A 56072-nucleotide genomic window follows, 5' to 3' on the forward strand; every position below is an offset into this window, starting at 1 on the left:
TGCTCACGCCGTCCCTCGCCGCGAGCTTTCTTGACACCATGGGTGAGCTGATCGACGACGTCGTCGAGGCCGATCGCGCCGTCGCACGAGCCGCCGCCGACCGGGCCGCCCTCATCGACCAGGCGCGCAGCTGGAGCGAGGCAACCGCTTCCCTGATGCCGAGCGATGCCTCCCAGGTTCACCGCTGGAGCGCCGCCCATGTCGCTCGGCGCTCCCTGGTGAGCGAGCTCGCGGCGGCCCTGCGCCTGCCCGAGCGCACCACCGAGACTCTCATCGAAGAGAGCCGTTCGCTGCTTCGCGAGCTGCCGGCCACGATGACGGCCCTCACCGACGGGCACATCAGCTATAGCCATGCGCAGGTGATGATCGACCACGCCAACTCCCTCCCCATCGAGGCGCGCCGGCCCTTTGAAGAGGCCGCACTGCCGTTCGCCGTCACGCTCACCGCAAGCCGCTTCAACCACAGGGCTCGTGTGTTGCGTGAGCGGAAGCACCCGGAGTCCATCGAGGTACGGCAGAGCAGCTGCCGCGACAAGCGCGAGCTGTCGCTCGATCCCGCCCGGGATGGCATGGCCCGGCTCACCGCCTACCTGCCCGCGGCGAGCGCCCAGGCCATCTACAACCGCGTGACAGATGTCGCGGCCACCCTCCAGTGCCCCGACGAGCCGCGCACCCTCACCCAGCTGCGGGCGGATGTCTTCTGCGACCTCCTCATCGACGGCCAAACCGATGCCAGCCACCCGAACCAGCTAACCCAGCCGAATCTGGGCAGGGGCATCCGCGCTCGCGTGCTCGTCACGGTGCCGGTGCTCACCCTCCTCGGGCGCGGCACCGAGCCGGCGGTGCTCGAAGGTTATGGTCCGATCGACATCGATACCGCCCGCGAGCTCGCCGCCGGCGCTCCCGGTTTCGTCCGAATCCTCACCCACCCCGAGACCGGTGCGGTGCTCTCCCTCGGCCGCGATCGCTACGCGATTCCCCCCGACCTCCGCGCCTGGCTTCGCCTGCGGGACGAAACCTGCCGCGCCCCCGGATGCGGTGCCGCCGCCCGACGCTGCGATCTCGACCATACGAAGGACTGGCAGCATGCCGGACCCTCGAATCACGACAATCTCGCGCACCTCTGCCCGAAGCACCACGACCAGAAACACCACACAGGGTGGACCGTCGAGCACATCGGCGAGGGCGACCTCCAGTGGACCTCGCCCACCGGGCACCGCTATGTGACAGAGCCGGCAACCCGCATGACGGCGGGCAGCGCTGATCGAGCAGCGCTGGTCGAGCAGCGCTGATCGAGCGGGCGCCCCGGGAACCGCGCCGGGACACGCCCCACTCAGTGGCCGCACCACTCAGTGCCCGAGCAGCTCAGTGCCCGAGCAGCGCCGCCACGATCACGAGCACGGGGATCGACCCGACGGTCGTGATGAACACGGAGTCCCTGGCGATGATCTCGCCCGTGCCGTAGCGCTGGGCGTAGTTGAACACGTTCTGCGCCGACGGCAGCGCGGCGAGGGCGACGACCACGAAGAGTTTCTGGCCAACGAGTTCGAAGAGGAAGTGGCCGACGGCCCACGCGACCGCGGGCATCACGGCGAGCTTGAGCGCGCTCGCGAGCAGCACATCCCGCCGACCGCTCCCCGCCTGCAACAGCTTCTGGCCGTGCAGCGACATCCCGAAGGCGAGAAGCACCACGGGCACCGCCGCGCCGCCGAGTAGCACGAACGGTTGCAGCACCGGCGCCGGCAGGTGCACCCTGGTCACCGCGAGCAGCAGCCCGAGTGCCGATCCGATAATCAGCGGGTTGGTGAGCGGCTTCAGCGCAACGCTGCGCACCGACGCCCTGCCCGTGGTCTGGATGTCGAGGATCGTGAGCGCGATCGGCGTGAACACGAGAAGCTGCAGCAGCACGACCGGGGCGGAGTATGCGGCGCTGCCGAGCACGTACACCGCGACGGGGATGCCGATGTTGTTGGCGTTGACGTAGCCGGAGGCGAGCGACCCGATCACGACATCCGCTGCGCCGCGGCGCCAGACCAGCCGGGCGACCACGAAGTAGGCCGCGAAGCAGACCACGGCGGCGATGAGCGACACGAGTATGAGCGACGAGAACAGCTCGGACACCTGCGCCTTCTCGAGCACCGTGAACAACAGGCATGGCGAAAGCACGAAGAAGACGACCCGGTTGAGCACGAAACCGGCGTGCGGCCCGAGGATGCCGAGGCGGCCGACGAGGTACCCGACGAGGATGATGGACGCGATGATCGCGAAGCCGATCAGCACACCCGACACCACTTCACCCCCGCAACCCCTCCAGCGTAGCGGAGGCAACGAGTTGGAAATCTGCGCCCGGTACCATGTCCCCATGAGCAATCGCGGCGAAATCGAGTGCTGGCTGACCGACATGGATGGCGTGCTTGTGCACGAGAACCACCCGCTGCCGGGCGCGGCGGCCCTGCTCCAACAGTGGCGCGACCAGGGCAAACCCTTCCTCGTGCTCACCAACAACTCGATCTTCACTCCTCGGGACCTCAGCGCGCGCCTGAAGGCGTCCGGGCTGGATGTGCCGGAGGAGTTCCTCTGGACGTCCGCCCTGGCGACGGCCGATTTTCTCAAGTCGCAGATGCCGGGCGGCTCCGCCTTCGTCATCGGCGAGGCCGGAATCACCACGGCCCTGCACGAGGCCGGCTTCGTGATGACCGAGAGCGACCCCGACTACGTGGTGGTGGGCGAGACCCGCAACTACTCGTTCGACGCGATCACCAAGGCCATCCGTCTCATCGTGAACGGAGCCCGCTTCATCGTCACCAACCCGGACGCGACCGGCCCGAGCGCAGACGGCCCGATGCCCGCAACGGGAGCCATCGCCGCCCTCATCACGAAGGCCACCGGCAAGGAGCCGTACGTGGTGGGCAAGCCCAACCCGATGATGTTCCGCTCGGCGATGAACAAGATCGGCGCGCACTCCGAGAACACGGGGATGATCGGCGACCGCATGGACACCGACATCGTCGCGGGCATCGAGGCCGGGCTGCACACGATCCTCGTGCTCACCGGCATCAGCGACCAGGCCGAGATCGAGCGGTACCCGTTCCGACCTGACGAGATCCTGAACGGCGTTGCCGACCTGCTCGAGCCCGAGCCGATCGAGGTCGACATCGGCTGAGCGCCCAGCGCCCAGCCACGCAAGTCCCAGCGCCCAGCGTCCAGCCACGCAAGTCCCAGCGCCCAGCGCCCAGCCGCGCAGGTCCCAGCGCCCAGCGCCCAGCCGCGCAGGTCCCAGGCGCGGCGGCTACCCGCCGGCCAGGCTCCCGGTGAGCGGCTCGCCCGACGATCGGTTGACGAAACAGAAGTAGTCGTGCTGGCCGCCCGCCCACTCCTTCGCGTTCGCGGCGTATGACGCCTGTATCTGGATGTCGCTGAAGGCCCCGGCCACCGACAGATTGATCACTCCGGCGGCGGTGCACAGCAGGTTGATCTGCGCCTTGAGTGCCTCGACCCCGGGGTAGTCGGAACCCGCCGCGCCAGTGGGTTTCGGCGATGGACTGGCCGCGGCCGCGGGCGCCGCCGCCGGGAACGTGCCCCGCCGCACCATTTGGGCGGGATGCGGAGCAGCGCAGTCCACGACCGTGAACTTCTCGGCCCAGGGCGAGGTGAACGGGTCGAGGCATTCCCCGCCGCGGAGCTGATCCCACTTGTGTTCGCCAACGGCGGCGGGCCCGGCCGCGACCGTCGGTGTGGGCGTCGGCGTCGGTGTGGGCGTCGGGCTCGCCGAGACGGCGACCACGGGCGCGGTGCCGAGCAGGCCCGGGAGCCGGGTGCCGAGCAGGAACAGCACGACCAGGGCGAGCGCCGCGACGACACCGCCGGCGGACCACAGAAGGATCCGCTGGTTGCGGGAGATCGGCTCGCCGGCGGCACCGCGCGGGCGGGCCGGGGCAGCGATCGTCGAGTCGGCCGGGAGCATGGAATCGGCGGCGACCGTCGAATCGGTCTTGAGCGTCGAATCGGCTGGCGCGCTCGACACCGGCAGTCCTGTCGCGGCTCTGCCGGGCTCGCCGAGGGGGAGCGCCCCCTCAGCACCGAGTGCCGCGGCTCGGGCGCCGAAGATCGCCTCGGAGACGAACGGGCTCGCCACCGTGGGGGCAGGCTCGATGAGCGCGGGCGGCGCGTCGGCCACCGCATCCTCCGCGCTGGGCGACTTGGCCGACCACGGGGCGCCGAACGGCAGCGTGGGGATGAGGGACTCGTCCTCGTATTCCTTGAACTGGTCCTGGCCGAAGAGGGCGTCGATGCCCGAGCCGTCAGTGGCCGCTCCATCGGTGCCGGCACCGTCAGCGTCTGGCTCGCTCGCGCCGACAAGTTCGGGAGCCTGCTCGGTCGCCGGCAGTTCCGGTGTTGTCGTCTCCCACGGCAGTGCGACCGTGGGCGGCTGACCGAGCGAGTGCGGGGCACCGCCGAGTGCGGCATCGATAGCGATGGTTTCCGGGAGGACGGTTTCCGGCACGTCGGCCTCGGGGGCAACGGTTTCGGGGGCGGCAGTTTCAGGAGCGACGGTTTCAGGAGCGACGGGGGCCGACAGGAACCCGGGCGATGGCCAGGGTGCCGGCGGGACCGGTTCGACCGGGGTCACGGGGACGGGTGGCGCCTCGGGGACGGGTGGCGCCTCGGGGACGGGCGTCGTCGGGGGCGTCGGAAAGATGGAGGGGGCGGGACGCGGCTCGATGGGCGGCGGCATGACGGGTGGCTGCGCCGGCGGCTCGACGGGCGACTGCCGGACGGGCGGCGGCATGACGGGCGGCAGCAGAGGCTCGGGCGGAAGGACGGACGGAACGGGCGGAACGGGCGGAACGTCCGGCAGCACCGGTTCGGCAGCCGCGGGCGTGCTGTCGCCGGCCGTTGGCGTGAGACCCCAGTGGAATCCGCCGGCGGGGGCGGCCGAGTCGGGCTCCGTCACATCGGGCTCCGTCACATCGGGCTCCGGCGCGGTCAGCGGCCACGCGGTCCCGGCCTCGGGCTGCTTCTTCTCCGGCGCCTTGTTCAGCTTGTCGGAGAACCAGTCGAGCGGGTCGTCGTTGATGTCCTCGCCGGTGGGATCGTCGCTCATGTCACTTCGAGAGTCCGAGGTCGGCGAGCCCGATCGCCGCGAGATAGGGGTATCCGGCGGCCTCGATGATCTCGCGGGCTCCCGTGTCGCGGTCGACCACGACGGCGACGGCGGCGATCTCGGCCCCCACCTTCTTGAGCGCCTCGATAGCGGCGAGCGGGGATCCCCCGGTCGTCGACGTGTCCTCGAGCACGATCACTCGCTTGCCGGCCAGGTCCGGTCCCTCCACCTGGCGACCGCGACCGTGGTCCTTCGGTTCCTTGCGCACGACGAAGGCGTCGTAGGCGAGCCCGCGGGCGGCACCCTGGTGCAGGATCGCCGCGGCGACCGGGTCGGCGCCCATCGTCATCCCGCCGACCGCGCTCACGTCAGCGACGTCCGCGATGAGGTCGAGCATCACCTGCCCGATGAGAGGGGCAACCCGATGGTCGAGGCTCACTCGGCGCAGATCCACGTAGTAGGTGGCCTTCTTGCCGCTCGTGAGCGTGAAGTCCCCGTGGAACACGGCATCCGCCGAAATGTGGTCGATGAGCTTCTGGCGTGCGTCAGTCACGCACCTCACTTTAGGGCAGCGGGTGCCACACCGAAACCGAGGCCCTCCCTACCCCCTGCCGCCCGGGGCGCCCTCCCTACCCATTCCGCCGGCGATCACCGCGGGCGTTCACCGTCCGCGCATCGTCGAGGTGCCCAGACTTGTCGCTTCAGCACCAGAAAAGCGGCAAGACTGGGCACCTCACCGCTTGGAGTCCCGGGGAATTGCCCGGACACGTCGAATTGGCCCGGCTGAGGGGGTGCGAGGCACGAGGCACGAGGCACGGGACACGGGGTGCGAGGTGCAGGGCACAGGACACGAGGAACGAGGCACGAGGCACGGATGCGGGGTCGCGATGCCGAGCCAGCACGCGCGGCGTCGCGATGGTGGGTCGCGATGCGGGAGTGGTGATGCAGACCCACCCCGCAGACCAACTAGCGTTGAGGACATGCGCGTAGCAACCTGGAATGTGAACTCGATTCGGACCCGGGTCGGCCGGGTCGTGGACTGGCTCGATCGTGAAGATGTCGACGTGCTGGCGATGCAGGAGATCAAGTGCAAGGAGAGCCAGTTCCCCTTCGAGCAGTTCTCCGAGGCGGGCTACGAGGTGGAGTTGCACGGACTCAACCAGTGGAACGGCGTCGCCTTCGCGAGCCGCCTCCCCATGGAGGACGTGGAGCGCGGATTCCGCTCCGCACCGGGATTCAGCAAGACCGAGATCGATGGCCCTCCGCTCGAGGCGCGGGCGATGGCCGTCACCGTCGACGGCGTTCGCCTCTGGAGCCTCTACGTGCCGAACGGTCGCAGCCTCGACGACCCGCATCTCGCCTACAAGATCGACTGGCTGGGCAAGCTCGCCGACGACACTCGTGAGTGGCTCGCCGAGCACCCAGAGCAGCCGCTCGCCCTCATGGGCGACTGGAACATCGCTCCGCTCGACACCGACGTGTGGCCCACCTGGGACTTCGCGAACAACACCCACACCTCGGCGCCGGAGCGTGCAGCGTTCGCGCAGTTCGAGGCGATCGGGCTCCAGGATGTCGTGCGCGAGCGGGTGCCAGAGGGCTTCACCTTCTGGGACTACCAGCAGCTTCGATTCCCCCGCAACGAGGGCATGCGCATCGACTTCATCCTGGGCTCCACGCCCTTCGCCGAGCTCGTGACCGGGGCGAGCATCCACCGCGCCGAGCGGAAGGGCGACGCCCCGAGCGACCACGTTCCCGTGGTCGTGGACCTCGACCTGCCGACCGAGGACGACGACGATCGCCCGATGATCTTCTAAAATAACCGTGTGAGCGAGGCACGAGACGACCAGCGCGAGACGCCGGGTTCCAGTGACGAGACGTTCACCGGCAGCACCGTGGTCAGCATGGTGTTCAACCAGATCCTCGACGCCGTGCATAATGGCCGTCTGCAGCCCGGTGAGCGGATCAGCGACTCCGAGTTCGCCGAACGGCTCGGCGTCTCCCGCACCCCGGTTCGCGAGGCCCTGCAGAGGCTGCGCGAAATCGGGATCATCGAGGCATCGGCAAGCCGGTTCACCCGCATCGCGGTCGTGAGCCCGGAACAGACGGCGAATGCCATGGTGGTCTGGCTCGCCCTGTATGTCGCCGTCATCAACGAGGTGATCCCCACGGTGCCGCCCGAGGTCGTCGCTGCAATGAAGGCCGATCACGAAAGCTTTATCTCGCTGCTGTCGACGCGCGACATGCAGCGGATCGCCACGGCGAACGCGGAGTTCTTCAACCACCTGGTCGAGCTCTCGCAGAATCCCCCACTCAGGCGCGGCATCCAGTCGGTCGTGCATGTCGTGCGCCTCGGCAGCCTGCATCTTCCGGACCAGATCGACTTTAGTGCCCTCAGCGAATCGCAGGCGCTGCTGGTGGCGGCGGCCCGCGATCACGACAGGGCCGCGGCTCTCGGGGCCATGCGCATGCTCGGCACCATCCGCGTTCCGACCGACTGGGGCGACACGCCGCAGTGACACCCGAACGGGGGTCGTGTGTCCCCTATTTGGAGGACCAATATACTGCTAGCTTGTAGTCACTGCACGAAAGTGCAAGCACGAACGGTACGAGACGCCAACCCGACGGTTTAACCACCGGGCGAACCGTACCGACGCGCGCCATGTCGCCTCTTACCCGGGCGATTCAGCGGACCGGCCCAACCCGAAACAGGTCGGTCCGCTGACGTATTTAACAGGCTGGGTGTCAAACGAGTGGCAAGCGCCTACGCTCGAAGCATGCCTGATCTCGAACTGCCGGGAGCGAGCGTCTACTACGAGACCGAGGGCCACGTCTCGTCGCCCGCGCTCCTCCTCATCCACGCCGGCATCGCCACCCTCCGCATGTGGGACGGGATCGTTCCGGCGCTCGCCGCGAACCACTTCGTGATTCGCTACGACGCCCGGGGCTACGGGGCGACGACGTCGGAGGACGTGCCGTTCTCCGACCGGGAGGACGCGATCGACCTCCTCGACCACCTCGGAATAGCCCGCGCGACGGTGATCGGATGCTCCCGAGGCGGTCGCATCGCGATCGACCTGGCGGTGGAGCATCCGGAGCGCGTTGCCGGCCTCGTCACGATCGGCTCCGGCCCGAGCGGCTTCCCCGAGACCGAGCTCACCGAGGCGGAAGACGCCATGTTCGACGAGTTGGATGCGGCATTCGCGGCCGAGGACTGGGCCGTTCTGCAGGACCTCGAGGTGAGACTCTGGTCGATCGGCCCCACCCGGCACGAGGCGGACCTCGACCCGGCCTTCGTCGCCGAGGCCTACGCGCTCAACCGGGCGAACGCCGCCCACCGCGGCGAGGGCTCCACCCAAACGCCGCTCGACCCTCCCGCCTACGACCGGCTCGTCGACATCGACGTCCCCACCCTCGTGACCGTGGGCGATCACGACCTCTCGATCGTGCTCATCCAGTACGCCTACCTGCTGACCACGATCCCCCGGGCGGAGGGATGCCGCTTCACCGAGTCTGCGCACCTTCCGAGCGTCGAGCAGCGGGACGAGTTCGAACGCGTGCTGCTCGCCTGGCTTGCCGAGAAGGGGCTCTGACCCCACAGCGGTTGCGCCGGACTGCGGCGCGAAACTCGCGGTAGACGCAATTTCCCCGCGTCCACCACAACCAAAAGGCGCGCGAGCGTCGTTAGGCTGGGGACGAGGCGCCGATTCGTTGCGCCCGCCGATGCCGGAACGGAGGTTACCCATGTCACACGTCACGACGCAGAACGCGATCGTTGGAGAACCCGAGGTGGTGGAAGACCTCGTGTCGGCTCCGGCGTGGCTGTCGCTCAAGGCGGCCGTCGAAGAGTTCCGCACCTTCCAGGTGAAGGACGGCAGCCTGCCCAACGAGGCCGACCACGCGCGCGCCCGTGAGCTCGTCGCCACCATCACCCACGACATCCGCTCGCTCTCCGGCACCTTCCCGCACGACGCCGACTACCACGTCGCGCTTGCCGCGGACTTCGCCCGCTGGGTCGAAGGCGGATTCGGGGTGCCGGACTTCCTCGACTCGCTCGAGGCTTTTCAGCCGCAAAGACAGCGAATCGACGGCCTGCGTCACCTCGTCGTTTTCCCGATGTACACCCAGAACGGCAGCGCCGAGCGGCTCGTGGAGGCGGTGCTGATCGAAGTGATCTGGCCGCAATTCGTGGCCGAGCTCGAGGCAGCCGAGTACTCGAACACGCTGTTCGTGCCGATCCGTTTTCTCGACTTCACGCCGGGCTATGACACCAACTCGGCAGTGCTGTTCCCCGAGACGGTGGCGATGCGCACCGTGCCCACTTTCACCTGGGGTGCGATCTTCGCCGATCGAGAGGCCGCCCGGTTCCGCCGTGTCGTGCGGGCCGCCGCCGAGATCACCAAGCTCGAGTTGCCGACTGACGCGGCGCGACTGCTGGACGACCAGCACCTCACGGAAGAAACCTTCGTGATGTGGGACCTCATCCACGACCGCACGCACATGCGCGGCGACCTGCCGTTCGACCCGTTCATGATCAAGCAGCGCATGCCGTTCTTCCTCTACTCGCTCGAGGAGCTGCGCTGCGACCTCACGGCGTACTGCGAGGCGGTGCGGCTGGAGAAGGCCCTCGACGGGCTGGCGGAGGCCACCCCGGCGCAGAAGCAGGTTCTCGAACACGCGAAACTCGTGCAGTTCGCGGTGCTCTTCGACCGCATCTTCCGCTTCGCGATCAGCGGCAGCCGGGTGCGCAACTACGACGGGCTCGGCGGCCAGTTGCTGTTCGCCTGGCTGCACCAGCACCACGTGTTGCACTGGACCGATACCCGCCTCACGATCGACTGGGATGAGGTTCCCGCGGTGGTGATCGCCCTCGGACGCGAGATCGACGACCTCTACTGGCACTCGATCGACCGGCCGAAGACGGCGCACTGGCTCGCTGCCTACGACCTCATCGCCTCGACACTGACGCCGCATCCTGCGTCCGCGTGGGCGAAGCGAGACCTCCCGCTCGACGGCCCGCCGAAGGGGTTCACCGATGCGGTGCTCGACGACGAGTTCCCGCACTCGATGTTCTACGAGGCGCTCTCCAAGAAGATGACCGACGTGATCGAGTCGACAGCGGGCATCACCGGCTGACCACCGCGAACCCTCCCTTACGCAGCACGACCGTCGCGACTCCCGTGATGGTGCGCTGTTCGACGAGCGCGCCAGAGCCGTCGTAGCTGCGCAGGGTGGCCCGCTGGCCGGCCGTGCCCACCGAGGTCCTCTGCACCTCGGTCGACGCCGAGTTCACCAGCTCGGTGAACCCGTTCGGCCCGGTGAGGGTGAGGCGGGACACGAGCGGCCGCACGATGACCGCGTCGAGTTGCACGGTGCCGCGCGAGGCGGTCACCGAGACGGCGTCGCTGCCGGGCGGAACCGCGCGCTGCAGGGTCTGCGGCAGCAGTGCCCCGGGCACGGCGGTCACGCCCTGGGCTCCCACGGCGTGCCGCAGGGTGCCGAGCGGCGAGGTGCCGGAGGTCCACACCGAGGTCGCCGACCCCGGGTTCGGCTCGAAGGTGACCGGTTCGAGCAGCCGCGCCCCGGCCGATGCGCCGATCTGGATCGTCGCCTTCTGCCCGGTCGCGAGCTGCAGGAACGTGCCGCCGCCATACTGCGACTCCCCCGTCCAGGCCGAGCCCGGCGTCACGACGGTGCCGGTGGTGGATGCGGACGCCTCCGCCTGCACGACGGTGAGACCGTCCCGGCCGGACAGCACCGGAGTCGCCTGCGCGCGGGCCGCGACATCCGGGTTCGCGTCGAGGGCGAGCATCGAGAGCAGTCCGTGAATGGTGCTCTCCGCCCCGCTTCCATGGTTGACCGTGCCGTCGGCCTGCACGCCGTCGAAGGTCACCCCGGTCGCCGGGTCGTACACGGGCTTGCCCGAGGCGTTGGCCCCGAAGAACCAGGCGCCCATCATGCCGGCGAGTTCACGGATGCCCGGTCGCCGCGCAGCATCGGCCACCGCGAGCAGGGACTGCAGTCGCGAGTCGGCGCCGTACGCGATCTGGGTGTGGTCGACGGGGGTGGGGAACCAGCCATTGTCGGGGCCACCGGCGGTGAGCAGCGTCGTGGTGAACGACACGGAGTCGGCGATAGCCGGCTTCAGCAGGCCCCTGTCGCCGAGTGCGACGGACGCCCTGGCGAGCGCAGCCGGCATCTGGGACGACCACGCGTGCCACATGCTGCGGGACTGCGTCCACGGCAGAATCGCGCCGTACGGCCAGCTCTGTGTGTCACCGGACCCCATCGCGGCGATGCCCTTCGACAGTTTCGAGAGAGCGGAACGCGCGGCAGAGTCGCGCGGCACGGCGGTCGAGTATGCGGAAAGCCCGAGCACCGCCTCGGCAGAAGCGTCGGCGCCGCCGGCGACGAGCCAGGCCGGGACCTGCACTCCGTCGGCCACCTCGTACTGGCCGAACTTGTCGAGAACCTGGCGGTCGAGGGCGGCCACGCCGAGGCGCAGCCGCTGCTGCAGGAACGAGGCGAAGGCCGGGTCGCTCGACGCGAAGTCGGCGTAGCCCTCGCCGAACGCCCAGAGGCTGCGGGCGAGCCAGTAGCTGTCGCCGCTGTCCGATGGGTTGGGAAGCTCGACCGGCGTCGGGCTCGGGTTGAGGGTGCCGTCCGGCTGCATCCACAGAACCACGTTGCCGGCGTTGGGGCCGCTCGAGGACTGCAGGTAGGCGAGCGATCGCAGCAGCTCGTAGGCGGAATTCCTGCTCGAGGATGCCCCGGTCTGCTTCCAGTGGCGCAGGTACACCACGGCCGCCCGGGAGATGTCGTCGGCGTTGTAGGCGCCCTGGCCCCAGTGCCCGGTGGCCGGATCGAGCGGGCCGCCGCCGACGCGGGCGAACGTGCCGCCGTCACGCGGGTCGGCGTAGGTCCACGGCATCGTGAGCTTCGGCTGGTCGGCCAGTTTGTAGGTCGTGTGCCCGTCGATCGCCGCGGGGGCCGCGGTGTCGAGCAGGAAGTCGAGATGGGCGAGGTTGGCGAGCGGCGGCGGCGCGGCGGTCGCGGGAGTCGCGGGAGTCGAGGCGAGCGCCAGGCCCCCCGTCACGGCGATCGCGGTGAGCACGGCGACCAGGCGCCTGGGTGTCAGGTTCTTCATTGAATCTGTCCTTTGTTCTTCGGTCGGCCGGCGGCTACACGTGGTCGATGCGGGCGACCCCGATCTTCGAGTCGGCCATGCCGTAGAACACGAACAACTGACCGTCGATCTCCTCGATCGCGGTCGGGAAGACCACGTTCGGCACGATCCCGCTGCGCTCGTCGTCGGTCTCCGGCGACAGCAGCGGCTCAGTCGTGCGGGCGATCACCCGGGTCGGGTCGACGGCATCGAGGATCATGCCGCCCGCCGCGTAGTTCACCTTCTGCTGCTGCGAGAAGGCGCTATCGATCACGCCGGTGACGCCGTGGTAGAGCACGAGCCATCCCTCGGCCACGCGAACGGGTGGCGGGCCTCCGCCGATCTTGAGCTCCTCGAACGGGGCCTCCGGGGCGGCGAGCAGCCGGTGGCCGCGCCAGTTGACGATCGAGCGGATGTCGGCGAGCACCCCCGCGACGGGAACGAAGCTGATCCAGATGCTCTGGCGCTGGTCGGTGACGCCGGCCGGCTTCCACAGACCCTCGCCTGGATGGATCTCGCCGAGGTCCCACATCGGGCGGTGCAGCACCGCGAAGCTCTCCACGCCATCCGGGGCCGTGACGGGCTCGGGGAAGAAGACCGTGTCCTTGTTGTGGAACATGTTGAGGTCGATGTCGAGCGCGTCGTCGTAAGCGAAGAGCGCCGGGCCGAGCCGGGTCCACTCGCGCAGGTCGGTGGAGGTGGCGATGGCAGTGCGCGGGCCGAGCGGGCCGAACGCCACGTAGGTCATCACATGCAGGCCGAGCCGCGGGATGAACGTGACCCGAGGGTCTTCGACGCCCGAGTTGTGGGCTCCACGCTCCCAGGCCCGATCCGGCCCGAGCACGATGCCCTCGCGCTCGACTCCGACCGGCACGCCGTTCTCGATCACCACGGCGGCGAGGCCGACGCGGCTCACATTCCCGGTGGCGACGAGCCGCGGAAGCAGATAGAGCTTGCCGTCCGGGCCGTGGCCGGTCGCGGGGTTGAGCACCCCCTCGGCCTCGAGCGAATTGCCCTCTTCTGGCGTCATGATCACACCGGCGCGAGTGAGCGAATAGGGGAAGGGACGGGACATGGTCAACCTTTCACGCCCGAACCGATATTGGTCGAGACGAAGTACCGCTGGAACACGATGAACAAGACGACGACGGGCGCCGCGAGGACGACGGCACCCGCGAGAGTGGCGCCGAACGGATTTGACGCCGACGCTGCGACGTTGGAGATGTAGTTGGCGAGGGAGACGGCGAGCGGTTGCAGACTCGACTCCTTGGTCACGAGGAACGGCCAGAGGAACTCGTTCCACGGACCGATGAAGGTCAGCAGCACCACGGTGATGAGCGCGGGACGCACCAGGGGAATCGCGATTCCCCAGAGCAGCCGGAGTTCGCTCGCCCCATCGATCCGCGCCGCCTCGAACAGCTCCATCGGCAGCTGCAGGAAGTACTGCCGGAAGATCACGACCGCCGTGGAGTTGATGAAGAACGGCAGGATCATGCCCAGGTAGTTGTCGGCGAGTCCGTAGTCCCGCGCGATGAGCACGTACAGCGGAATCATGAGCAACTGGAACGGGATGACCTGCACCAGCAGCGCGAGCGCGAAGGTGACCCCGCGACCCCGCCACTGCAGCACCGCGAGGGCATACCCGGCGAGCAGCCCGAAGACCATCGTTCCGATCAGCACTCCGCCGGTGAAGATGCCCGAGTTGAGCAGCCCCCGGAACAGATTGATCCGGTCGTTGATCTGCACGTAGTTCTCGCCCGTGATGTTGGCGAGATTGGGGAAGGCCCCGGCCACCGACGGGTCGGGCTTCGCCTGCAGCGATCCGATCACCATGTAGTAGAACGGGAAGAGGAAGGCGAGAGCGCCGATGGCAAGCACGACGCCCCGAAGGATGTACTGCGGACGCGACATCCGCGTGTGTGAGAACAGTTGCTTTGCCATCAGTCATTCCCTCCCGCGAAGCGGTTCTGCAGCCAGGCGATGCCCAGCACCACGATGACCAGTACGACGCCGATGGCGGCCGCGGTATCCGGGTGACCCTGCTGGAGGCCGTCCTGATACATGATCAGCACCGGTGAGGCGGATGCCCCGTTGGGTCCACCGCCTCCGGTGAGCAGGTACGGCTCGGTGAACAGGTTCGCCCCGGTCACGGTGGAGACGAGCAACACGAGCACTGTGGCCGGTCGCACGCCCGGCACCGTCACCGAGAAGAAGCTGCGCACGGCACCGGCCCCGTCGGTGGATGCGGATTCGTAGAGCTCGTTCGGCACCGCCTGGAGCGCCGCGAGGTAGAGCAGGATGTAGAAGCCGAGCTGCTTCCAGGTGACGAACAGCGCGATGGAAGGCATCGCCCAGTGCTCGTTCACCAGCCACGACGGACTCGGCGCCAGCGGACCGAGCACCTGGTTGACGATGCCGTTGCCGTTGAAGAGGAAGAGCCAGACGGCGACCACCGCGACGCTCGCGGTGAGGTACGGCACGTAGAAACTCACCCGGAGAAATGCCCGGAGGTGCGTCACCTTGTTCAGCGCGCTCGCCAGCAGCAGCGACAGCACCACCGTCAGCGGCACATTGATCAACAGGAAGATGCCCACATTGCCGAACGAGCGGATGACCGCCTGGTCGGTGAACGCCGTGATGTAGTTCTCGAATCCCACGAACGGACGATCCACCTGCGCCCCTGGAGCCGCGAAGAAGAAGTCATGGAACGAGATCCACACGGAGTAGATGAGCGGATACGCGAAGACCAGGATGACGAACACCAGGTATGGCGCGCTGAACAGCAGGCCGAGGGGATTCTTGCCGAGGAAGCGCCGGCGTCGGGTGGACTTGCCGCCCCCCGGCGGTCGTGAGACCGCCGGAGGCGTCAGGGTGGTCGTCATGACTACTTCTGCTTCGCGATCGTGTCGATCTTCGAAGCGGCCCCTTTCAAGGCGCTCTTCACGTCGCCGCTACCGGTGACGACGGTCTTCGTCCACGCGTCACGGAAGGCCTGGAGCATCTCGACGGTGTTCGGGCCAGGGGGCACCTCTACCGTGCGCGAGGCCTGGTCGCCGAACGCCTTGTATGTGGGGTTCTTCTCGAAGTAGCTCGCATACGTGGACTGCAGGTCCTTGCGAAGCGGCATCTGTCCCGTCAGCTCGAGCAGCTTCTGGTCCTGCGCCTTGCTGGTCGAGAACTTCAGCACATCCCACGCCGTGCCCTGGCTCTTGCAGGCGGAGTAGAGTCCGATGTTCTTGGCGTCGCTGAACGTCCAGGTCTTGTTGGCTGGCGTGCCGTCCTTGGTGGGTACCGGCACCGATCCCCAGTTCACGTCCTTGTAGACGGACACGGCCCATGGGCCGACGATGGCCATGGCCGAGTTGCCCGACGCGAACGAGTCTCCCGTGTACTGCTCGGGGCTCGACAGCTTGTCCTTGTACATCGTCTGCCAGAAGTCGGCCACGTCGTAGCCGGCCTGGTTCGCGAACGTCGACTTGTTGCCCTGCACAATCTGCTTGCCATTCGTCGCAGCGGCGTAGAGCGGATAGAAGTCGAACTGGGTCTGGAAGAACTCGCTGGTCGGGGCCGGCTGGATGGCCACCTTGGAGACCCCAGCGGCCACGAGCTTCTTCGACGTGTCGATGAAGTCGGCGTAGGTGGAGAGCTTCGGGTTCTCGGGATCGAGGCCCGCCTTGGCGAACATGTCCTTGTTGTAGATGATCACGACGGGGTTCGACTTCCAGGGCATCTGGAAGTAGTCGCCGGCGGCGTTCTTGTACTGGTCGGCCACCTTTCCGCTGCGTGCCTCGATGTAGGCGTCGCCGTCGGAGATCTTGGACAGGTCGACGAGGCCGCCCTGCTTCTCGAACTGGCCAACGGCGGCGGGCGCCGTGTTGTAGATGAGGCAGGGCGCGTTACCGGCGGCGATTGCGGCGCCGATCACTTCTTCGCTGCTCTTGCCGGCCGGGATCTCCTGGCCCTTGATCTGCTCCTTGGGGTGTGTGGCGTTCCACGCCGCCACCATCTGCTTGCCCCAGGCAACCTCTTGCTCGTTGTTGGAGTACCAGATAGTGATGGGCCCGCGCTTGGCCGTGGAGCTGGTCGTCGCTCCCCCGCTGCACGCGGTGAGGGCGAGCGCCGCGGCCAGAAGTACGGACGCTCCGATGACTGTTCGTCTTTGCACAGTCGTTTCCTTTCAGTTGTCCGACTGCGACTTCGCCGTCGGTGTTGTTGCGGTGATGGAAGGGATGGTCTGGGCGGTGCTATCGAATGGTCCTGGGTGGTGCTGTCGACATCCGCACCAGCAGCTGGGCCGCCGGGAGTTCGATGTCGTGAACGTCGTCGTCGCCGATTACCGACTTGAGCAGCAGCTCGGCGGCGGCACGGCCCCACTCGAGCACGGGGGTGGTCACCGTAGTGAGCGACGGGTAGAGGTACGCGCCGATGTCGCTGCCGTCGAATCCGGTGATGGAGAGGTCGTCCGGCACCCGGAGACCACGCCGCTGGGCGACCCCGAGACCGGCGATCGCCATGAGGTCGTTCGCGAAGACGATGGCGGTCGGCGGCTCGTCGAGGTCGAGCAGCGCCGCGGTCGTCTCGGCGCCGCCCGCCGCGCTGAAGTCGGTCTCGACCACGAGCTCGCTCGCGAGGCCGAGGCCGCGAAGGGCGTCGACAAAGGATCGGCTGCGACGGTCGCCGTGCAACATCGACGACGGGCCGGCAACATGCGCGATGCGCCGGTGCCCGAGTTCGGCGAGGTGCTCGACGGCGGAGCGGATGCCGGGCCCGTCGTCCACGGCCACCGCGGGAAAACTGGATTCCACATCCGGGTGCCCGAGGGTGACCGCCTTGAGACGCAGCTCCTCGAGCAGGGCGATTCTGGGGTCGTCGCGACGAAGGTCGGTGAGGATCACGCCGTCGACCCGGTCGTGGGCGGCGAGCTGGCGGTAGCTCGCGACCTCCGCCTCCTCGTTCGACACCATGCTCACGACGAGCGCCTGGCCGGCGGGGGCGAGCGCGCCCTCGATGCCGGCGATGAAGGCCGGGAAGAACGGGTCGCTCGAGATGATCTCGGGGTCCCTGGCGATCACGAGGCCGAGAGCGAACGACCGGTCGGTGCTGAGGGATCGGGCGCGAACGCTCGGCCGCCAGCCGAGCGCGTTGGCTACGGAGAGGATGCGGTCGCGGGTTTCGGCGGCGACGCCGGGGCGATCGTTGAGGGCGAAGGACACGAGTCCCTTGCTCACTCCGGCCTCGCGGGCCACGTCCGCGATCGTCGGTCGTGTCGTCATGGGGCCTCCGCGCTGAGTTTCCGGCAAACCTTAACCGGTTTAGGGTGACTCTATACCGGTTTAGTTTGCAAGGCAAGCCGTTTTCGGTACGCGTCGACACCTCGCCGCCGCCGCACCCTCCCGGCGCCCCGCCGTCCGCGCCCTCCCGGCGCCCCGCCGTCACCCCGTCACCCCGTCACCCCGCAGACTCCCGTTGTGCAGGACACCCCACGCACCACACCCCATCACCCCATCACCCCGCAGACTCCCGTTGTGCAGGACACCCCGGCGACTGGGCGTCCTGCACAACCGGCAACGAGGCGTCCTGCAGACCGTGTCCTGCACAACCAGAGTCTGCAGAGCATGGCGACGCTAGACAGCGGTCCTGCACAACGCGAACCCGCCGTCCCGCACAAAGCGAACCCGCCGTCCTGCACAACCAGAGTCTGCAGAGGATGGCGACGCTAGACAGCGGTCCTGCACAACGGGAACCCGCTGTCCTGCACAACGGGAACCAGCCGAGGCAGACTGCGCACCCGGGCGGCTCAGTAGACCCGCCGAACGCGAGAGACTGGTGTCGTGAAACTCCATGACGAGAACTACCGCGGCTTCGCTTCAGACAACTACGCCGGCGCGCACCCCGAGGTCATCGCCGCGATCGCGGAGGCCAATGGCGGCCACCAGATCGCCTACGGCGAAGACGTCTACACCGCTCGGCTGCAGGACGTGATGAAGCTGCACTTCGGCGACCAGGCCGAGACCTTCCCGGTGTTCAATGGCACCGGAGCGAACGTCACGGCGCTCACCAGCATCCTGCCTCGCTGGGGCGCGGTCGTCGCCACGAGCACCGCCCACATCCACACCGACGAGGGCGGGGCGCCCGAACGGATCAGCGGCCTCAAGCTGCTCACGATCCCGACGCCGGACGGCAAGCTCACCCCCGACCTCATCGACCGCGAGGCCTGGGGCTGGGGCGACGAGCACCGCCCGCAGCCGCTCGCCGTGAGCATCACGCAGACGACCGAGCTCGGCACGCTGTACGGCGTGGACGAGGTGCGCGCCATCGCCGACCACGCCCACTCGCTCGGCATGAAGCTGCACATGGACGGCGCCCGCGTCTCCAACGCCGCGGCCGCCCTCGGCGCGCCGCTGCGCGAATTCACCACGGATGCCGGGGTCGACATCCTGAGCTTCGGCGGCACCAAGAACGGCGTGCTCTACGGCGAGGCAATCGTCGCGCTCAATCCGGAAGCGTCAGACGGCCTGATCTACCTGCGCAAGCTCAACATGCAGCTCGCGTCGAAGATGCGCTTCGTCTCCGCGCAGCTCATCGCACTGCTCGCCGACAACCTGTGGCTCGATTCGGCGCGCCACGCCAACGCGATGGCGGCCCACCTTCGGCGCTCGCTCGAGAGCGAGATCGCCGCCGGCGCCATCGGCGGGCTCTCCTTCAGCCAGGAGACCCAGGCCAACGCCGTGTTCGCGGTGCTGCCCAACGACGCGGCCGACCGCATCCGCGAACGATTCCGCTTCTACGATTGGGACCGCGCGGGCGGCGAGGTGCGCTGGATGACCGCCTTCGACACGACGGAGGCCGACGTTGACGCGTTCGTCGCGGCCATCACCGAGGAGCTCTCGGCGTAAGGTCGCGGGAGGCTAGGGCTGAGGTCGGGGCTGGGGCTGGGGCTGCCCAATGCTGAGGCCGCAGGAAAACTAAGGCAGCAGGAGGCTAAGGCCGCCCGAGGCTACGGCCGCAGCAGCACCTTGATCGCGCGGCGCTCGTCCATGGCCGCGTAGGCCTCGGCGACCTCGGCGAGCGGGAGCTCGAGGTCGAAGACCCGGCCGGGGTCGATCGCGCCGGAGAGCACCTCGGGCAGCAGTTCCTGCACATAGTTGCGCACCGGGGCCACGCCGCCGTTCACCCCGATGTTGGAGTTGAAGAGGGGACCGATCGGCAGCGCCGACCCGCCGCTCGGGGCGCCGACGTAGCCGACCGTGCCGCCCGGACGGGTGGAGCGGATGGCCTGGTCCATCGACTCGCTCGTGCCGACGCACTCGAGCACGCAGTCCGCTCCGACGCCGTCGAACATGGCCTTGATGCGGGCGACGCCCTCGTCCCCGCGCTCCTCCACGATATCCGTGGCTCCGAACTCACGGGCGAGCGCCTGGCGCTGCGGGTGCCGGGACATCGACACGATTCGCGCGGCGCCGAGGCGCTTCGCGGCGATCACCGCGCACAGGCCGACCGCGCCGTCGCCCACCACCACGACGGTGCTGCCGACGGTGACACCGGCCGAGACGGCGGCGTGGTGCCCGGTGCCCATCACGTCGGCGAGGCTCAACAGACCGGGGATGAGGGAGGCATCCGGCTGGCCCGGCGTCGCGACGAGGGATCCGTCGGCGTGCGGCACGCGCACGAACTCGCCCTGTCCGCCGTCCGCGAAACCGCCGAGGCGGTCGTCGGCACCCCACCAGCCGCCGTTGAGGCAGGAGGTGCTCACCCCGTTGAGGCAGTTCACGCAGGTCATGTCGCAGTCGTAGAACGGCGCGATCACGAAGTCACCCGGCCTGACCGTGACGACGTCCGGCCCGACCTCCTCCACGATTCCCACGAACTCGTGCCCGATGCGGTGCGGATGATTCGTGGGCGTCACGCCGCGGTATGGCCACAGGTCCGAGCCGCACACGCAGGAGGCGATCACGCGCACGATCGCGTCGCCGCCGGTCGACAGCCGCGGCTGCGCGACCTCCTCGAGTCGGACATCCCGTTCGCCGTGAATCACTGTTGCGCGCATGATTCGAGTTTATTCGAACCGGCCAGACCCCCGGCCTCCAGCCGAGAGCCGAGAGCCGAGAGCCGAGAGCCTGGCCTACTCCGCCTTGCGGATGCTCAGGGTGTCGTGGTCGGAGTCGAGGTCGACGAGCACCGTGTTGCCGTCGCGGATCTCCCCGCTGAGTAGCGCCGTCGCGAGCTTGTCGTCGATCTCGTGCTGCATGAGCCGGCGAAGGGGCCGGGCACCGTAGATCGGGTCGTAGCCGCGCTCGGCGAGCCAGGCCCGGGCATCCGGGGTCACCGCGAGTTCGAGGCGACGGTCCTGCAGCCGCCTCGACAGCCGGTCGATGTAGAGCTCAACGATCTGGGCGAGGTCGTCCATGGTGAGCGCCGAGAAGATCACGATGTCGTCGAGCCGGTTGAGGAACTCCGGCTTGAACGCCTGGCGCACCATCGCGTTGACCGCGTCCTCCTTCGCCTCGAGGCTCAGCGTCTGGTCGACGAGGTACTGGCTGCCGAGGTTGGAGGTGAGGATGAGGATCACGTTGCGGAAGTCAACGGTGCGGCCCTGGCCATCCGTGAGGCGCCCGTCGTCGAGCACCTGCAGCAGCACGTCGAAGACGTCGCTGTGCGCCTTCTCCACCTCGTCGAGCAGCACGACCGAGTACGGGCGACGCCGCACGGCCTCGGTGAGCTGGCCGCCCTGCTCGTAGCCGATGTAGCCGGGAGGAGCACCGAGCAGCCGCGCGACCGAGTGGCGTTCGCCGTACTCGCTCATGTCGATGCGGATCATCGACTTCTCGTTGTCGAAGAGGAACTCGGCGAGCGCCTTCGCGAGTTCCGTCTTGCCGACGCCGGTGGGGCCGAGGAAGAGGAACGACCCGGTCGGGCGGTCGGCATCGGCGATGCCTGCCCGCGAACGCCGCACGGCCTCGGCGACGGAACGCACGGCACGCTTCTGCCCGACGAGCCTCTTGCCGAGCTCGCCCTCCAGGCCGAGCAGCTTCTCCGTCTCGCCCTGCATGAGCCGGCCGACCGGGATGCCCGTCCACATGGCGATCACGGCCGCGATGTCCTCCGCCGTCACCTGGTCGTTGACCATCAGCGGAGTGCCGGCCCCGGACTTCTCCGCCTCCGCGAGCTCCCGCTCGATCACCGGGATCTCCCCGTAGAGCAGCCGGGAGGCCTTCTCGAGGTTGCCTTCGCGCTGGGCCCGCTCGGCCTGCATGCGGGCCGCATCGAGCTTCTCCTTGAGCTCGCCGATGCGGTTGAGCACCGCGCGCTCCTTCTCCCAGCGGTCCTGCAGCTCCTTGAGCGCCATGCCCTTCTCCACCAGGTCGGAGCGGAGCTTCTCGAGCCTCTGCTTGCTCGCCTCGTCCTTCTCCTTCTTGAGCGCGAGCTCCTCGAGCTTGAGCCGGTCGACTCTTCGGCGCAGCTCGTCGATCTCCACCGGGGCCGAGTCGATCTCCATGCGCAGTCGGGACGCCGCCTCGTCGATGAGGTCGATCGCCTTGTCAGGCAGCTGACGGCCGGAAATGTAGCGGTTACTCAGCGCGGCGGCGGCCACGAGGGCGGTGTCGGCGATCGCCACCTTGTGGTGGGCCTCGTAGCGTTCCTTGAGCCCGCGCAGGATCGCGATGGTGTCTTCGACGCTCGGCTCGCCCACGAACACCTGCTGGAAGCGGCGCTCGAGCGCGGCATCCTTCTCGATGTATTCGCGGTACTCGTCGAGAGTGGTCGCCCCGATCAGGCGCAGTTCGCCGCGGGCGAGCATGGGCTTGAGCATGTTGGATGCCGCGACCGAGCCCTCCCCGCCGCCCGCGCCCATGAGGGTGTGGAGCTCGTCGACGAAGGTGATGATCTCGCCGTCGGCGTCGTTGATCTCCTTGAGCACGGCCTTGAGGCGTTCCTCGAATTCGCCGCGGTACTTGGCACCGGCGACGAGGGCGGCGAGGTCGAGCGAGACGAGCCGCTTGCCCTTGAGCGATTCGGCGACGTCGCCGGCCACGATCCGTTGCGCTAGACCCTCGACGACGGCGGTCTTGCCGACGCCGGGCTCGCCGATGAGCACTGGATTGTTCTTGGTGCGACGGGTGAGCACCTGGCTCACCCGGCGGATCTCGGCGTCGCGACCGATCACCGGGTCGAGCTTGCCGGTGCGGGCGATCGCCGTGAGGTCGACACCGTACTTTTCGAGCGCGGATTGCTGCTCCTCGTCGGAGCCGGGGGCGCCCTGCATGTTGGCCATGGGTACTACCTTTCCAAACTTGAGGCTACCGGACTCAAGTTCACTTCACCAGCGGTCGGGGGGACACGCCTGCGCGAGGACGTGACCGTGAACTTGTTGTTGCGCACCACCTCGCGGGTAGAGCCGATCACCGATTGCAGTGTCGGCCGATAGGCGAGATGCGAGTTGTAGACGGTCCAGAGCTCCCCGCCGGGTCGCAGCACTCGGGCGGCATCCCGGAACAGGCGGTCGGCGAGACCGGTGTGCACCGTCGCCCCCACGTGGAACGGGGGGTTCAGCACTATCAGGTCGGCGCTCGAATCAGGCTGGGACTTCAGCCCGTCGTCGCGCACCACCGAGACCCGGTCGCCGAGGCCGTTCGCCTCCATGGTGGCGAGGGAGGATGCCACTGCCGCGGCCGACTGGTCGGTGGCGATCACCGAGATGCCCGGGCGTGATCGCGCGAGCGAGGCCGCGAGGATGCCCGTGCCGCAGCCGAGGTCGATGGCGACTGTGCCCGGGACACGAGCCGCGTCGGGGAGCGCGCCGTCGAGCACCGAGAGCAGCAGCCGGGTGCCGAGGTCGAGTTTCGCGCCGGCGAACACCGCGCCGTGGGCGCACACCCACAGTCCGAGCTCCTGGTTGTACTCGCGCACGGGGAACTCCGACTCCGCCGCGAGAGGCTCGCGGGCGATCAGCACCCGGGACTTCTGACGCGCGAGGGAGACATCCAGCCGGCCGAAGTGCTTCGTGAGCACGGAGTTCATGGTCAGGGAGAGGTGCTTGATGCGTCCGCCGGCGAAGACGACGACGGACGGGTCTGCCCAGCGGGCGACCTCGCCCGCGATCTCGGCGAGCTCGGCGAGCGAACGCGGCACCTGCAGCAGCACGACGGTCGCACCGGAGAGCAGCGCTTCGCCGAGCGGCAGGCTCGTCAGCTCGGTCGTGACCCCGCGCGCGTTCGCGGCCAGCGCCGCCTCCCCCACGAGGCCGTCCTGGAAGACGCGCACGCCCGTCGCGCCGAGGTTCGCCGCGGCGCCGATCGCGAGCGCCCCGTAGTGGTCGTTGATCACGACGACGGTGCCGGGCGCCGCGGCGGAGACCGCCTCGGCTGCCTCATCGAGGATGAGCCGGTCGCTCGCATCCACGGCGAACAGGTTGGGCGCCTCCACGTCTGGCCAGCGACGCAAAGAATCGAGATCACACTGGCGAGCGTCGTTGTCAGGCATTGGCCGCGATCGGGGTAGCGGCGACGGGAACCGCCGGGCGCATGGCGTACGCCATCCACCACCAGCTGAGCCAGCCGATCGCGGCACTGGAGGCGAGGCTGACGACGGCGGAAACAACCACGACGGCGACTACCCCCTCGCCCCAGGACGGCGAACCCCACGACACGCCGACCACGGCGAGCCGGGTGACGAAGCCGAGGATGCCCGAAACGAACCACGAGGCGACGATGGCGATTCCCGCGCCGGCCCAGGTGACCGCCCACGGTCGGCGCACCTGGTGGGCGGCGAGCACGCGCGCGCTCAGCACGATGGCGGCGATCATCAGCACGACGCCGACCACCACGATCAGCACCAGCGGAACGATCCACGGAGCGAGGTTGAGCCCGGAGACGAACTCGTCGAACCCGGTATTCCGCGAGGAGGCGGACGCGCTGACCCAGCGCACGATCAGCGAGACGAACGCCACGATCAGCGCGAGGGCGATGGGAAGCGCGACCATCGCATACCCGAGGCCGAGCAGCACGAACCCCAGCGCCCCGGCGATCACGGTCCCGCGTTTCGCTTCGGCGGTGAGCGGAGGGCGAACGGCACGCGGCGCGTAGACGGCCTGATGCGGAGACGATTCGGACATGATGCGGATTCCTTCGTTCGACGAGTCGTGCGAATGGCACAGTGGCGAATCAGTCAGTGGCGAATCTGCCAGGGGCGAATCAGCCACGGGCGAATCTGCCAGGGGCGAATCAGTCATGGCCGAGGGGCCGCCACACCACCACCTGGGTGTTGCGACGCGCACGGGTTCCCGCCCGGATCGACACGACGTCCCCCGACTCGCCGGCGGCGAACACGCGCTGCCCCGGTCGGGAGATCATCTCGTCCGCGAGGGCGTGCTCGAGCTCGCGAACGCGACGGCCGAGGGCGGCGACCTGGTTTTCGAGTTGGAGCACGCGCCGGATGCCTTCGAGGCTCACTCCCTCGGCGCCGAGTCTCGCGATCTCCCGCAGCTGGTCGATGTCGCGCATCGAATACCGCCGGGACTGCCCGGACGTGCGCTGCGGAATCACCAATTCGAGCCGATCGTACTGGCGCAGCGTCTGCGGATGCATCCCCGCGAGCTCCGCGGCGATCGCGATCGCGAACACCGGGTCCGTCGACTCCACGGTCAGCCCCTCCTCGCCTTGTCGATCAGCTCGGCACGGGGGTTCTCGGCCGGCTGCAGGGCGGCGAACTTCTCGAGCGCCTCGCGTGCCTCGGTGGTGAGGTGGGCCGGAACGGCCACCTGCACCGTGGCGAGCAGGTCGCCGACGCCCTTCGTGGAGGTGACACCGCGGCCCTTCACGCGCAGCACACGGCCGCTCGGGGTGCCGGGCGCCACCCGCAGCTTCACGGGTTCGGCGGCGAGAGTAGGAACCTCGATCGTCGCGCCGAGCGTCGCCTCGGTGAAGGTGACCGGCACATCCACCCGCAGGTTGAGACCGTCGCGTTCGAACACCGGATGACGCCGCACGGTGATCGTGAGCACGAGGTCGCCCGGGGCGCCCCCGTCGTGGCTCGGTTCGCCCTTGCCCTTGAGGCGGATCTTCTGGCCGTCGCTCACGCCGGCCGGAATCTTGACGCTGATCGGCTTGCCCTCGGCGGGCTGCAGCCTCACCGTGTCGCCGTTGATCGCCGTGACGAAGTCGAGGGTGGTGCTCGCGGCGAGGTCCCGGCCCCTGGTCGGGCCGGCCGTCCCGCGGAAGCCGCCGCTCGACTGGCCGAAGCTTCCGCCGCCGAACAGGCCGCCGAAGATGTCGTCGAAGCCGCCGGCACCGGCGCCACTCGGCGTGTATGTGCCTCGCTGTGCGCCCTGTCCGAACATGCCGCCGAACACGTCCTCGAATCCGCCGGCCTGGCCGGAGCCGCCGGACGTGAAGCGCGGCCGACCCGGGCCCATCGCGCGCATCTGGTCGTACTCTTTGCGCTGCTCCGGGTCACCGAGCACGGAGTGCGCCTCGCTGATCTCCTTGAACTTCGCCTCGGCCGGCGCGTCACCCGGGTTTGAATCGGGGTGGTACTTGCGGGCGAGCTTGCGGTACGTCTTCTTGAGATCGGCCGCCGAGACGTCCTTGGACACGCCGAGCACGGCGTAAAAGTCCTTATCGAACCAGTCCTGGCTGGCCATGGGCGCCTCCCTGCTGAAACTTCCTGTGATCGATTGTCACAGAGACTGACCTTCCCGCACGCTCACGGGGCGGCGGGCATGCCCACCGCCCCGTTCACGCTATTCCGCCGGAACAGAGACGGCGACCTTCGCCGGACGCAGCAGCCGCTCGCCGAGTTTGTAGCCGGGGGCGATCACGTCGGCGACGGTGTTGACCGTCACGTCGGGGGTCGGCAGTTGCACGAGCGCCTCGTGCAGGTGCGGATCGAAGACGTCGCCCTTCGCCCCCACCAGGGAGAGCCCGAACTTGTCGAGACCGGCGCGCAGCTTCTGGGCGATGACGGCCATCGGCCCATCCTCCAGGTCGCCGTGCGCCTCGGCGAGCGCGAGGTCGTCGAGCACCGGGAGCAGGCTCTTCACGACCTCGGCGATCACCACCTCGCGGCTTGCCGCCCGTTCGCGGTCCACGCGCTTGCGATAGTTCGCAAACTCGGCCTGGACGCGCTTGAGGTCGGCGAGGTGCTCGAGCGCCACGTCCACGTTCTTGCTCGCCGCCGGTGCCTCGGCCGTCTGGCCGGTGAGGAAGGCGAGATCCTCGTCGGTGAACGACGTCTCGATGTCCGGCCCCTCGGCCTCGATAATCTCCTCACCCGGCGTTTCGGGCGTGGTTGGCTCGTCCTTGCCGTCCTTGCCGTCCTTGCCGCCCTCGCCCTCCGGGGGATTCGGATTCTTTTTGTTGGCCATGACTACTTCTTGCCTTCCTCAGGCTCGTCGTCCACAACCTCGGCATCGACGATGTCCTCGTCATCGGCCGGGGCCTCCTTGGGGGCCTCGTCCGACGCGGCCGGCTCGGAGGCCGCCGCCTGCTCCTGGGAGTAGATGGCCTGTCCGATCTTCTGCTGGCTCTCGCTTAGCGTGTCGAACGCGGTCTTCACGGCCGTCTCGTCGTCGCCGGCGAGGGCGCTCTTGAGCGCGTCGACATCCGCCTGCACCTCGGTCTTGACGTCGTCCGGCAGCTTGTCGGCGTTGTCCTTGATGAGCTTCTCGGTGGAGTACGCGAGCTGCTCGGCGGTGTTGCGGGTCTCGGCCGCCTCGCGGCGGGCCTTGTCCTCCGCGGCGTGCTCCTCGGCCTCGCGGACCATGCGCTCGATGTCGTCCTTGGAGAGGGATGAGCCTCCCGTGATCGTCATCGACTGCTCCTTGCCGGTGCCCTTGTCCTTCGCGGACACGTGCACGATGCCGTTGGCGTCGATGTCGAAGGTGACCTCGACCTGCGGAACGCCGCGGGGGGCCGGCGCGATGCCGGTGAGCTCGAAGGTGCCGAGGTTCTTGTTGTCGCGGGTGAACTCGCGCTCGCCCTGGAACACCTGGATCGCCACGGACGGCTGGTTGTCGTCGGCCGTCGTGAAGGTCTCGCTGCGCTTGGTCGGGATGGCCGTGTTGCGCTCGATGAGCTTGGTCATGATGCCACCCTTGGTCTCGATTCCGAGGCTCAGGGGGGTCACGTCGATGAGCAGGACGTCCTTGCGCTCGCCCTTCAGCACGCCGGCCTGGAGGGCGGCGCCCACGGCGACCACCTCATCCGGGTTGACGCCCTTGTTCGGGTCCTTGCCGCCGGTGAGCTGCTTGACCAGCTCGACCACGGCGGGCATGCGGGTCGAGCCGCCGACCAGCACCACGTGTGCGACGTCGGCGACCTTGATGCCGGCCTCCTTGATCACATCCTGGAACGGCTTCCTGGTGCGCTCGAGCAGGTCGGAGGTGAGTTCCTCGAACTTGGCGCGGGTGAGGGTCTCGTCGAGGTTGGCCGGGCCGTTCTCGGTGAGCGAAAGGTACGGGAGCTGGATGCTCGTGCTCATCGAGCTCGACAGCTCCTTCTTCGCCTGCTCGGCGGCCTCCTTGAGGCGCTGCTTGGCGATCTTGTCCTTCGACACGTCGACGCCGGTGGAGTCCTTGAAGCGCTTGATCAGGTGGTCGACCACGCGCTGGTCCCAGTCGTCACCGCCGAGGCGGTTGTCGCCGGCGGTCGAGCGCACCTGGATGGTGGAGAAGTCGTCGTCCTTGCCCACCTCGAGCAGGGACACGTCGAACGTTCCGCCTCCGAGGTCGAAGACGAGGATGAGCTCGTCTTCCTTGCCCTTGTCGAGGCCGTAGGCGAGCGCGGCCGCGGTCGGCTCGTTGATGATGCGCAGCACGTTGAGTCCGGCGATCTCACCGGCCTCCTTGGTGGCCTGGCGCTCGGCGTCGTTGAAGTAGGCGGGAACGGTGATCACCGCATCCGTCACCGTGTCGCCGAGGTACTGCTCGGCGTCGCGCTTGAGCTTGCCGAGGATGCGGGCCGAGATCTCCTGGGGCGTGTACTTCTTGCCGTCGATGTCGACGGTCCAGTCCGTGCCCATGTGGCGCTTGACCGACGAGATCGTGCGGTCGACGTTGGTGACGTTCTGGCGCTTCGCGGTCTCACCGACGAGCACCTCGCCATCCTTGGTGAAGGCCACGACGGAGGGGGTCGTGCGAAAGCCCTCGGCGTTCGTGATGACGGTGGGTTCTCCACCTTCGAGAACGGAGACCACCGAGTTGGTGGTTCCCAGGTCAATGCCTACTGCTCGAGCCATGTGCTCTTTCTCCTTGGTGCTGTGCGTCAGTTCGCGCGGGGTTTCGCGGGTTCGTACGTCGAAGTTCGCGGCGAGACTTGAGTCTCACGTGCTCAAGTTTGGAACCTGCGGATTTCATTGTCAAGTTCCCGGGCAAAAACTTGAGTCAATCCCGCTCAACTCTCAGTTTCGGGCAGGGACGGAGCGGGCCGGGCGCGGCGGTTCCTGGTCTCATCCGCCCACCCCGATCGGGAGCGAATCTCACCGCCCCGAAAACGCAGGAGATTCGCGCCCGGAGCGCCACATCCGGCGCGAATCAGCCCGATTGACCTCGGATGTCCTGCGTTTTGAGGAGGGTGGCGGCCAGTTCGCGCGTTGTTCGCGTGCCGCCACTACCCTGTGAACCATGACGGACACGACACCCGGCGCGCCAGCAGCCAACATCGCCGCGACCCCGGTCGCCGGTCTCGACCTACAGTCCGGCAAGAAGATCCCGCGCGGCTGGGTCGTGGCCTGGGCGTTCTGGGACTGGGGTGGCGCGGCCTTCAACGCCGTCATCACCACCTTCGTCTTCACGGTATACCTCACGAGCAGCTACTTCGTGGGCCCAGCCATCACCGCGGCGAGAGACGCCGAGGTCGACCTGACGGGCCCGGCGCACGCGGCCTTCACCACCGCGCAGGCCTCCCTCACCTCCGGGCTCGGCTTCGGGCTCGCGGCCGCGGGCGTCATCGTGGCCCTCCTCGCGCCGGTGCTCGGCCAGCGCACGGATGCCTCCGGCCGTCGCAAGCTCTGGCTCGCCATCAACACGGGGGTCGTGGTCATCGCGACCGCGCTGCTCTTCTTCGTGCAGGGAAAGCCGGCCTACTTCATCCTCGGGGTGGTGCTCATCTCTGTGGGCACCGTCTTCTACGAGATCGCCACCGTCAACTACAACGCCATGCTCATCCAGGTCTCGACGCCGCGCACCGTCGGCAAGGTGAGCGGGCTCGGCTGGGGCGCCGGCTACCTCGGCGGGATCGTGCTGCTGCTGTTCGTGCTGCTCGGGCTGGTCGGGCTGACCGAGAGCTCGGGGGGCTTCCTCGGCGTCTCGCACGACAACGGCCTCAACATCCGCATCATCGCGGTCATCTCCGCGGCGTGGACGCTCGTGTTCTCGCTGCCGATCCTGTTCACCGTGCCCGAGATCGAGGCGAGCAACCGACGGGTGAGGGTGGGGTTCTTCCAGTCCTACGTCGTGCTGGTGCGGGACGTCGCCACGCTGTGGAAGGAGAGCCGCAACACCGTGCTCTTCCTCATCTCGAGCGCGCTGTTCCGCGACGGGCTGGTCGGGGTGTTCACCTTCGGCGGAATCCTCGCCCAGGGCACCTTCGGGTTCTCCAGCGGCCAGGTGATCATCTTCGCGATCGCCGCCAACGTCGTGGCCGGCGTGAGCACCTTCATCTCGGGGCTGTTCGACGACCGATTCGGCGCGAAGCCGGTGATCGTCGTCTCCCTGGTCGGCCTGATCCTGGCCGGGATCGGCGTCTTCCTCGCCCACGACCTGGGCGCCGGCGCGTTCTGGATCGGCGGCCTCATCCTCTGCCTCTTCGTCGGGCCGGCCCAGTCGGCCAGCCGCACCTTCCTCGCCCGAATCACCCCGGCGGGCCGCGAGGGCGAGGTCTTCGGCCTCTACGCCACGACCGGCCGCGCGGTGAGCTTCCTCGCTCCCCTCCTGTTCTCCACCTTCGTCGCGGTCGCGGGCGCGCAGTACTGGGGCATGCTGGGCATCGTGATCGTGCTGCTCCTCGGCCTGCTGCTGCTCATCCCGGTGAAGTCGCGACGGGAGTTCACTCCCGCGAAGTAGGCCACCCGCGCGTAGCGGCACTGAGGGGTGTGACAGGCTGAAGCAATGACCTCCACCGCCGACAAGGCCGCCCTGCTCGCCTCGCTGCACATCCCGGGCGAACCGCTCATCGTCACGAACGTGTGGGATGCGGTCACGGCGCGCATCGTCGCGCAGGCCCGCGGCGTGAAGGCGCTCGCCACCGCGAGCCACGCCGTGAGCTTCGTGCACGGGGTGCCAGACAACGAGGGCCTCACCGTAGAGCAGGCGCTCGAGACCGCGCGCCTCATCGCCGGCGCCGTGGACATTCCGGTGTCCGTCGACTTCGAGAAGGGCTACGCCCCGGATGCCGCGGGCGTGCGAGCCAACGTGGCTCGCCTGATCGAGGCTGGCGCGGCCGGCCTCAACATCGAGGACTCGCTCGAGTCGGCCAGCGGACCACTCCGCGAGCCGGCGGATGCCGCATCCCGGGTCGCCGCCGCCCGTCGCGCCGCGGAAGACGCGGGCGTGCCGCTCGCGATAAACGCTCGCGTCGACTCCCTCGTGAGCAAGCCGGCCGACTGGGCTGGGGCCATGGACCGCGCCAACCGCTACCTCGACGCGGGAGCCACGAGCGTCTTCGTGCTGCGCCTGCCGACCGAGGGACTGGTCGAGCGCGCCGTGCGCGACGTCAACGGGCCCGTCGCCGTGATCGCCAACCCCACCTCGGTGCCGCTCAAACGGCTCGCGGAGCTCGGCATCGCCCGGGTGAGCTTCGGCCCGGGCACGCTCGGCCTCACCCTCGCCCACCTGCAGAAGGCGGCGGCCGTCCTCACGGCCCTCGGCGACTACCCCGAGGAGCTCGGCTTCGAGTACTAGGGGCATTCCCGGCGCCTCGCGTAGCCTTGGCGCATGACTGATCAACGTCCGATCGGATTCTGGCTCAAGCTCGTCGACCGCCTGATCGACGAGCGGTTCGCGCTCACCCTCGAGGAGCACGGCGTCACCCGGCGCCAGTGGCAGTTGCTGAATGTGCTCGCGCGGGGAAATGCCACCGTCGATGCGCTGAATGCCGCGGTGGAGCCCTTCCTTGCCGTCGACGACGGTGAGTCGGCCGACGACCACCTGGCCGAACTCGTGGAGAGCGGCTGGGTGGCGGTCACGCCATCGGGCTACGAGCTGACCGAGCACGGCCGCACCGCGCTCACCGGCCTCTCGGTCGTCGTGCAGTCCAATCGCGAGCTCGCCGGCAAGGGCGTGACCGAGGAGGAGTACGACCGCACCCTCGCGACCCTCGAGCGGATCGCGCGCAACCTCGGCTGGGCCACCGAACAGCAGGCGCAGGCCGAGTAGGCTCCTGCCGTTAATGCGGCGCGGGAGTCTGCGAGCGCCTACAGACCGTTCGCCCGCGCCACCGCCCCGTACCACTCCGCGCTCGGCTTCGGCGTGCGCGCGAAGGTCTCGCGGTCCCAGCCGATGAGGCCGAAGGTCGGCGCAAACCCCGACGCCCACTCGTAGTTGTCGAGGGCGCTCCAGTGCTGGTAGCCGAGCACCTCGATGCCGTCGGCGATCGCGGAGTGGATGCCCTCGAGGGCGCCCCGCGTGTATGCAATACGCCGGGAGTCGTCGGCGGTGGCGATGCCGTTCTCGGTGACCATCACCGGCACGCGGTCGCTCAGCTCCCAGGCGGCGCGGATGCCGAACTCGGCGGCCGGCGGAAAGAACTCCCAGCCGGTGAGGGTCGTCTCCACGTGCGGCGAGACCGGCACCGGACCCTTCGGACCGACGAAGGTGCGCGTGTAGGCCTGCACGCCCACGAAGTCGTCGCCCGCGATGTTCTCGAGGTACCAGTCGTCGCGCGGATGGCCGTAGGCGACGAGCGCCTCGGAGGCGCCGGGCTCGATAGACCCGTCGGGCAGGGTCGTCGGCGCGAAGGCCTGGGTCGCCACGGTCCAGCCGGTCTTGAGGCCCGAAACCGAGGAGAGCACCTCCCGCGAGCGCTGGTGGGAGTCGAGCAGGGCATCCGCTACCTGCAGGTCGGGGTTCGGCAGTCCGAACGCCACGAGGCTGGCCGCATCCTCACCGCCGGCGAGCATCGCCGCGATGTTCGGCTCGTTGATGGTGCAGACGTAGTCGACCCCGCTCGAGACGATCGGCAGGGCGAGCTCGGTGTAGCGGGCGAAGAGGTCCGCGGCATCCGGAGCCCGCCAGAATCCGTCGCGCTCGAACCAGCGCGGCACGGTGAAGTGCATGAGGGTGACGACGGGGTTGAGGCCGAACTCGAGGCAGGTGTCGACCATGCGCCGGTAGTGGTCGATGGATGCCCGGGAGACGAAGCCGCGCTCCGGCTCGATGCGCGCCCACTCCACGCTGAACCGGTACGAGTTGAGGCCCAGGTCGGCGAGGATGCGCATGTCATCGCGGTAGCGGTGGTAGCTGTCCGCGGCGTCACCGCTCGGCTCCACGATGCTCGTGCCCGGCGTGTGCTCGTGCACCCACCAGTTGCTGTTGATGTTGTTGCCCTCGATCTGGTGGGCGGCGGTTGCCGCGCCCCAGAGAAAGCCGGCGGGGAATTCGAGCATGGTGGTCTCCTGGTAGAAGGCGGTGGGCGAGGGTGCTGGTTTTCAGGCCACGTCGGCCCGGCCGGGGTTGGGCACGGCATCCAGAAGGCGGATCGTGTACTCGTCCTGGGGGTTGCGTAGTACAGACGAGGTCTCGCCGGACTCCACCACCGAGCCCCTGTTGAGCACCATGATCTGGTCGGTGACGAGGCGCGCGCTGAGCAGGTCGTGGGTGATGTAGAGCATGCTCACTCCGAACGTCTGCCGCAGGTTCTCGAGCAGCGCGAGCACTCCGGCCCGCAGCGACACGTCGAGCATGGAGACCGGCTCGTCGGCGATGATCACCTGCGGGTCGCTCGCGAGTGCCCGGGCGATCACCACCCGCTGGCGCTGGCCGCCGGAGAGCTGGTGCGGGAGCTTGGCGGCGAACTGCTCCACCGGGGTGAGGCCCACGGTGTCGAGAAGGTCGAGCACGCGCCTTCTGGCATCGATGCCTCGCAGGTTCGAGTAGTTGAGCACCGGCCGGGTGAGGATGTACTCCACAGAGTGCAGCGGATTGAGCGCCGTGTACGGGTCCTGAAACACCATCTGCACCTCGCGATGCAGCCGCTTGAGGTCGCGGCGGCGGATCGCGTCGACCCTCAGGTCGCCGAAGACGATGCTGCCGGCGGTGGGGCGCTCCACCCCGGTGATGAGCTTGGCGATCGTGCTCTTGCCGCTGCCGCTCGCGCCCACGAGCGCCATCGACTGGCCCGGCTCGAGGCTGAACGACACGTCGTTCACCGCGGTCACCGGCTGTTCGCCGCGGCGGGGGCGCGGATACACCTTGGAGACGCCGTCCACCACGAGGGTCTCGAGCGCGGCCCGGCCCTCGCGTGCCGAGCGGGCCGGGCGGCTCGAACTCGCCGGCGAACCGGCCTCCGGCGCGCGCGACTCGATGCCGGGCACCGACACGACATCCGCCCGCGGGTCGCCGTAGTGGCTCAGCAGCATGCGGGTGTATTCGTGCTGCGGGCGCAGCAGGATGTCGCGGCTCGACGCATCCTCCACGATCGCGCCTTCGTGCATCACCATCACCCGCTGGGTGGTCTCGAGCACGATGCCGAGGTCGTGGCTGATCAGCACGGCGGTGAAGTTCTCCGCCTTCTGCAGCTGCCGGATGGTGGCCATCACGGCCTGCTGCACGAGCACGTCGAGGGCGGTGGTCGGCTCGTCGAACACCATCAGCCGCGGCTCGAGCGACAGGGCGAGGGCGATCGTGGCCCGCTGCCGCATGCCGCCGGAGAGCTCGCCGGGGTAGCGGTCGAGCACCGACGCCGGCAGTTCCACCTTGCCCACGAGCTCCCTCGCGCGGGCCAGCCGGTCGTGCACGGTCACGTGCCCGTGGGCGCGGAAGATGTCGTAGAAGTGGTCGCGCACCCTGCGCACCGGGTTGAGCGAGTTCATGCCGGACTGAGGCACCATCGCGAATCCGCCGCGCCGCTGCGACCGAAGGTTCTCGGCGCTGAGCGCCGCGATGTCCGTGCCGTCGAAGAGGATGCTGCCTCCGGTTATGCGCGCCGGCGCCTTCGCGAGGCGGGTGATCGCGAGCCCGAGGGTGGACTTGCCGGATCCCGACTCCCCCACCAGGCCCACGAATTCGCCCTGGGCCAGCTCGAAGGAGATCCCCTTCACCGCGGGCACCGCCACGGCGCCAGGCGACTCGTAGCCGACGGACAGGTCTCGAACGGTGAGCAGGCTCATCGTGTGGCTCCTTCTCGCAGACGCGGATTGCTCAGGCCATCGACCCCGAAGTTGATGAGAGCGAGGGACGCGGCCAGCAGGGCGATGCACAGCCCAGGCGCGAAGAGCAGCACCCACTGGCCGGTGAGCATCGCGTTGCTGTTCTGCGCCCAGAAGAGCATGGTTCCCCAGCTCACGGTGTTCACGTCGCCGAGGCCGAGGAACTCGAGCCCCGCCTCGCCGAGGATCGCGCCGACCGCGGCGGCGAGGAAGCTGCCCGCGATGAGCGAGGTCATGTTCGGCAGGATCTCCCGGAAGACGACCCGCGCTGAGCTCTCGCCGCTGAACACGGCGGCTGTCACGAAGTCCCGGGAGCGGAGGGTCTGGGTCTGGGAGCGCAAGACCCGCGCGCCGGTGGCCCAGCCGGTGATCACCACCACGAGCACGATCATGCCGATGCCTCCGTTGTGCAGGTAGGCGGCGATCACGATCATCAACGGCAGGGCCGGGATCACGAGGAAGAGATTGACGATGAAGTTGACCACGTCGCCGACGAGCGTACGGGCGTAGCCCCAGCTGAGCCCGACGAGCACGGCGACGAGGGTCGCCAGTGTGCCGGCGGCGATGCCGACGAACAGCGAGATCCTCGTGCCGTATAGCAGCTGGGAGAGCACGTCCTCACCGGCACCGGTCGTGCCGAGCAGGTGGGCCGGGCTGCCGCTGTCGCCGCGGGCGAAGCTGTTGTCCGTGGCCGAGTATGGCGCAAGCAGCGGCGCGAAGATCGCCACGAGCACGAGGAGGCCCAGGATCACGAGCCCGATCCGCGCCTTGCCGCTGCTCCAGAGGGCGGCGAATGCGCGCCCGAGCATCAGGAGCGGGGCCGCCCCTCGGCGGGCGGCGAAGGTCTTTCTGATCGTCGTGCCGGTCATCGTCTCGTCCTCGGGTCGAGCGCCCCGTAGAGAATGTCCACGATGAAGTTGGCGAGCAGCACACTCACCGTGATCATGAGGAACAGGGCCTGCATGAGCGGGTAGTCCTGGTTGGTCACGGCGTTGTATAGCAGGTAGCCGAGTCCCGGATAGCTGAACACGCGCTCCACCAGCAGCGAGCCGCCGACCACGGCGCCGAGGGCGAGGCCGAAGGCGGTGAGGTTGGGCAGCAGGGCGTTGCGGGCGGCGTAGCGCAGCGCCACGGTCTTCGGCTTGAGCCCGTTGGCCTCGGCGAAGGTCACGTAGTCCTCACCGAGGGTGTTGATCATGTTGTTGCGCATGCCGAGCACCCACCCGCCGAGCGAGGTGATGAGGATCGTCAGGGTGGGAAGGACGGAGTGGTAAATCGCGTCGCCGAAGAACTCGATCGAGAAGTTGGGCGTCACGGTGGCACCGTAGGCACCGGACCGCGGGAACAGTCCGGCCACGTAGCCGAGGAAGAAGAGCAGGAGCAGGGCGGTCCAGAAGTATGGAAATCCCGAGACGAAGGCGCCGCCGCCGGTGGGCAGGGTGTCGAGCCAGGTTCCCCGCTTCCATGCGGCGAGCACGCCGAGCAGGGTGCCGCAGACGAAGGACACGATCGTCACCACCCCGACGAGCACGATGGTCCACGGCAGCGCGGCGGAGATGAGGCTCGACACCGACTGCGGAAAGAAGGTGAACGAGACCCCGAAGTCGAAGTGCGCGAGGTTGCCGAGGTATGAAACGTACTGCTCCCCGATGTTGCCGGTCGGCACCCCGAGCTGGGACTTGATGGCGGCCTGCACCGAGGCGCTCACCGGCCCGCTCTGGGCGAGTTTTGCGATCGCGGCATCGGCCGGCGAGCCCGGCATCAGTCGCGGAAGCAGAAAGTTGAGGGTGATCGCCGCCCACAGCGTGAGAAGCAGCAGACCGACCTTCTTCACGACGAAGCTCACGAAACACCACCTCCATTCTTTGCTTGCGGCAGTTGGGGCTTGCGACAGTTGGGGCTTGCGACAGTTGGGGCTTGCGACAGGTTGCGCCTGCGGGAGTTAAGGGCCTGCGGCAGGTTGTGCCTGCGGCATTGGGGCTTGCGACCCGTATGGCTTGCGGTGGCCGGTCCCGGCCGCACGCTCGTGGCGCGCGACCGGGGCCGTCCTGGTCGGTGCGGTTAGGCGCCGGCCTTCGTGAGATGGGTGAGAATGAGCAGCGGGTTGGAGTCCCACGTCATCGGCGAGGCGTACGGGTTCTTCTCGCTCGGCCAGCCGGTGAACTGCTTGTCACTGAAGAGTCCCCACAGACCGCCGTAGAACAGGGCGATGGCCGGCACCTGGTCGTAGACAACCGACTGCAGCTGGTCGCCGAGCTTCTTCTGCTCGGCCGGGTCGCTCGTGGCCTTGAGGGTCGCCAGGATCTGGTCGACCTTCGGGTCGTTGAACCGCTCGAAGTTCGAGGTGGTCGGCGTGCCGACCGGCACGGCGAACTGGCTGTTCAGCAGGTTATTGAAGTCGTCGTAGATCGACCCAGTGCCGCCGAACGAGCCCATCGCCAGATCGTAGTTGCCACCCTGCAGCGCCTGGTTGTATGCGGCAGGCTGCGGCTGGTTGATCTTCACGTCGATGCCGATGGCCTTCAACTGGCCCTGGACCGTCTTGACTCCCTGCAGCCAGTCGGTATACCCGTTGGCCGTGGTGATCGAGAAGGAGAGCTGCTTGCCCGACGCGTCGACGAGCGTGTCGCCCTTCTTCGTGAAGCCGGCCTTGGCGAAGTAGTCGAGCGCCTTCTGCACGTTCTGCGTGATCGCCCCGCCGTCCGGCAGCGCGGTGTTGAGCGCCGTCTTCTGGTTCGGCAGGAGCAGGCCGCTCTGGCCCGCGGCATCCACGTAGCCCTGTTCGGCGTTGTCCGCGATCTTGCTGCGGTCGAGCGCCCAGGACAGACCCTGCCTGAAGTTGACGTCGCTGAACGGCGCCTTTGTCAGGTTGGGGTAGAGGCTCACGTTGCCGCCCGGGGGGAACCAGTAGCTGTTGTGCTGCTTGTTCGCTCCGACCCAGGTCTTGTCGACCTCGGTCATGAAGGAGTACGCCCAGTCGTAGCCGTTGTTGACGACGTCGAGCTGGGTGTTCGTTGCGGGGAGCACGAGCTTGTCCGCGGCCACCTTGTCGGCCTGCCAGTAGTTCTTGTTCTTGGCGAGTGTGTACTGGTTGGGGCTGAACGAGCCGAGCACATAGGGTCCGGTCACGACCGGCTTGCCGTTGGTCTCCTTGACCGGGTCCTTCACCGACTTCCACACGTGCTCGGGCACGATGAGCGTCTGCTCGATCACGCGGGCGGCCGGAACGTCGTCGGTCTTGAGGGTGAACGTGACCTTCTGGCCGTCCACCGCCACGGAGTCGACTCGCTGCCACACGCCCTTGAGGTCGAGCTCCTTGTGATTCTTGAGCAACTGGAAGGTGAACGCGACGTCGCTCGCGCTGAACGGCTTGCCGTCGCTCCACTTGACGCCGGTGCGGATGTCGAAGACGACCGTCTTGGCGTCGGGCGCGGTGTGGCCGGTGGCCAGGAACGGCGTCTCCTTGCCGTCGAGCGTGTTCACGACCTCGAGCGGCTCGTACATGTATGTGGTGCCGATGCGCTTATTCGGCGCGTACGGGTTGAAGTTCTTCTCGAACGTGGGCGAGCCGTTGTCGGCGCCGACGAGCATGGAGCCGTCGGCGGCCGGGGTGCTTCCGCCCTTGACACTCATGCTGCATGCGCTCGTCGCGAGCACGGCGGCCACGGAGAGCACGGCGAACACTGTCATTGATTTGCGTCTACCTGGATGCATTGCCGGGTACTTCCTTCACGTCGTCATTGACCTTCGCGGCGAAGTTGCCACGCGTTCTGTGCAAATGGATACGGGTCGTGCACCCTTGGTTGAGTGTATGCGCATACATTTGGTTTGGCAAGTCCTTTCGTGGGATCGGGACGGATGTGCCAGGGCGCCGCCGCGTGGTTCAGTGCCGCGGCGGCGCCCGGTGCGGATCAGCGCAGCGACATCGTCTCCGCGCCGAGGTAGGTGCGGGCCGCCCACGACGCCGGGTCCCTGGCGAAGTGGCCGCGGAGTGCGTTGTTCGCCAGGGCGTTGTCGAGCGAAATCATGATCATCGACTGGTCGAGCACGAGTCGGCGGTGGCCGACCGCCCCCGTGGTGGGGTTCACCGCGTCGAAGAAGCCGCCGTCCGCGCTGTAGCTGCCCGGGTAGAGCGTGCGGAGCTTCTCGATGTTGGCGTATGCCTCCTGCGGAATGACTCCGAGGGCGAGGAACGAGGCGTGCGGAGTCACCGTGGTCTCTGTCGTCTCGTTGGCACACCCGACGCCACACTGGGAGAGGGCGTTGCCGGTTCCGAACTTCTGCCCGACCGCACCGAAGATGCCGTACCCGCCGGTGTCGTCTGCGGTGCTCGAGGGCGACATCCCCCACACGGGCAGCTTCAGCTGCTCGGTCGCGTACTTCATCTGCACCTGGGCGAGGCGCTTGTCGGCCAGCCCGAGCCCGCGAGCGCCCCACTCGGTCTCTGGCACGATCTGGTTGGCCATCAGGCCCTCGAACATGCCGCCGCCCCAGGTGGGGATGTGCGTGAGCGTGCTGCCTGGGTAGGTGTAGTGGCCCTCCCAGACGCGGAACGGCTTGCCGGACTGCGGATCGCGGATGGTCTTCCAGTAGCCGACAGGAGCCTGGCCCTGCCAGGAGAAGTCCGGGTCGGTGTCGCACTGCTTCGGCGGCAGGGTGCGCCAGGTGCGCCACCAGACGTCGCCGGGCATCTGGTGCAGGCCCATGCCCACGTACATCGCGATGCGCGGATCGCTGTAGAGCGCCCCGTTGTGGTAGCCGGCCGGTCCCTGGCCGGAGTAGTAGCCGCCGAACATCTGCCCGGTCGGCTGGTTGCCCTCGATCGCCGGGTTGGTGTTGCAGGCGGTCTGCGCGCGGTTGTCGTAGAAGATCGAGAAGTCCATCGGCTTGATCAGCGCGTTGGCTGCGCCCGTGAGCTCCGGGAAGGCCGACCGCACGACGAGCAGGCCGGCCGCATACCAGCCGTTGTCGACTGCGGAGAGGAACGAGCAGTTGTCCTGCGCCGGCGTTGTCCTCGTGTCGCAGAAGACGTCGCCGGGGTTCAGGATGGCCTTGCCCGTGCCGGTGTCGTACCACTGGTGCAGGAAGCCGTGGTCGCGCTGCATCGTGCCGACCGTCTTCATGGTGGCGGCGATCAGCGACGTGGCCGTCGACCGGCCGATGAGCCCGAGGTCGTTGGCGGCCACGACCGACTCGAGGTAGACACCGATGTTGGCGGCGGACGTGTACGTGCCGCGAACGCCGTCCGGTCCGAGGTTGTCGAGCGGAAGGTGGGTCACCGGGTCGACGGCCTTCTCGAAGAACTTCCAGGTGTCCCCCGCCATCCCGAGCAGCGTTGCCCTCTGTGCTGCGCTCAGGGTGGTTGCCGACGGGGCGTCGGACGCCCGCGCACTGGTGACCTGCGGGGCCACCATGGCGGCGGCGATCACGGCCCCCACGGCGATGGTCGCCGTGAGGCGGGCCGGGCGGGCCACGCGAGCCAGGCGGGCGGGCCTCGGATTGTCGGCCGGCGCGGCCGGACCGTTCACTCGGGTGATGCGTCGCAACTGATGCTTCATTGCCCAGTACTTCCTTCGTGTCGTCGTCGACAGTCGCGGTCGGGTGTTCCGGGGGGAACGCCGCGCGGCGTACTCGGCGAGTGTATGCGCATACACTCCGGTTTGGCAATGGCGGGGTCTCGAACCGGGCGCCTGCGCGAGGTCCCATCGGTCCTCGGCACGGCTCACGCTGGCGAGCCGCGTTTTGCTCCCCGCCCGGCTACCTTCGGGCCGCGCCCGACCCCTCGGAGCTCTCCCGCAGCAACAGCTTCACCGGCAGCCGCAGCGCGATCGGCGGCTGGGCGAGATCCTCCAGCCTGCTACGCATCACCCACATCGCCGCTCGCCCGAGATCCACCATCGGCTGCTGCACGGTGGTCAGTCGCGGGGTCGAGAGCCGGCCCTCCTCGATGCCGTCGAAGCCCGTGACGATCGTCTCCTCCGGCACTCGAACGCCCCGCGCCGTGAGCACCTCGATGATGCCGAGCGCGGTCTGGTCGTTCGAGCACATGAGGGCGCGCGGCGGTCGCCCGGCCGCCAGGATCTCGTTCGCGATCACCCGGCCGCGCTCCCGCGAGAAGTCGCCGTGGAAGACGGCGAGCGAACCCGGGTCGACGCCGCTCTCGATGAGCGCCCGGCGGAACCCGCCGTATCGCTCCCGGTCGTCCGGGGTGTCCCGGGGGCCGGAGACGAAGACCGCGTCGCGCACCCCGAGGTCGTCGATCACGTGCCTGGCCAGGGCGTGCATGCCCTCGGCGTTCGCCACCGTCACGTGGTCGAAGTCGTCGCCGCGCCGTTCGCCGGCGATCAAGACGATCGGGATGCGACGGGAGACGTGCTCGAGCACGTCGTCTGGCACGCTGTGCGCGAGCAGGGCGAGCCCATCCACCCGGCCCGCGATGTCGCTCACCATCTCGATCGGGTTGGATCCGCGACCGACGCCCACCATCAGGGTGAAGCCGTCCCGCCAGGCCTGCAGTTCGCTGCCGCGCAGCACCTCGTCGAAGTAGAGGTTGGGGCGGCGCACGTCGCCCGAGTCCGGGATGTCGACCACCACTTCCACCCGCGGCGAGTATGCGAAGTCGGTGTCGTCCACGTCGTCCACCGCGTCGAAGTCGGGAAAGTAGAGGCCCAGCACCCCCGTGCGCCTGGCCGCGAGCCCCCTGGCGCTCGCGCTCGGAACGTAGCCGAGGACCCGCACCGAGGCGAGCACGTGCTCCCTGGTGGATGCGCGTACATCGTCGGGACGACGAAAGACCCGCGACACCGTCGCAATCGACACCCCGGCGTGTGCCGCGACGTCGTAGACGGTGGCGGTCTTCTGCATGGGTCCTCCTGTGCGACGCGGCGCGCGATGAGGTTCAGCGAGTGAATCTCGGCTCGGGTCGAGTGTATTACTCCTGCATTGCTTTGCCGCGCGGGCGCCCGGTGCACGCCTTGCGCCAGCTATGCCCCTGCCCGCCGCGCGTAGCCCGCCGCGGGTAGCCCCGACCGCCTAGCCGCAGTACCCCAACGGCTGGAATACCTCGCTGCTCAACGGCACGTATGCGAACCAGCCGAACGACGGTGCGCCGCAATCGGCGGTGAGGATGCCGTACCAGATGAGCAACATCGTCACGAGGAATCCGGTGACGAAGTTGAGCCAGAGAAACCGCTTCCAGCCGCGGTTGGCGCGCTCGGCATCCGCATCCGTGATGGACCAATACGGCAGCACGCTCGCAGCGTATGGCAGTATGAGAATCGCCGAGAACGGGCCGGGAAACCTCGTGAACAGCAGCAGTATCGCGGCGAAGAGGTAGGCGAAGAACGAGAGCCGCACCGTGGCCCGACCACCGATCACGGTCGCGATCGAGCCGATGCCCCCCTCGCGATCGGCCACGATGTCCTGCACCGCGCCGAAGGCGTGCGAGGCGAGACCCCAGAGGAAGAAAGCCGCGAGCAGCGCCCACAGGGCCGGGGTGAAGACGGCACCGGCCAGCACGAGGCCGTAGACCGCCGGCGAGACGAAATGGGTGCTCGAGGTGAGCGAGTCGAGAAACGGCCGCTCCTTGAACCGCAGCCGCGGGGCCGAATAGGCGATCACCGCGAAGACGCTGATTGCCAGCACGAGCCAGGACAGTGGGCGCCCGACGGCGACGAGGAACACGAGGAACGGCACGGTGAGAATCACCGCTGCCCACAGGGTCAACCGGTGCACCCCCGGGTCGAGGAGCGCCCCCTCGACCCCGCCCTTGCGCGGATTGTGCAGGTCGGACTCGTAGTCGAACACGTCGTTGATGCCGTACATCGCGAGGTTGTACGGGATGAGGAAGTAGATCGTGCCGACGATGAACACCACGTCGACCTGCCGCGTCGCCATGAAGTAGGCGGCCGCGAAGGGGAACGCGGTGTTCACCCAGCTGAGCGGCCGGGAGGAGACGAAGAGGCTCTTAGCGGCGTTCATCGCGGCGCCCTCCGAGAAGAACCCAGAGCGAAGGCAGCAGCAGCACGGCCGCGACCGGGTACGCGAAGTCCTCGAGCGGCGCGATGCCGAGGAACGCGCCGGAGATCTTCGACGCGTCGTAGCCGACCAGGCCCACCCCGATCATCAGGTTGTCGAAGATCGCCGTCGTCACGAGCAGGAGCGCGCCGGCGAGGGCAATGGATGCCCAGCGCAGGCCACCGCGACGGCGGCCGGCGACGAGCGCCAGGCATCCGATCACCGCCACCGCCGCGAGAAAGACCGCGTTGAGCGCCCAGTAACTCATGACGGCGAGCTCATGACGACGAGCTCACGATCGCGCCCCGCGCCGGGACAGCACGAGCGTCGCCGCCCCCACCGCGTTCATCGTGAGGTAGCAGAGCAGGGCGAGGAAGAAGACCTCCTCCACCGGCAGCTCTGGCGCGATCACGAGCCCGGTCATGAAGCTGGTCTCGCCGCGAAAGAAGATGCCGAGGCCGATTCCCGCCGCGTCCCAGGCGAGGAAGAAGGCGACCCCCGCCACGAGCACGATCGTCGCCCGCCGGGCATCCGCCCAGAAGAACAACCGAAAGCGGCGGTCGAGCAGCACCATTCCGGTGAGCGCGATCGCGAGCGCGACGAGGTACAGCGCGCCCACTAGCAGACCGTGGGCCGGAGGGGTTCGGGCAGCGCCTCCGTCGACACGTCTCCGCGCAGCCGCTTGACCAGCACCTCGGCGCTGATCAGGCACATCGGTAGCCCGATCCCCGGGATGGTCGACCCGCCGGCGTAGTACAGCCCGGCCACCTTCTTGCTTATATTCCCGGTGCGGAACATAGCGCTCTGGCCGAGCGTGTGGGCCGGCCCCAGGGCCGTGCCACGCCACGTGTGGAGGTCGTTCTCGAAGTCACCAGGACCCACCGTCTTGCGCACGACGATGCGCGAGGCGAGGTCGGGGATGCCCGCCCACTCCGCGATCTGCTCGATCACCGTGTCGGCGAGCACCTCGATTCTGGTGTCACCGTCGCCGTCGACGTCGCCGCGGCCGATGCTCGGATCGGCGGGTATTGGCACGAGCACGAAGAGGTTTTCGAAGCCCCCCGGCGCGACCGACGGGTCGAGGCCGCTCGGCTTGCAGACGTAGAGCGACGCCGGTTCGGGCACGGCCGAATCGGCGCCGAAGATCTTCTCGAAGCCCGTCTTCCAGTCCCGGGCGAAGAAGAGCGTGTGGTGCTCGAGCTGCGGCAGCTCGCCCCGCACGCCCAGGTAGAGCAGCAGGGCACTCGGGCCGGGCGTCTTGCCGTCCCAGTAGCCCTGCGGATAGGTCTGCAGTTCGGGCGGCAGGAGGCGCGTCTCTGTGTGGTGCAGATCGGCGGCCGACACGACGATGTCCGCAGCGACCTTCTGCATGCTCCCGGAGGCATCCGTGTATTCGACGCCCGCCGCGGCGCTGCCGCGCGTGGTGATGGCTGTCGCCGTGGCCCGGGTGATGATGGTGACGCCCTGTGCCTCGGCGAGCTTCGCGATCTGTTCGATGAGCCGGGTGAAGCCGCCCATGGGGTACATGACCCCGCCCTCGAAGTCGAGGTGGCTCATCAGGTGATACATGCTCGGAGCGATATACGGCGAGGAGCCGAGGAACACGGCCGGGTAGCCCAGGATCTGGCGCAGCCGGTGATCCTTCACCGTGCGGTCGACCAGGCTCGAGAGCGGGCGCAGCAGCAGTGTCGCGAGCGTGCCGGCCCGGGACAGCACGTCGCGACGCAGCAGGGGGCGGATGTCGGCGAAGCTCGTGTAGAGAAACCGCAGCTTGGCGATCTCGTAGGTCTGCCGCGCGGAGTCCAGGTAACGCTCCATGCCGGGCCGGGAGCCGGGCTCGACCCGCTCGAAGAGGTCGAGGTTCTCTTCACGGCTGGCCGTGATGTCGAGCGGCTCGGCCTCTGCCTCGAAGATCACCCGGTAACCGGGATCGAGGGTTACAAGTTCGAGCTGCTCCTCGGCGCTCGTGCCGAGCAGTCGGAAGAAGTGGTCGAAGACCTCGGGCATGAGGTACCAGCTCGGCCCGGTGTCGAACCGGAAGCCGTCGTGCTCCCACGATCCGGCCCGGCCGCCGACGTTCGGGAGCGCCTCGAGCAGTGTCACCGTGTGGCCGTCCTTCGCGAGCAGGGCCGCGGAGGCGAGGCCCGCGATGCCACCGCCGATCACGACGACGGTACTCACGAGGCCGCCCTCGGGGTGCGGCCGACCGCGGCACCGGCCGCGATGCGCAGCTTCACCGGGGTGGGCACCCGCACGCGGGAGCGCACGAGCTGGCTGGCCGGAGTGGCGCGGAGTCGAGCGGAGAGTTCGGCGAAGAGTCCCTGGGCGAGAGCGACCGCCCGGCGGGAGCTGGCGGGCAAGGACGGGATCGCCGAGGCCGACACCCGCAGATCCGCGTCGATGTCATCGAGCAGGCGCACCTTGTCCGCCTCGGTGAACGAGTCGACGCGCACCCCGGGAAAGTAGCTGCGCCCGAGCGTCTCGAAGTCGTCGGAGAGGTCGCGCAGAAAATTGACCTTCTGGAAGGCAGCGCCCAGGCGACGGGCCCCGTGCACGAGCCGGGCATCCTCCTGCTCGGTCACCTCGACGCCCTCGAGGAAGGCGCGAAGGCACATGAGCCCGACAACCTCGGCCGACCCGTAGACGTACCGCTCGAAGCTCTCGTCATCGTGTTCCGTTTCGCACAGGTCCATGCGCATCGACTCGAAGAACGGCACGGTGAGCTCGGAGCCGAATCCCGCCTGTCGCGCCGTGCGGGCGAACGCGTGGATCACCAGATTGGCGCTGTAGCCCTGGGCCATGGCCGCCTCGGTGTCCCGCTCGAGGTCGTTGAGCACCCGCGCCGTGTGCACTGGATCGAGCCCGGCCTCGGCCGCGCCGCCGTCCACCACCTCGTCGGCGATGCGCACGAGGGCGTAGATGTTCTCCACGTGCCGGCGCACCGGCGGCGCGAGCAGCCGCGAGGCGAGGCCGAACGACGTGGAATAGCGGCGGATCACCACGCTCGCCGTCTGCTCGGCCACCCGGTCGTAGAGGCTGAGCCGGCTCACGCGCGCCCGCCTGCCGAAGGCCTCAGAACGTGGGTTCGCGCGTTTCTGGTTAGGCTGATTGGGCACTCCCGCACGGCGTCGATCTGGGCGTCGCTCCGTACCCGCGGAGTCCCCCGATCGTGGCCAGTCACATCCTCAGGGTAACGGACAGTCATGACCTCAAACGCGGAACTCGTCGTACTTGTAGACGACTCCGGGAATCCCGTCGGCACGGCGGAGAAATTCTCAGTGCACGGCGTCGAGACCCCCCTGCACCTCGCGTTTTCCTGCCACGTTTTCGACCCGGACGGGCGCGTGCTCGTCACCCGGCGGGCGCTCGGAAAGCTCACCTGGCCGGGCGTGTGGACCAACTCGTTCTGCGGTCATCCCGCGCCGGGCGAGCGACTCGAGCACGCCCTCGCTCGCCGCGCCCACCTCGAACTCGGCATCACGATCGAGGGCCTCGAGCTGGTGCTTCCGCACTTTCGCTACCGGGCCGTCGACGCCTCCGGGGTGGTCGAGAACGAGATCTGCCCCGTCTATCGGGCGGTGACCACGGATGCCGTGCGCGCCAACCCCGACGAGGTCGCGGAATACGAGTGGCTGGAGCCGGCCGCACTGCGCGACGCGGTCGCCGCGGCGCCGTTCGCCTTCAGCCCGTGGCTCGTGCTGCAGCTCGAGCAGTGGAAGACGCCGGTCTAACTAGTCGAGCAGGCTCTCACCGCGCGAGATGTCGGTGCGGTGGAAGTTCTGGAACGACCGGGATGCCGTCGGCCCGCGCTGTCCCTGGTACCGCGAACTGTACTCGGCCGAGCCGTACGGCTTCTCTGCGGGAGACGTGAGCCGGATGAAGCAGAGCTGCCCAATCTTCATCCCCGGCCACAGCTTGATCGGCAGGGTGGCGACGTTCGACAGCTCGAGCGTGACGTGGCCGCTGAAGCCCGGGTCCACGAAGCCGGCCGTGGAGTGGGTAAGGAGGCCGAGGCGGCCGAGCGAGCTCTTGCCTTCGAGGCGCGCGGCGATGTCATCCGGAAGCGTCACCAGTTCATAGGTGGAGCCGAGCACGAACTCGCCGGGGTGCAGGATGAACGGCTGGTTGGGCGCCGCCTCGACGAGCCGGGTGAGGTCCGGCTGGTCTTCGGCCGGATCGATGAACGGATACTTGTGGTTGTCGAACAACCGGAAGAACCCGTCGAGCCGCACGTCGATGCTCGAGGGCTGAATCATCTCCGGCTCGTACGGGTCGAGCCCGATGCGCCCAGAGTCGAGTTCGAGCTTGATGTCGCGGTCCGAAAGCAGCATGGCCACGAGACTACCGGAGCGCGCCCGCCGGCCTCGCGCGCGACGGACAAGCCGCCGCGATACGATGGTTGGGTGCCGCGCGCGAGTGCGGCCACGCGAGCGTAGTTCAATGGCAGAACTCCAGCTTCCCAAGCTGGTAGTGCGGGTTCGATTCCCGTCGCTCGCTCCAGCGTCTTTCCACTTGTCCTGTGCTTTATCAGGCCAGATGAGAATTCAATCAAATAGATGAGAACTTGAGCCCGAAATCGCCCCTCTTCGACGCGGTCTTGTTCCGTGCTGTTTTCGGCCCAGACGCTCGAAGCGCGGGCTCGCCGCGCGAAAGAACTCTCTGCCGAGCCGGCTAGCTCTTCTCGGCGGCGACGAATCCTGGGTTCAGTATGAGATTCGCCTGTACTTTATAGCTGTTCAATCCATGCTGATCCTGCGCAAGACGCGGTTGAGCGTGCTCTTCGTGAAGCTCAATTCGCCCGTCGTTACTGGGCACTCTTTACGGGCTCCCGAGAATGATCCTCTTTTCGACCTCAGATAGTCCTCTTAGCCTTCTTTTTGTTGTTCAGCCCCAGGTTCTTCCGCTTCTGGCGATGACAGGCTCAGGATCAAATCACGCAGAAACCATTGAAGCTCAGGAGATGCCTCCCGAAGTTTCGACACATTTGTGGGTGTCGCGCCGCCATGGGAGGCGGCGCTTCGAAGGCCATACGCATATGTCCAGAACTCTGGGGCGGGCCGCCCAAGGTAGCTGCGAGCGGTCAGTCGCGACGCGAACTGCCGCCCCGACGACCGGATTGATTCGTTCCTGAGCCCCCGGATCCCGTTCGCCAAGGTTTCGGCCTCGGCGAATGCCAGGGAGTCGCTCTGCGAGATGTCCTCTAGGAGCGATTCAATGACCACGAGCAGATGTTCGGGCCTACGTCGCGACGGCACAAGGACTTCGACTGCGGTCATCAGAACCATAAAGCGCGCCTCGTCGGAGGTCTGAAACATGGCACACGCGTACACATTTTAAGCGAGTGTCAGCTCTGAGCTCATTCGAGCGCCTCGCGCCTGAGCGCCAAGCGCCCGCTCCAACAGATCTTCGGCACGCTTGGACACGACATCTTCGACGTCCATTCCATGAAAGATCGCCGGAGGATCGGACTGGAATACCAGAAGTCCGGAGTGTTCGCGAAAGTGTTGATGAGCCGGATCTGCGTTTCGCATTGCGTCGAGGAAGAAGTCGCTCATGAAGCTTCTCGGACCAGCGGGTCGAAAATCGACTCCGATCATCAGGTCCGTAAGACCCAGCGTCAGCCAACCCATCCAACGACTGCCCGCTTCAGCTGCGAGGTTTGCCGACATGTAACGCTCGCCGCGAAGAGACAGCCGGTCGGCATCGGTGATCTCGTCAACGAGGTCGGCTTGCACGTAGACGTACTCATCGGGCGACGAATGAAGGACGAGAACTTTTTCCGCCCAAGTGAGTCGCTGATCCGGTGGAAGCCAGAACGGCACGTGGAAGCTGTATGTCATGAGTCACGGTAGCCCGTGCGGCCGTGGACAGTTCCAATGGACCCCCAGGCGAGGCCCGGAATGCGTGCCCGGCCTCCGGAGTTGTAGGTCGAGTAGGCTGTAACCTTTTGGCAAGCAAACGGCGCCCGACCAGGGGAAGGAGATGACCCGTGCAGCAAACACAAATTGCTAACTCCTGGGCCGCTCGGTTCCTAGAATTTGGCCAAGAGGCCGAGTTGCCCATCACCAACATGAAGCTCCAGAAATTGGTGACCCTCGCCGAAAGCGCCAGCGAGTACGTGCGTCAGGCACCCGCGTTCGTGGAGGACGTTCAAGCCTGGGACCATGGCCCCGCGGTATACCCGGTCTATACGCGATACAAGAGCTTCAAGAACACCGCAATCACGGAGATCGAGCGGGCGGGGACAATGAAGCTCGCCGACGAGGATGAGTTGATCGCGAACGAAGTGTGGGGTGTCGCTGGCCGACTCACAGCAGGAGGCCTCCGCAAGCTTACGCACGAAGTCGGTCCGTGGCCCGTGCACTACCGTCTTGGCGTGATGAGCATTCGCCTGCCAGGTGACGAGCTCGGTGCTGCGTGGCCAACATACGTCGCATTGGCGCAGAGGCTTGCGCAGTATCGAGAGCCTGCACAGACCCCCGTCTTCGGCCGGGGCGCAGACGGATTCCGCAGCGAGAGCGAACGCGCACGAGCGTCTGAGCTGTTTCGAGTAGGTCGGCCGCCAGCGCGAGCTGGTGGCTGAGACACCGGCTGCGCCCGACGAACGTGTTCTCGTCGTCTTTGACGTGAACATCTACCTCGATCTGGCGCGATTGTTGGGCGATCCGTTCTCATGGGACGCGTTCGAGGCCGCTCTCGCGATCCACGCGACGGAGCCAAATCCCCACCCAACAGACGCTCGAATCGACAGTCTGAGAGCGATTGCCTCACTTCGGTCCGGGCAATCACCGTCCGGGGTTCGCCGCGAAGTATGGACGAGCGACCACATCAACGGCACCGCCGCCTACAAGCTTCACCAATCTCCCCAAGCGGCAGATCCGAGAGATCGAGGTCTCGGATGGAGTGTGAATAGCGCACAGGCCTTCCTGGACGAACTCGTCTGGGGCATTGTCGATCAGACGGACGGTGATTCAGTCGGTGAAATCCTGGACACATTCGGGTCGCCACCGCTCGACCGAGAGGACGGTCGCGTACTGGCAACCGCCCGAGACGCTGGCTTCATCGAAGTCGACCGCTATTACCGATACGTCGTCACCAGGGACCGAGGGTTTGCTTCGGCCGAGCACCTCCCAGGCGACGCCATCCTCCTGCACCCCGCCGACTGGATCGACCTAGATCGAGGTGAACAGCGCGCGGTCGCGTTCAAACGTCTCTTGGGGCGATAGCAGGTACTGACTACCTCGCGAGCAAATCCTTGCGGAACCCGTCGAGCAGGTCGAGCACCTCTTTCCGGGATTCTGACGTCGCCCCAATCGTGTCCATCGGGATCTTGATGGTGTTGTCGTTGCGGGCATATTTCAGCGTGTAAGTCACCTCTCCGGGCCATTCCGGGAACGGATCCTTCGTAATCGGTGCGTTGCTGCCCGTCACGCCGAATGACTCCAGGTCGGACCTGGGAACGATCGAAATGGTGAAGCCAGACTCTCGTGGGCTGCTGGTCGGCTCCAAGACCGCGCGAACGACCAACTCAGAGGTGAGAATGAACAACTCGCCGTCGCCAGGCTTGTCGGCTGCGCGTCGTCCAGTGACGTAGTCGATCGGACCGTCTCCCAGCGCTAGCAGAAGTGAGGTGAGGAGACGGCTGTACCAATGCGGGAGCTGCTCGAACGACCCAGCAAACTGGTACCAGGACATCAGGCCTGTGATGCGCCGGATGAGGTCTCGGAGAAGCGGGATCTTCTCGTCTGGAATCGCCATTGTCATAGGCTCACCGTAACGGGAGGGACCGTCACTAGTGTCCGCAGCTGATCGAGGTGCCGGCCGAGAGTTGACGGTGGGTCGGACCTGGTGTGCAGCACCAGCTGCCGCGGTCGTGTCACCCGATGAGACTGCATTCACGTCATCGACCGTAGCCGCGCGGGAGAGCGTCATGCGCCGCCGCACAAGAGAGCGCTTCTTGAATCCCGCGTGAGTGTGGTCCACTTGGATGCTCCTCGATCGTCTGTAGAGATGCAGAATGCGTTGCCGCGCACCTATCGGCGAATAGCGTCGGTGGCAAGCTGATCGTGACAAGCACCAAGAGATCCCGCCTGATCGCATGCCTTGAACCACATGTCGCTTCTCATCGATTGGGTGACGCCCCTTTGAGTGGTGTGGTTTCCCGCTGTTGAGCGTTGCTTCGTCGACGTGGAGAGTCATCGTGCGATGGTCAGTGAGAACACGTCGGCGTGATCGAAGAAATTGATGCCGACATCGCGCGCGGTACCGATCAGGGTGCGGACCTCCTGGTCGTCGAGGTCGGAGATCCTCATCGGGCCGAGGACGACGTTCGAGGCGTTCAGGTTGGTCTGCGGCGGAGTGAATGTCTTCATCAGCCCATTCCCCCGCCCCCGGGTGCCGCGTCCTGCCGTGCGATCAGGCGCCGATCATCACCAGCACGTGATAGACGACGTAGACCGGCCAGACAATCGCCCGGAGCAGCCCGAGGATGACGCCCCAGAATGAGCCGTCCGATGTGGAGACGAAGTAGATGGCGGCTCCGATGTACGCCAGCAGGAAGGCGAAACCCCACTGCCCGTCTCGCACCGTCACTCGTGTCCTGCCGTCCGTCGCCATTCGAGTCTCCGCTCATCCGAGATCTTCTTGACTAGCCCATCGCGCCAAGGCTAGCCCGGCACGACGCGGTGCGACACCCCCGGTAACCGTCACGGTCGGAGACCTATCTGTCGATGCGCAGGCGCTTCGCTCGGGAGGCATAACCGTGCAGGATGCTGACGGCGCTCTTCGGCACGCCGAAGTGCGTGGCGAGCACACCGATGAGAGCGTCGTTGGCCTGCCCATCGACGGCTCGCTCGCGCAGGAATACCACGAAGCGATCCTCGCCCTCCTCGACGAGGGGTCCCTTGCGGCTGCCGGGCTTCACCCAGACCGTGATATCCATCGTGACTCGCCTCGCGTTGCCCGTTGCCCCTGCCGCCCCCAACGTTAGCCAACGGGCACGAACCTCGAAAGCGGATGGCGCAGCCGGCACGGGTCTGGTGGCCACGTCGGTCCTTGATCCCCAACATCGTGATTCCCTGGATGAAGGCCTTCTGGGCGTTGCCTGGCGGCGCTTCGCCAGGGAGCTGACGATGGAGGTCGAGGTTCCGGTCGGCGCCACGGCAATCGTCACCGTTCCCGGACACCGGCCGAATCGGGTGGGCGCCGGTCGCTGCACGTTCTGAGCGGCGGCGGTCCGTGGTCGTGGCACAGGTTCATCCCGTAGATTTCTCCTGAGGTTTCGTTGAACCGATGCGGTGGCGAGCCGGACCGATGCACGGTGCGATGACGCAGCGCGCGCGTCGGACGGAGAGCCCCCGACGAGAGATATCGAGGAGCAACTATGAGCGAGTATGTCGTCACCAACCCCGCAACCGGAGACCGGGGACCCGTATTTTCGCCGGCCACGGATGCCCAGCTGGACGACGCCCTCGGAGCGGCCGAGACGGCCCACCGCACCTGGTCGAGAACCAGCACCATCGGCGAGCGCGCCGCCCTCGTGCAGCGGGTCGCCGATCTTCATGTCGAGCGCCGAGAGGTGCTCGCCGAGATCATCGCGCGGGAGATGGGCAAGCCTCTCGAGCAGGCCCTGGGCGAGGTGGACTTCAGCGCCGCCATCTACTCCTATTACGCCACCAACGGCGAGAAGTTCCTGGCCGACGAGCAGATCGAGCTGCTGGACGGGGAGGGCAGCGCGTTCGTGCGCCGTTCGTCGCTCGGTCCCCTTCTCGGCATCATGCCGTGGAACTTTCCCTACTACCAGGTGGCTCGGTTCGCCGGACCCAACCTCGTGCTCGGCAACACGATACTGCTGAAGCACGCCGGGCAGTGCCCGGAATCGGCGGCCGCGATCGAGCAGATGTTCGACGACGCCGGGTTCCCGACCGGTGCCTACCGCAACATCTACGCATCGAACGAGCAGATCGCCGATTTGATCGCCGATCCTCGCCTCGTCGGGGTCTCCCTCACCGGCTCGGAGCGCGCCGGGGCAGCGGTGGCGGAGGTCGCCGGCCGCAATCTCAAGAAGGTGGTGCTCGAACTCGGTGGGTCCGACCCGTTCATCCTGCTCAGCACCGACGATCTGGACGCAACGGTGGATGCGGCTGTCGCGGGTCGCGTCGACAACAACGGCCAGTCCTGCAATGCGGCCAAGCGCTTCGTCGTGATCGGCGACCTGTACGACGACTTCCTCGAGCGCTTCACCGCCAAGCTCACGGAGCCTGTGCCCTCGGACCCGATGGCCGATGGCACGGTTCTCGGACCGTTGTCGTCCGCCCTCGCCGCGGACCGCCTCGACGAGCAGGTGGAGCGCGCCATCGCCCAGGGCGCGACCGTGGTGGCGCGGGGCGAGCGCAACGGAACCTACTTCCCGTCGGTGGTGCTCACCGGCGTCACCCCCGAGATGGACGCGCACCACGAGGAGTTCTTCGGCCCGGTCGCGATCGTCTACAGCGTCGCGAGCGAGGCGGAGGCCGTCACCCTCGCGAACGACACCCCGTTCGGCCTCGGCTCGTACCTCTTCTCGACCGACCACGAACAGGTTCTGCGCGTGGCCGACCAGATCGAGGCCGGCATGGTGTTCGTCAACGGTGTCGGGCTCGAAGGCCCGGAACTCCCGTTCGGCGGAATCAAGAGGAGCGGCTTCGGCCGCGAACTCGGCCGCTTCGGAATCGAGGAGTTCGTCAACCGCAAGATGGTCCGCATCCTCAAGTAGCTCGCGGGCGGTGCGGCAGGCTCGCCTCGGCGAAGCGGGCCGATCGCGCCGGTCAGGCGGGTCAGGCGGATCAGGCGGATCAGGCGGATCAGGCGGAATTGCGAAGCGGGCCGTCGACGGGCAGGGCGGTGAGCTCCGCGCGCATGGCGATGAGGTCGATCGCGTGGGCGTCGAGGGCCCGGTCCTCCTCGGATCGCGGCATCAGGGCGGCCACCGGAATCGCACGGCCGTCGTCGCCCGTCGACACGAGGATGCTCATGCACTGCGTCGTCATCTCCATCACCGGATCGATGGGGTCGCCGGACCGCACGTGGATCGCGACGTGCATGCTGCGCTGTCCGGTGTGGATGAGCCGCGCCTCGACCTCGACGATCTCGCCGATGCGGATCGGCCGGTAGAAGTGGATTCCCCCCGAGTACACGGCGATCGTCGCCCGCTTGCTCCACTCGGTCGCGCAGGTGCGGGCCGCCTCGTCGATCCAACGCATGACGGTTCCGCCGTGCGCGTTGCCGCCGAAGTTGACGACGGAGGGCGCGGCGAGGAATCGGAACGTGACCCTGGGCGCGGTGCCCTCGCTCGTGTACCTCTGGCGGCGCATCTCATCGTGAATCCGCGCGCGGGCGACGATGCGGCCCTCCGCCCCGGCAGCGATCTCCAGGTCCTCGAGACCGCGCGGCACCCACTCCGGAACGCGCTGCGGCCGTCCAGCTGCGTCGACGGCCACGAACACGAGAATGCAGTGCGTTCCCAGGGTGAACTCGCCGTCCCGCGTGTCGGCGGACGAGATGGTGACCTGCACGTGGATGCTCGTGCGCCCGGTGTGAATCACCCGGGCGGTGGCCTCCACCAGTTCGCCCGGGTGGATCGGACGGCCGAAGTTGACGTTGCCGACGTAGGCGGTGACGCAGGACGCCCCCGCCCAGCCGACGGCGCAGGCGTAGCCCGCCTTGTCGATCCACTCGAGCACGCTGCCGGCCTGCACGATCGAACCATCGGCGTCGCCGGGAGACGCGAGGAATCGGAGGGTGATGCGATCCTTCATGTTCGCCCTTCAGGCCCGTTCGAAGACGGCCGCGAGGCCCTGCCCGCCGCCGATACACATGGTCTCCACAGCGTAGCGTCCGTCCATCCGCTGCAACTGGTGGGCGAGACCGCGGCGCTCAGCCCCCGTAGAGCGCCTTCGCCATCTCCTTCACCGAGCGGCGAGGACCGATGAACCGGCGCCCGGTGACCGTGCCGGGCAGGATCCGCACGTAGTTCCACTTCTCCGTGGGGCTCAGTGTGTGCAGGCCGAGCACGCCGGACGCCTCGATCTCCGAGTCCAGCGCCATCCGCTCGGCCCGTCCCTTCACCACCACACTCCAGCGGGCGCGGTGGTGGGTGCCCTCCACCTGGAAGGCGACCGCGGGAAACTTCGTGAGGTCCATGAGCTTCGAACCGGGCGCGCTCCGAAAGAAGACCACGCGATCCTTCACCAGGAGGTTGACCGGGAAGATGTCCACCCCGTCATCTGTGGACACCGCGAGGTGGCCGACGGAGACATCGCCCAGGAGTTCCCAGCAGACCTCCTCCGAGAGCTCTTCGACCATGGGACGGGACGAATCGGACACGGCACTCCTCGGGATCGGCTGGGTTCCATAGTCCCCCGTTTCATGCCCCCGTGTCGACCACCGCCCGCACATTCTGGCAAGCCGGTCGATCAGACCCCGAACACGGCCGACAGGCGAGGCCAGGCAGACGCCCGAACGTAGATCGGGATCTCGTCGATGGGCGCCGGCCGTTGCACCACGCGGCCCCCTCCACGGCGGCGCCCGACCAGGCGTCGACCCACTCGCCGGCCGGAAGGTAGGTCGACCACTCGGTGGCGCCCGCCTCGGTGACCGGGGCCACCAGGAGGTCGTCGCCGAGCATCCACTGCAGCGGATGCCGCCAGACGTTCTCGTCTCCCGGTGCGTCAAAATAGAGCGCCCCGAGCGTTTCTCGCCTATTATTCAAGAGCGCGGCAACCGCGCGGGGATTGCGGGGGCGATCATGGGGAACCTGGTGGGTCTGCGATTTTGGCGCGCGTTTCTCGCGGCGACTCTCACGGCCGCCACGCTCTCCCTCTGTGCCGCGTCCCTTCCTGCGCAGGCGATAACGCCCCTGTCAGACTCCACCAACGGCATCGGCGGCAGCGCATCCAACGGCAGCGACGCGATCGGGAGTACCCGCGCGGTCGGCGAGGCCACGCTCGCGCAGCTTGCCGGAGGGGGCTCGGGCGCCATCGAACGCGGGCACGTGCAGGCCGCCCTCGTCGCCGCGCAGGCCCGACTCGAGCCGGACACGGCCGTGTGGACGGACGGGCCGGGCGACGAGGTCCCCGGCTCCTCCGCGCGGTTCTCGGTGGCCTTCGACAACGGCCGGGGCAGCCCGAGCGGGCTCCCCGACTCGTTCGGAACCCGCGTCGCCATCCTCACCGTCTCCGGCACCGGCTACGCGGGAACCGTCGCGACGCTCGCCGGGGAGCTGTCATCGTGCGCCCTTCCGCCCGGCATCGCGACGGCGGCGGCGCTGCTCGCGGCGGTAGGTTCGAACATGGCCTGCCCGAGTCTGCCGATCACCACGCCGCCCGTCTCGGCGATCACGAGCCTGTGGGCGTGGGGCAACTCCGTGGATCCCGCCGTCGACGCGCGCGGTCG

The 56072-nt window shown here is 67.8% G+C and carries 55 protein-coding genes, 1 tRNA gene and 1 pseudogene (1 of these 57 running past the window's edge); 17 read left to right on the plus strand and 40 right to left on the minus strand.

Features of this window, described 5'->3' with window-relative positions:
- On the plus strand, positions 1-1292 hold a 1292-nt coding region (locus VIM54_RS00105; RefSeq protein WP_331898090.1), incomplete at its 5' end, for an HNH endonuclease signature motif containing protein.
- A 73-nt stretch (positions 1293-1365) separates the two neighbouring features.
- On the opposite strand, the gene VIM54_RS00110 is transcribed toward VIM54_RS00105, so the two are convergent.
- Complete coding sequence (locus VIM54_RS00110; protein ID WP_331898092.1) at positions 1366-2289, minus strand: AEC family transporter; 924 nt, start codon at positions 2287-2289, stop codon at positions 1366-1368.
- Positions 2290-2362: 73 nt separating this feature from the next.
- Here VIM54_RS00110 and VIM54_RS00115 point away from each other — a divergent pair, with 73 nt between their 5' ends.
- Positions 2363-3163 (plus strand): HAD-IIA family hydrolase, encoded by an 801-nt coding sequence (locus VIM54_RS00115; protein WP_331898094.1) that lies wholly within the window; start codon positions 2363-2365, stop codon positions 3161-3163.
- Between the two features lie 126 nt (positions 3164-3289).
- On the opposite strand, the gene VIM54_RS00120 is transcribed toward VIM54_RS00115, so the two are convergent.
- Positions 3290-5104: a hypothetical protein gene (locus VIM54_RS00120; protein ID WP_331898096.1), complete on the minus strand. Its 1815-nt coding sequence runs from the start codon at positions 5102-5104 to the stop codon at positions 3290-3292.
- 1 nt (position 5105) lies between these two features.
- On the minus strand, positions 5106-5657 hold the full coding sequence (gene pyrE / locus VIM54_RS00125; protein WP_147784841.1) for an orotate phosphoribosyltransferase: 552 nt from the start codon (positions 5655-5657) through the stop codon (positions 5106-5108).
- A gap of 427 nt (positions 5658-6084) precedes the next feature.
- Here pyrE and VIM54_RS00130 point away from each other — a divergent pair, with 427 nt between their 5' ends.
- The 4 genes from VIM54_RS00130 (at position 6085) to VIM54_RS00145 (ending at position 10237) form a co-directional block, all read left to right on the plus strand.
- On the plus strand, positions 6085-6918 hold the full coding sequence (locus tag VIM54_RS00130) for an exodeoxyribonuclease III (RefSeq protein WP_331898103.1): 834 nt from the start codon (positions 6085-6087) through the stop codon (positions 6916-6918).
- Positions 6919-6927: 9 nt separating this feature from the next.
- Positions 6928-7620: a GntR family transcriptional regulator gene (locus tag VIM54_RS00135; protein ID WP_331898105.1), complete on the plus strand. Its 693-nt coding sequence runs from the start codon at positions 6928-6930 to the stop codon at positions 7618-7620.
- Between the two features lie 258 nt (positions 7621-7878).
- Positions 7879-8694 carry an alpha/beta fold hydrolase gene (locus VIM54_RS00140; RefSeq protein WP_331898107.1) on the plus strand — a complete coding sequence of 272 codons (816 nt, stop codon included), beginning with the start codon at positions 7879-7881 and terminating at the stop codon, positions 8692-8694.
- Positions 8695-8845: 151 nt separating this feature from the next.
- Positions 8846-10237: a DUF6421 family protein gene (locus VIM54_RS00145; protein ID WP_331898109.1), complete on the plus strand. Its 1392-nt coding sequence runs from the start codon at positions 8846-8848 to the stop codon at positions 10235-10237.
- Here VIM54_RS00145 and VIM54_RS00150 read toward each other — a convergent pair.
- The 6 genes from VIM54_RS00150 to VIM54_RS00175 all read right to left on the minus strand — a co-directional run bounded on the left by VIM54_RS00150 (position 10227) and on the right by VIM54_RS00175 (position 17539).
- Positions 10227-12248 (minus strand): hypothetical protein, encoded by a 2022-nt coding sequence (locus VIM54_RS00150; protein WP_331898111.1) that lies wholly within the window; start codon positions 12246-12248, stop codon positions 10227-10229. The two genes, VIM54_RS00145 and VIM54_RS00150, sit on opposite strands and share 11 nt — an antisense overlap.
- Before the next feature lie 34 nt (positions 12249-12282).
- Positions 12283-13341 (minus strand): glycosidase, encoded by a 1059-nt coding sequence (locus VIM54_RS00155; protein ID WP_331898113.1) that lies wholly within the window; start codon positions 13339-13341, stop codon positions 12283-12285.
- 2 nt (positions 13342-13343) lie between these two features.
- On the minus strand, positions 13344-14177 hold the full coding sequence (locus VIM54_RS00160) for a carbohydrate ABC transporter permease (RefSeq protein WP_331898193.1): 834 nt from the start codon (positions 14175-14177) through the stop codon (positions 13344-13346).
- A gap of 29 nt (positions 14178-14206) precedes the next feature.
- Positions 14207-15148, minus strand: a complete 942-nt coding sequence (locus VIM54_RS00165; protein ID WP_331898115.1) for a sugar ABC transporter permease — start codon at positions 15146-15148, stop codon at positions 14207-14209.
- A gap of 2 nt (positions 15149-15150) precedes the next feature.
- Positions 15151-16431: an extracellular solute-binding protein gene (locus VIM54_RS00170; protein WP_331898117.1), complete on the minus strand. Its 1281-nt coding sequence runs from the start codon at positions 16429-16431 to the stop codon at positions 15151-15153.
- 79 nt (positions 16432-16510) lie between these two features.
- Entirely contained in the window at positions 16511-17539 is a 1029-nt protein-coding gene (locus VIM54_RS00175) for a LacI family DNA-binding transcriptional regulator (RefSeq protein WP_331898119.1), read from the minus strand.
- A gap of 558 nt (positions 17540-18097) precedes the next feature.
- On the opposite strand from VIM54_RS00175, the gene VIM54_RS00180 reads away from it, so the two are divergent.
- Positions 18098-19162 carry a low specificity L-threonine aldolase gene (locus VIM54_RS00180; protein WP_331898120.1) on the plus strand — a complete coding sequence of 355 codons (1065 nt, stop codon included), beginning with the start codon at positions 18098-18100 and terminating at the stop codon, positions 19160-19162.
- A 101-nt stretch (positions 19163-19263) separates the two neighbouring features.
- Here the strand turns inward: VIM54_RS00180 and VIM54_RS00185 are convergent, their stop codons facing one another.
- From VIM54_RS00185 to dnaK, 8 genes are all read right to left on the minus strand, one after another.
- Complete coding sequence (locus VIM54_RS00185) at positions 19264-20313, minus strand: zinc-dependent alcohol dehydrogenase family protein (protein WP_331898121.1); 1050 nt, start codon at positions 20311-20313, stop codon at positions 19264-19266.
- 75 nt (positions 20314-20388) lie between these two features.
- Positions 20389-22539, minus strand: a complete 2151-nt coding sequence (locus tag VIM54_RS00190) for an ATP-dependent Clp protease ATP-binding subunit (RefSeq protein WP_331898123.1) — start codon at positions 22537-22539, stop codon at positions 20389-20391.
- Between the two features lie 5 nt (positions 22540-22544).
- Complete coding sequence (locus VIM54_RS00195; protein ID WP_331898125.1) at positions 22545-23747, minus strand: class I SAM-dependent methyltransferase; 1203 nt, start codon at positions 23745-23747, stop codon at positions 22545-22547.
- Positions 23740-24378 carry a hypothetical protein gene (locus VIM54_RS00200; protein ID WP_331898127.1) on the minus strand — a complete coding sequence of 213 codons (639 nt, stop codon included), beginning with the start codon at positions 24376-24378 and terminating at the stop codon, positions 23740-23742. The genes VIM54_RS00195 and VIM54_RS00200 overlap by 8 nt, the downstream gene beginning before the upstream one ends.
- Before the next feature lie 109 nt (positions 24379-24487).
- Positions 24488-24904, minus strand: a complete 417-nt coding sequence (locus VIM54_RS00205) for a heat shock protein transcriptional repressor HspR (protein WP_331898129.1) — start codon at positions 24902-24904, stop codon at positions 24488-24490.
- 2 nt (positions 24905-24906) lie between these two features.
- Positions 24907-25905: a DnaJ C-terminal domain-containing protein gene (locus VIM54_RS00210; RefSeq protein WP_331898130.1), complete on the minus strand. Its 999-nt coding sequence runs from the start codon at positions 25903-25905 to the stop codon at positions 24907-24909.
- Between the two features lie 99 nt (positions 25906-26004).
- Positions 26005-26628, minus strand: a complete 624-nt coding sequence (locus tag VIM54_RS00215) for a nucleotide exchange factor GrpE (protein WP_331898132.1) — start codon at positions 26626-26628, stop codon at positions 26005-26007.
- Between the two features lie 2 nt (positions 26629-26630).
- On the minus strand, positions 26631-28499 hold the full coding sequence (dnaK, locus tag VIM54_RS00220; protein ID WP_331898133.1) for a molecular chaperone DnaK: 1869 nt from the start codon (positions 28497-28499) through the stop codon (positions 26631-26633).
- 385 nt (positions 28500-28884) lie between these two features.
- Between dnaK and VIM54_RS00225 the strand changes: the two genes are divergently transcribed.
- Genes VIM54_RS00225 through VIM54_RS00235 form a run of 3 tightly spaced genes read left to right on the plus strand, consistent with a single transcriptional unit; the run spans position 28885 to position 31635 of the window.
- Positions 28885-30324, plus strand: a complete 1440-nt coding sequence (locus VIM54_RS00225; RefSeq protein ID WP_331898134.1) for an MFS transporter — start codon at positions 28885-28887, stop codon at positions 30322-30324.
- Between the two features lie 45 nt (positions 30325-30369).
- Positions 30370-31161, plus strand: a complete 792-nt coding sequence (locus VIM54_RS00230; RefSeq protein WP_331898136.1) for an isocitrate lyase/phosphoenolpyruvate mutase family protein — start codon at positions 30370-30372, stop codon at positions 31159-31161.
- 33 nt (positions 31162-31194) lie between these two features.
- Positions 31195-31635: a MarR family transcriptional regulator gene (locus VIM54_RS00235; RefSeq protein ID WP_331898137.1), complete on the plus strand. Its 441-nt coding sequence runs from the start codon at positions 31195-31197 to the stop codon at positions 31633-31635.
- 38 nt (positions 31636-31673) lie between these two features.
- Here the strand turns inward: VIM54_RS00235 and VIM54_RS00240 are convergent, their stop codons facing one another.
- The 12 genes from VIM54_RS00240 to VIM54_RS00295 all read right to left on the minus strand — a co-directional run bounded on the left by VIM54_RS00240 (position 31674) and on the right by VIM54_RS00295 (position 45691).
- Positions 31674-32864: a glycoside hydrolase family 1 protein gene (locus VIM54_RS00240; protein WP_331898138.1), complete on the minus strand. Its 1191-nt coding sequence runs from the start codon at positions 32862-32864 to the stop codon at positions 31674-31676.
- Positions 32865-32906: 42 nt separating this feature from the next.
- Positions 32907-34586, minus strand: a complete 1680-nt coding sequence (locus VIM54_RS00245) for an ABC transporter ATP-binding protein (protein WP_331898140.1) — start codon at positions 34584-34586, stop codon at positions 32907-32909.
- Positions 34583-35494: an ABC transporter permease gene (locus VIM54_RS00250; protein ID WP_331898142.1), complete on the minus strand. Its 912-nt coding sequence runs from the start codon at positions 35492-35494 to the stop codon at positions 34583-34585. The genes VIM54_RS00245 and VIM54_RS00250 overlap by 4 nt, the downstream gene beginning before the upstream one ends.
- Positions 35491-36471 carry an ABC transporter permease gene (locus VIM54_RS00255; protein WP_331898144.1) on the minus strand — a complete coding sequence of 327 codons (981 nt, stop codon included), beginning with the start codon at positions 36469-36471 and terminating at the stop codon, positions 35491-35493. Before VIM54_RS00255 ends, VIM54_RS00250 begins: the two co-directional genes overlap by 4 nt.
- Positions 36472-36686: 215 nt before the next feature.
- Positions 36687-38315, minus strand: coding sequence for an ABC transporter substrate-binding protein (locus VIM54_RS00260; RefSeq protein ID WP_331898146.1), 1629 nt, complete (start codon positions 38313-38315; stop codon positions 36687-36689).
- 221 nt (positions 38316-38536) lie between these two features.
- Positions 38537-40183, minus strand: coding sequence for a glucoamylase family protein (locus tag VIM54_RS00265; RefSeq protein ID WP_331898147.1), 1647 nt, complete (start codon positions 40181-40183; stop codon positions 38537-38539).
- A 199-nt stretch (positions 40184-40382) separates the two neighbouring features.
- A complete protein-coding gene (locus VIM54_RS00270; RefSeq protein ID WP_331898149.1) occupies positions 40383-41489 on the minus strand; it encodes a LacI family DNA-binding transcriptional regulator in 1107 nt (368 codons plus the stop codon).
- Positions 41490-41657: 168 nt separating this feature from the next.
- Positions 41658-42605, minus strand: a complete 948-nt coding sequence (locus tag VIM54_RS00275) for a prenyltransferase (protein WP_331898151.1) — start codon at positions 42603-42605, stop codon at positions 41658-41660.
- Positions 42592-42909 (minus strand): lycopene cyclase domain-containing protein, encoded by a 318-nt coding sequence (locus VIM54_RS00280; protein ID WP_331898153.1) that lies wholly within the window; start codon positions 42907-42909, stop codon positions 42592-42594. The genes VIM54_RS00275 and VIM54_RS00280 overlap by 14 nt, the downstream gene beginning before the upstream one ends.
- 24 nt (positions 42910-42933) lie before the next feature.
- Positions 42934-43260 carry a lycopene cyclase domain-containing protein gene (locus VIM54_RS00285; RefSeq protein ID WP_331898155.1) on the minus strand — a complete coding sequence of 109 codons (327 nt, stop codon included), beginning with the start codon at positions 43258-43260 and terminating at the stop codon, positions 42934-42936.
- Complete coding sequence (crtI, locus tag VIM54_RS00290; RefSeq protein ID WP_331898157.1) at positions 43260-44822, minus strand: phytoene desaturase family protein; 1563 nt, start codon at positions 44820-44822, stop codon at positions 43260-43262. The genes VIM54_RS00285 and crtI overlap by 1 nt, the downstream gene beginning before the upstream one ends.
- Positions 44819-45691, minus strand: coding sequence for a phytoene/squalene synthase family protein (locus tag VIM54_RS00295; protein WP_331898159.1), 873 nt, complete (start codon positions 45689-45691; stop codon positions 44819-44821). The genes crtI and VIM54_RS00295 overlap by 4 nt, the downstream gene beginning before the upstream one ends.
- 153 nt (positions 45692-45844) lie before the next feature.
- On the opposite strand from VIM54_RS00295, the gene idi reads away from it, so the two are divergent.
- Positions 45845-46372: an isopentenyl-diphosphate Delta-isomerase gene (gene idi, locus VIM54_RS00300; protein WP_331898160.1), complete on the plus strand. Its 528-nt coding sequence runs from the start codon at positions 45845-45847 to the stop codon at positions 46370-46372.
- Here idi and dcd read toward each other — a convergent pair whose 3' ends face one another.
- Complete coding sequence (gene dcd / locus VIM54_RS00305; RefSeq protein WP_331898161.1) at positions 46373-46972, minus strand: dCTP deaminase; 600 nt, start codon at positions 46970-46972, stop codon at positions 46373-46375.
- A 95-nt stretch (positions 46973-47067) separates the two neighbouring features.
- Between dcd and VIM54_RS00310 the strand changes: the two genes are divergently transcribed.
- Positions 47068-47141: transfer RNA gene (locus VIM54_RS00310), tRNA-Gly, on the plus strand.
- A 365-nt stretch (positions 47142-47506) separates the two neighbouring features.
- Here the strand turns inward: VIM54_RS00310 and VIM54_RS00315 are convergent.
- Positions 47507-47956, minus strand: coding sequence for a hypothetical protein (locus tag VIM54_RS00315; protein WP_331898163.1), 450 nt, complete (start codon positions 47954-47956; stop codon positions 47507-47509).
- An 18-nt stretch (positions 47957-47974) separates the two neighbouring features.
- Positions 47975-48481 (minus strand): hypothetical protein, encoded by a 507-nt coding sequence (locus VIM54_RS00320; RefSeq protein ID WP_331898165.1) that lies wholly within the window; start codon positions 48479-48481, stop codon positions 47975-47977.
- A gap of 149 nt (positions 48482-48630) precedes the next feature.
- On the opposite strand from VIM54_RS00320, the gene VIM54_RS00325 reads away from it, so the two are divergent.
- Both VIM54_RS00325 and VIM54_RS00330 read left to right on the plus strand, forming a co-directional pair.
- Entirely contained in the window at positions 48631-49224 is a 594-nt protein-coding gene (locus VIM54_RS00325; protein ID WP_331898167.1) for a Panacea domain-containing protein, read from the plus strand.
- Complete coding sequence (locus VIM54_RS00330; RefSeq protein WP_331898168.1) at positions 49217-49867, plus strand: hypothetical protein; 651 nt, start codon at positions 49217-49219, stop codon at positions 49865-49867. The genes VIM54_RS00325 and VIM54_RS00330 overlap by 8 nt, the downstream gene beginning before the upstream one ends.
- 10 nt (positions 49868-49877) lie before the next feature.
- Here VIM54_RS00330 and VIM54_RS00335 read toward each other — a convergent pair whose 3' ends face one another.
- The 4 genes from VIM54_RS00335 to VIM54_RS00350 form a co-directional block, all read right to left on the minus strand.
- A complete protein-coding gene (locus VIM54_RS00335) occupies positions 49878-50399 on the minus strand; it encodes a hypothetical protein (RefSeq protein WP_331898169.1) in 522 nt (173 codons plus the stop codon).
- 437 nt (positions 50400-50836) lie between these two features.
- Entirely contained in the window at positions 50837-51013 is a 177-nt protein-coding gene (locus VIM54_RS00340; RefSeq protein ID WP_331898170.1) for a hypothetical protein, read from the minus strand.
- Positions 51014-51056: 43 nt separating this feature from the next.
- Complete coding sequence (locus VIM54_RS00345; RefSeq protein WP_331898171.1) at positions 51057-51257, minus strand: hypothetical protein; 201 nt, start codon at positions 51255-51257, stop codon at positions 51057-51059.
- A 103-nt stretch (positions 51258-51360) separates the two neighbouring features.
- On the minus strand, positions 51361-51582 hold the full coding sequence (locus VIM54_RS00350; RefSeq protein WP_331898172.1) for a DUF167 domain-containing protein: 222 nt from the start codon (positions 51580-51582) through the stop codon (positions 51361-51363).
- A 97-nt stretch (positions 51583-51679) separates the two neighbouring features.
- Here VIM54_RS00350 and VIM54_RS15860 point away from each other — a divergent pair, with 97 nt between their 5' ends.
- On the plus strand, positions 51680-51865 hold the full coding sequence (locus tag VIM54_RS15860; RefSeq protein ID WP_414673144.1) for an alpha-L-rhamnosidase C-terminal domain-containing protein: 186 nt from the start codon (positions 51680-51682) through the stop codon (positions 51863-51865).
- A gap of 158 nt (positions 51866-52023) precedes the next feature.
- Positions 52024-53394 carry an NAD-dependent succinate-semialdehyde dehydrogenase gene (locus VIM54_RS00355; RefSeq protein ID WP_331898173.1) on the plus strand — a complete coding sequence of 457 codons (1371 nt, stop codon included), beginning with the start codon at positions 52024-52026 and terminating at the stop codon, positions 53392-53394.
- A gap of 88 nt (positions 53395-53482) precedes the next feature.
- Here the strand turns inward: VIM54_RS00355 and VIM54_RS00360 are convergent, their stop codons facing one another.
- The 4 genes and pseudogenes from VIM54_RS00360 to VIM54_RS15865 form a co-directional block, all read right to left on the minus strand.
- Positions 53483-54436 carry an acyl-CoA thioesterase gene (locus VIM54_RS00360; RefSeq protein ID WP_331898174.1) on the minus strand — a complete coding sequence of 318 codons (954 nt, stop codon included), beginning with the start codon at positions 54434-54436 and terminating at the stop codon, positions 53483-53485.
- Between the two features lie 9 nt (positions 54437-54445).
- Positions 54446-54535 (minus strand): annotated as a pseudogene (locus VIM54_RS00365) (hypothetical protein); the annotation flags it as partial.
- Positions 54536-54554: 19 nt separating this feature from the next.
- Positions 54555-55004 (minus strand): pyridoxamine 5'-phosphate oxidase family protein, encoded by a 450-nt coding sequence (locus VIM54_RS00370; protein WP_331898176.1) that lies wholly within the window; start codon positions 55002-55004, stop codon positions 54555-54557.
- Between the two features lie 40 nt (positions 55005-55044).
- The gene (locus tag VIM54_RS15865) at positions 55045-55389 is read right to left on the minus strand and encodes a hypothetical protein (protein ID WP_414673145.1); all 345 of its coding nucleotides are present in this window, start codon (positions 55387-55389) and stop codon (positions 55045-55047) included.
- A gap of 48 nt (positions 55390-55437) precedes the next feature.
- Between VIM54_RS15865 and VIM54_RS00375 the strand changes: the two genes are divergently transcribed.
- Positions 55438-56072, plus strand: the 5' portion of a protein-coding gene (locus tag VIM54_RS00375) for a hypothetical protein (RefSeq protein WP_331898178.1). It continues 739 nt past the right edge of the window; the window shows 635 of its 1374 coding nt (coding positions 1-635); the start codon lies at positions 55438-55440; its stop codon lies off the right edge, out of view.

The organism is Lacisediminihabitans sp., from assembly GCF_036569425.1.
GTDB lineage: Bacteria > Actinomycetota > Actinomycetes > Actinomycetales > Microbacteriaceae > Lacisediminihabitans.

Bases quoted from the DNA above. Each gene is read 5' to 3' on its own strand.
- VIM54_RS00315 (WP_331898163.1), bottom strand. From the start codon at position 47,956: ATGTTTCAGACCTCCGACGAGGCGCGCTTTATGGTTCTGATGACCGCA.
- VIM54_RS00355 (WP_331898173.1), top strand. From the start codon at position 52,024: ATGAGCGAGTATGTCGTCACCAACCCCGCAACCGGAGACCGGGGACCC.
- VIM54_RS00190 (WP_331898123.1), bottom strand. From the start codon at position 22,539: ATGGCCAACATGCAGGGCGCCCCCGGCTCCGACGAGGAGCAGCAATCC.
- VIM54_RS00320 (WP_331898165.1), bottom strand. From the start codon at position 48,481: ATGACATACAGCTTCCACGTGCCGTTCTGGCTTCCACCGGATCAGCGA.
- dnaK (WP_331898133.1), bottom strand. From the start codon at position 28,499: ATGGCTCGAGCAGTAGGCATTGACCTGGGAACCACCAACTCGGTGGTC.
- VIM54_RS00245 (WP_331898140.1), bottom strand. From the start codon at position 34,586: ATGAGCCTGCTCACCGTTCGAGACCTGTCCGTCGGCTACGAGTCGCCT.
- VIM54_RS00160 (WP_331898193.1), bottom strand. From the start codon at position 14,177: ATGTCGCGTCCGCAGTACATCCTTCGGGGCGTCGTGCTTGCCATCGGC.
- VIM54_RS00260 (WP_331898146.1), bottom strand. From the start codon at position 38,315: ATGACAGTGTTCGCCGTGCTCTCCGTGGCCGCCGTGCTCGCGACGAGC.
- VIM54_RS00130 (WP_331898103.1), top strand. From the start codon at position 6,085: ATGCGCGTAGCAACCTGGAATGTGAACTCGATTCGGACCCGGGTCGGC.
- VIM54_RS00230 (WP_331898136.1), top strand. From the start codon at position 30,370: ATGACCTCCACCGCCGACAAGGCCGCCCTGCTCGCCTCGCTGCACATC.
- VIM54_RS00340 (WP_331898170.1), bottom strand. From the start codon at position 51,013: ATGAAGACATTCACTCCGCCGCAGACCAACCTGAACGCCTCGAACGTC.
- VIM54_RS00350 (WP_331898172.1), bottom strand. From the start codon at position 51,582: ATGGATATCACGGTCTGGGTGAAGCCCGGCAGCCGCAAGGGACCCCTC.
- VIM54_RS00225 (WP_331898134.1), top strand. From the start codon at position 28,885: ATGACGGACACGACACCCGGCGCGCCAGCAGCCAACATCGCCGCGACC.
- VIM54_RS00140 (WP_331898107.1), top strand. From the start codon at position 7,879: ATGCCTGATCTCGAACTGCCGGGAGCGAGCGTCTACTACGAGACCGAG.
- VIM54_RS00145 (WP_331898109.1), top strand. From the start codon at position 8,846: ATGTCACACGTCACGACGCAGAACGCGATCGTTGGAGAACCCGAGGTG.
- VIM54_RS00175 (WP_331898119.1), bottom strand. From the start codon at position 17,539: ATGACGACACGACCGACGATCGCGGACGTGGCCCGCGAGGCCGGAGTG.
- VIM54_RS00280 (WP_331898153.1), bottom strand. From the start codon at position 42,909: ATGAGTTACTGGGCGCTCAACGCGGTCTTTCTCGCGGCGGTGGCGGTG.
- VIM54_RS00345 (WP_331898171.1), bottom strand. From the start codon at position 51,257: ATGGCGACGGACGGCAGGACACGAGTGACGGTGCGAGACGGGCAGTGG.
- VIM54_RS00215 (WP_331898132.1), bottom strand. From the start codon at position 26,628: ATGGCCAACAAAAAGAATCCGAATCCCCCGGAGGGCGAGGGCGGCAAG.
- VIM54_RS00195 (WP_331898125.1), bottom strand. From the start codon at position 23,747: ATGCCTGACAACGACGCTCGCCAGTGTGATCTCGATTCTTTGCGTCGC.
- VIM54_RS00150 (WP_331898111.1), bottom strand. From the start codon at position 12,248: ATGAAGAACCTGACACCCAGGCGCCTGGTCGCCGTGCTCACCGCGATC.
- VIM54_RS00265 (WP_331898147.1), bottom strand. From the start codon at position 40,183: ATGAAGCATCAGTTGCGACGCATCACCCGAGTGAACGGTCCGGCCGCG.
- VIM54_RS00240 (WP_331898138.1), bottom strand. From the start codon at position 32,864: ATGCTCGAATTCCCCGCCGGCTTTCTCTGGGGCGCGGCAACCGCCGCC.
- VIM54_RS00120 (WP_331898096.1), bottom strand. From the start codon at position 5,104: ATGAGCGACGATCCCACCGGCGAGGACATCAACGACGACCCGCTCGAC.
- VIM54_RS00165 (WP_331898115.1), bottom strand. From the start codon at position 15,148: ATGACGACCACCCTGACGCCTCCGGCGGTCTCACGACCGCCGGGGGGC.
- VIM54_RS00115 (WP_331898094.1), top strand. From the start codon at position 2,363: ATGAGCAATCGCGGCGAAATCGAGTGCTGGCTGACCGACATGGATGGC.
- idi (WP_331898160.1), top strand. From the start codon at position 45,845: ATGACCTCAAACGCGGAACTCGTCGTACTTGTAGACGACTCCGGGAAT.
- VIM54_RS00200 (WP_331898127.1), bottom strand. From the start codon at position 24,378: ATGTCCGAATCGTCTCCGCATCAGGCCGTCTACGCGCCGCGTGCCGTT.
- dcd (WP_331898161.1), bottom strand. From the start codon at position 46,972: ATGCTGCTTTCGGACCGCGACATCAAGCTCGAACTCGACTCTGGGCGC.
- VIM54_RS00235 (WP_331898137.1), top strand. From the start codon at position 31,195: ATGACTGATCAACGTCCGATCGGATTCTGGCTCAAGCTCGTCGACCGC.
- VIM54_RS00210 (WP_331898130.1), bottom strand. From the start codon at position 25,905: ATGGCCAGCCAGGACTGGTTCGATAAGGACTTTTACGCCGTGCTCGGC.
- VIM54_RS00185 (WP_331898121.1), bottom strand. From the start codon at position 20,313: ATGCGCGCAACAGTGATTCACGGCGAACGGGATGTCCGACTCGAGGAG.
- VIM54_RS00155 (WP_331898113.1), bottom strand. From the start codon at position 13,341: ATGTCCCGTCCCTTCCCCTATTCGCTCACTCGCGCCGGTGTGATCATG.
- VIM54_RS00270 (WP_331898149.1), bottom strand. From the start codon at position 41,489: ATGCAGAAGACCGCCACCGTCTACGACGTCGCGGCACACGCCGGGGTG.
- VIM54_RS00250 (WP_331898142.1), bottom strand. From the start codon at position 35,494: ATGACCGGCACGACGATCAGAAAGACCTTCGCCGCCCGCCGAGGGGCG.
- VIM54_RS00360 (WP_331898174.1), bottom strand. From the start codon at position 54,436: ATGAAGGATCGCATCACCCTCCGATTCCTCGCGTCTCCCGGCGACGCC.
- VIM54_RS00275 (WP_331898151.1), bottom strand. From the start codon at position 42,605: ATGAACGCCGCTAAGAGCCTCTTCGTCTCCTCCCGGCCGCTCAGCTGG.
- VIM54_RS00335 (WP_331898169.1), bottom strand. From the start codon at position 50,399: ATGGCGATTCCAGACGAGAAGATCCCGCTTCTCCGAGACCTCATCCGG.